We start from the raw sequence: 50,977 nt of genomic DNA on the forward strand, positions 1-50,977 counted from the left end.
GGCGACCGCGGCGGAACTCATCGCCCGGCGCCGGGTCCGTGGTGGGCGGCCCCTCGCCCGCGGCCGGCTCAGACGAGAGCGGCGACCAGGAAGGCGAAAGCGGCGACGAGGACGACGACGCGGACGTAGTGGAAACGGTCCCAGGCGTTCATCTGCTGCTTCCAGTCGTCGGGCAGGCCGTCGGCGGTCCACGTCTTGACCCGGTTGTTGATCGGGACGAGCAGCGCGATCGACATCACCACGCTGACGATCAGGAACGCGGCGGCCGTGACGACGAGGCCCGCACCACGGCCGCTCCAGTCGGCGACGGCCCAGACGGCGCCGAGGACGAGCGAGCCGATGTACCAGAACGGCATCACGGCACCGAGCATCCGGGCTCCGTGGACACGGCCGCGCAACCCGTTGTCGCCCGGGAGCGCGGCGAGGATCGGATTGACGACGAAGGCGACGGAGAACTCCACCCCCACCAGCACGCCGACGACCACGGTGGTGACTACCTCAAGTGCGGCGAGCATGATGTCCCCTTTTTCTAGCGCTGCTAGCTGATGGTGCAACGCTAGTCCTACTGCCGCTCTCTTGTCTAGCAGTGCTAGGGTCCAGTTATGTCGGTCCATGAACGCAAGGAGCGCGAGCGGGCCTCGCGCGAGCGCCTCATCATCGCGACGGCCCGGGAACTCGCCGAGGAACAGGGCTGGGACGCGGTCACCACGCGCCGCCTCGCCGAGCGCATCGAGTACAGCCAGCCCGTGCTGTACAGCCACTTCCGCGGCAAGCGGGAGATCATCGGCGCGGTCGCTCTGGAGGGCGCCACCGAGATGGCCGCCGCGTTGCGCGCCGCGGCGTCGGCCGCCGGCGAGCGGTCCGCCCGGGTCACCGCCCTCGCCCGCGGCTACCTGGCCTTCGCCGCGCGCAACCCGGCGGTCTACGACGCCATGTTCCAGCTCGACGGTGGACTGGCGTTCGCGGAGGAGGCCACCCCCGAGCCGCTGAAGGACGCGTTCGCCGCCCTCGTGGAGACCCTCGGCGAAGTCGCCGGGGAGGGCGTCCAGGCGGGACTGTTCACCGAGGTGTTCTGGGCGGCGCTCCATGGGCTGGCCACACTGACGCGCGCGGGACGGCTGCCCGCGCCGGACGCCGAGCGGAGGGTGGAACTGCTGGTGTCCCGGCTCGCGGCGCTCTGACCCGTTGCCCGCCGCACGGGTTCCGAGTCACTCGGGCCCGTGTGGGGTGGCTCATCCGACCGCCGCCCGGTCCGCTCGGCGGATCGCACATCGCCGCCGGTCCATGGCCCCGCTCGATCACCAGGCCCGCGTCCGCCCCGGCTCGGCGGCGGACCGGCTCCCGGGGGCGCGGTGTGCCGCGCCCCCCGGACTTCTTTCCTACGTGCGCCTGCGCGGCCCCCTCCTCACGCGGCCTGGATCAGCTCGGCGCGGCCGAACAAGAGCGCGTACCCACTGGGGAGTTGGCGCAGGATGCGGGTGAGCAGGTCGGGTCCGGCCAGGTGCGCGACGGTGGCGAGGACGGCCCCGGTGTCCCAGCGGGTCGTCGCTGGGGTGGCTCCGGCGCGGCCGGCGAGATCCTTGACGAAGCCCCAGCCGGTGAGGGGTTCCACGGCGGGGATCTGCGCGGTCAGCACGGCCGCCGCCTCGCGGGGCAGACGGGCGGCGAGGTCGACGCGCTCCTCACCCGTCAGCTGACGACCCAGCCCCGCCAGCACCAGGCGCGTGACTTCTTCGGCCCGGTCCCGGGTGGGGTAGGCGCCCTCGTAGCGGACTCTCTCCAGCATCTGCTCGAACGTCATGGCGGACGAGTGCTGACGACGCGGTGCGCGCAGGGCGGACATCACTGCGGTGGTTGCCTTTCTTGAATTCGAGGGGACGGCCGGCCGTGGCAAGGCCGCCGCTGAACGGGCTTGCTCGTGCGGGGGTCACGCGGGAGAGCGAGGACGTCCTGGAGGTCGCCTCTCCAAGTGCGGGGCGTCTTGGGCCCGACGGGCCGCGCACGCAGGACGGGCGCCCGATGGCGCCCGTCCCGCGCAGGACGTCCGGGTTCGCGAGGTGGGGGCGGTCAGCCGGAGATCTGCTTGCGGGACGCGCCTTCGCCCACGGCGACCTTGCGCGGCTTGGCGCGCTCGGCGATCGGGACGCGCACGGTCAGCACGCCCGCGTCGTAGTCGGCCATGATGCGCTCGGTGTCCAGTGTGTCGGCCAGCACCACCTGACGGGAGAAGACGCCCAGCGGCCGCTCGGAGAGCTCCATCTGCACGTCGTCGGCCTTCTGCGCGGGGCGGCGCTCCGCCTTGACCGTCAGCATGTTCCGCTCGACGTCGATGTCGATCGCCTCCGCGCTGACGCCGGGGAGGTCGAAGGCCATCACGTACTCGTCGCCCTCGCGGTAGGCGTCCATCGCCATCAGGGACGGCCGGGACCAGGTGCCGGAGCCGGAGCCGGTCAGCTGCTGGGCGAGACGGTCGAGTTCGCGGAAGGGGTCGGTGCGCATCAACATCGCGAAAACACCTCCAGAAGGTTCGGGCAGTACCTGCCAATGCGCTGCACTGAGACTGTTGTAGCATGTCATCCATTGGATGACAAACACGATGTCGTCCGATGGACGACAGGAGAAGGAGGGTCCGTGACCTCTGCCGACCGACCCGAGCGTTCCGCCCCCCAGAGCCCCGCTTGCTTCCTGACCGCCGCGGCCGCCCTGGAGGCCATCGAAGGCGAACTGCGTACGGCTCGTAAGGGGACTCCGGACCACCGCGCCCCTTCCGCCACCGGCCCCGAACAGGCCCTGGCCTCCCTCCTGCTGCTGCGGCAGATCAGGGAGGAGCTGTCCGGCTGGGAGACCGGGCTCATCGAGAGCGCCCGCGACGCGGGGGCCAGCTGGGCCGAGCTCGCCCACCCGCTCGGCGTCGCCAGCCGGCAGGCCGCCGAGCGCCGCTATCTGCGCAACCGGCCCGGCCCCTCCGGCTCCACCGCCGAGGAGCGCGTGCGGGCCACGCGGGGTCGTCGCGCCGCCGACCGGTCCACGGCGGCCTGGGCCCGCCGCCACGCCGCCGAGCTGCGCCGTCTCGCCGTGCAGATCACCGCCCTCACCGATCTGCCGCCCGCCGCTCACCGGCCCGTCAGCCAGCTCGACGCCGCGCTGGCCCACGACGACCCCGCCACGCTTGTGCCACCGCTCAACGCCGCGCGCCCCCATCTGGCGGCCGGACACCCCGACCTGGCCGCCCGGCTCGACACGCTGACCGAGTCGACACCGTGACGCTTCCGCACCGGCCGGGTCGGGAGGCGCTGAAGCTGGAGCGGACGTGATCCCGCACTTCCGGTCGCTGGGCCCGGGCGGAAGCGGGAGATCAGCCGGTGACGTGCGGCTCCGGGTCCGTTACCAGACGGGCGTGCAGCTCGACGTCGTAGCGGACACCGTCGTAGGCGAGCTTCAGCCGTTGCTGTCCCTCGACCGGGAAACCGGCGGCACGGGCGACCCGGCAGGAGGCGAGGTTGTCGACCCGGTGGCCGAGTTCGAGCCGGAAGAGTTCCGCGTCGGTGAAGGCCCAGCGCGCCAGGGCGCGGCAGGCGCGGGAAGCGACGCCCTGGCCGCGGGCGGCCGCCGTGGTCCAGTAGGACACCCAGCCCGCGCCATGACGCCGGTCGACCGGACCGACGGCCATCTGACCGAGGACGCGGTCGCCACCGTCGACGACGGCGAATGAGTAGGCGGAATCCGCGGTCCAACGGTCACGGCGCACGGTGATCCACCGCTCGGCGGCCCCGGCACAGTCGACCGGCTCATTGGTCTGCTCACGCATGAGCGGATCCGCGAACGCGGCCAGCACCACCGGGGCGTCCGCCGCCGTCCATCGCCGCAGCACCAGGCCGGAGGGGTCCTCTACTCGATCACGCACGACGCGAGTCTCCCGCAGTCGGCCCCACTTGTCAGGCGGTCACCGCTCCCGTCCGCGGGCCACTCCCCACGCGGCGCCATCGTGCACATCGGTGGCAACTCCCGTGCCGTATCGGCGAGATGACGTCGCGGGCCCGTGCCGACATGCCTGCAGGGGCCGCGCGCCACGTACAGCACCGCGGAGCGGCAGCACGTCTCGGCCGCTACGAATTACCGGCCGCTGTCCGCCCGGCCATGGGCCGGCGTCACTTCAGATGCCGGGTGAAGAACCGGGCCGCGGCCTCCCCCGCGAACGGCGGGACGCCGGTGTGTCCGCCGAGATGGGCGTGGAGCGACTTCTCCTTGGAGCCGAAGGCGTCGAAGAGGTCCAGGGAGGCCGCCCGGTCGTTCCCCTCGTCGTCCCATTGCAGCAGGACGTGCAGCGGAATGGTGACCTGCCGCGCCTCCTCGACGATGGCGCGCGGCACGAGGCTCCCGGCGAACAGAACGGCGGCGCGGAGGCGCGGCTCGACCACCGCGAGCCGGATGGCGACGGAGATCACGCCCCCCGAGAAGCCGACGGGGCCGCCGATCCCGGGCAGCGACAGGAGCGCGTCCAGGGCGGTCTGCCATTCCGGGACGGCCCTGTCGACCAGCGGAAGGGTGAGGGCGTCGACGATCTCGTCGCCGACGGCTTCACCGGCCCGCATCGCGCGGCGCAGCTCCGTCCGCCCCTGCTCGAGAACGGGAAGGCGGGGCCGGTCGCCGCTTCCGGGGAGTTCGATCGTCGCCGAGGCGAACCCGTCGGCCGCGGCGTGCCGGGCGCGGGCCGCCAGCCGGGGGTGCATGGCGCCGAGCCCGAGGGGCGGGTGGCCGAGCAGGACCAGCGGCGTCGGCCCGGGCGGCGACGCGGGGGTCCAGAGAATGCCCGGAATGTCACCGAGGGTGAATGTGCGTTCGAGCACGCCGTCGTCGAGGCGTCGCTCGGAGGTGAAGTGCATGGTCATGCCTTCCAGGAGGGCAACGAACGGCGCTCCCGGACGATCTGCCTACCGCCCGACCGTGACCCCGGAGGGGAGCACCCATGTCGATACTGTGTTCACGGGTACCACCTCCTCGATCTCTCGCACGGCCACCAGGAAGGTAACAGAGTCCGCTTCCTGCCACCCAACGGGTTTCTGCGCCGGCGCTGTCGGGGCGCGGCGGCACGGAGTCGGCCGGCCACCCCGCACCCTCACCCCGCCGTCCGGATATACCCGAGCGTCAGCTGTGTCAGTTCCGCCAGGAAGCGATCCCTCGGGATGGGTGGGCGGTCCAGGAGGTAACGGACCGTGAGGTGTTCGACCGTGCGGACCAGCATCCATGCCGCCTCCGGCAGGGGGACGTCCGTGCGCAGTTCCGCGCGGCGGGTGGTGAGGTACGCGAGGACCAGTTCACCGACGCGGTCCTCGAAGACGCGCAGGGCTCGGCCGTCGTCCAGGCGCGGGCCGTGGACGACGGCGGCCCGCAGGAACGGTGGCTCCACGTCCAGGCCGTCGAGCAGCGTGGCCAGGGTGGCGCGGACCAGGACCGGCGCGGGCTGCTCGAACTGCCCCGTCATCCGGGCGGTGACCCCGGCCACCAACCGGTCGCTGTAGCGCTCCAGGACGGCGGAGACGATCGCGTCCTTGTGCGGGAAGTACTGGTACAGCGAGCCGGGGCTGAGTCCGGCCGCGGTCGCCATGCGGCTGGTGGACGCGCCTTCGTATCCGTGCTCGGTGAGGACCTGTTCGCCTGCTTCGAGGATGCGCTCCACCGTCGCTCGCGACCGTTCCTGACGCGGAGTTCTGCGCGCCGCAACGCGAGTACGGGAGGCGCCCCGGGCGGGCGGGCCCGGCGGTGACGTGGGCATCAGAAGGCGAGTTGAACGCGAATATGAGAGGCCGTCAGCATCGACTCATGGTCGCATACGAGTCCGCGCCGCGAGAGTCCTCTGCCGAGCCGCATCGGACCACGACGGCCTCGCCCACGTACCCTCGACGTTTCCGCGAGACCGAGCGGACCAACCGGCGTCTGGGCCGGCCGCTGCGGCTGCTGTGCGCCGGCCGCGGGCCCGTCGACGAACAGCTCCTCGCCACCATCGGCGAACGGCTGACCGCCCGCGACGAGATCGCCGCCGCGCTGGCACGCGCCCTGCGCCGCACCGAGACCGCGGACCCGGACAAGGTGACGATGCGGCAGTTCCGCCGCGCGCTCGCCGACGGCATCGAGGCGGTGCCCGACCCGCCACGAGCGCTGCGCGACTTCTTCGCCGCGGTCGACCCGGTGCCGGACTGGGTGGACTTCGACCTGATCGCGGAGGGTGGACGGGTGGCGCGCAGGTTCGGTCGCAACGCCGCCGACGTGATGCTGCCGCTCGCGCTGATCGGCTCCTACCGCTTCGACGGTCCTCCGCGGCTGCTCGTCGAGACGGGTGGGCTGCTCGGGGACTCCGCGCTGCGCCGGATCGCCGAGACCCAGAAGTGGGCGGCGGCGGTCACCGCCCCGGACGCCTTGCGCCGCACGGGCGAGGGCTTCCGGCTGACGGTGCACGTCCGTCTCATGCACGCGCTCGTCAATGACCGGTTCGAGCACAACGGCCGCTGGGACACCGGGCGATGGGGCCTGCCGGTCAATCAGGCCGACCTCGCCTCCACCCTGGGCCTGTTCAACGCCGTTCAGCTGCTCGGAGTCCGCCTCCTCGGCGTACGTGTCAGCCGGGCGGAGTCACGTGCTCTCATGCACCTGTGGAAGTACGTGGGCCATCTGATGGGTGTGGACTCGGACTGGCTCAGCGATCGCGAAGCGCGGCAACACCGCCTGAACTACCATCTGCTGCTCACCCAGAGCTACGGCGGACCGGCCGGCCCGTCCCTCGCCGGGGCCCTCGTGGAAGCCCAACGCCAGTTACATTTCCGGCACTTCGCGCGTGTGCGCCGCGCCTACGCCCGGGCCCGGCTGCTCAGTATGCTGCGCTACTTCCTCGGCCGCCGGGGCCTGCGTGACCTGGGGCTCCCGCCCGCGTCGCCCTGGGCCGTCCCGCCCGTCATCGCCGCCAACCTCCTGCGCTACCAGATACTGGGCCGCACCGAGGCAGGCCGCGCACACCTGGAGCGCCGCGGGGACCGGTTCGTGGAACGCCATCTGCGGCGCCACTTCCGCGACCGGACCCCGGGCGTCGCGGCGATCGAGGTGTGAGGGAAGGGCACGGGCACGGCGGCGCACACGTTGTTCAGGGTTGCGGCGTCTGCTGGTGGTGCGGGTCCGTGTCATGGCCGCCCTTCTGGCTCTCCGGGCACACCCAGCGCTGATGCACCGCGCCCGTGGTGGCCTCAAGAGTGCGCTCCTCCATCAGCTCCACCATCTCCTTTCCGCAAGTGGGACAGAGTGGCGGGACGTCACAGAAGTCGGGGTTCACGGTGCCTCCCGGGCGGTCGCGCGGCTGCGTGGCGGTGCGCGAGGTGTGACCCCGGCGCCCCTCCAGGGTGTGCCGCGCTCCGCGTTCACGCACCTGGAAGCGCTCAGGACGGGCGGACGTCCGCGTACGTGTCCGGGGGGCGGGGCTCAGGACTCCGGCGGGTCGTGCGGGCGGCGGCCACTGGTGATGGTGACGCAGCTCGCCATGGCGCCCATGACAGCGCCGACGAGCAGCCCGGAGGCGCCGCCCATGAGGAATCCGGCCGTCCCGCCGAGCAGCACACCCACCAGGGCATGCACGATCCAGCGGTGTATGAACGCCCAGGAGTCGGTGCGGTCGGTCATGCGGCAGGCCCCCAGGAGTTCGCACCGTGCTGGCCTGCACCATACCTACCGTCCGTGGGGGTGGTCTGCGCGGCCACGCGACGGAACGATCAATACGATCAATTCAGTAAGAATGATTGAGCGTTGCGGTCGATGCGGTTACAACGGTGCGCGTGCCGACGGACACCCCGAGCCCGCCGGTACGACGACCCGTCTCCCCCATCGACGACGAGGTGACCCGTGTACCGCACCCCACTGCGTGCCGCACTCTGCACAGCCGCCGCCACCGCCTGCGCCACGGTTCTGGCGGCCTCCCCCGCGCAGGCGTCCGTGATCTGGAACGCGGACGCCGCCCAGGGCGTCGGCGTCTTCGTGACCACCCTGTGCGACAGCCCGGGCTCCGTCACCACCGGGGACTGGAACGACGGACACGGCGCCTTCTTCAAGTTCAACAAGCCCGTCGGGACCCCGCGCTGCGAAGCACACAGCGTCCGTACCTCGACAGGCGAGTACGCCTTCAAGGACGACAGCACGTACTGGTTCGGCTGGGACTCGATGACGAAGACCGGTGACGCGCAGACCGTCTTCCAGTGGAAGTCCAACGGCACCAACGAGCAGAACAGCCAGAACTACCCCGCGCTGATGAAGGTCGAGGACGACCAGCTCAAGGTCTGGTACGTGGCGCCGGGTGAGACCTGGACCGCCATCGGGGCCACGCCCTGGACGGCGGGGGAATGGCACTCCGTACAGCTCGGGATCACCACCGACGCGGGCGGCGCGGGAACGCTGTCCGTGTACAAGGACGGCACCGAGTTCGCCTCCCGGACCGGCGCGCGGACCTGGGACGACCTGGGCAACAAGCCGCGCTGGGGAACCTACTTCGGCACGGACACGAGCACCGCCTCCATCAACTGGGTGGCCGGCCTGTCCATGGGAAGCACTCGTTCCGACGTCGACTGACGACGAGGACGACGTCCAACGTGGCCGCCCGCTCCCGGCGCCAGGCGCCCAGCGGTCGGCGGCGCGGTCCGGCGGCGCGTGCCGGACCTGCCCGCTACGACACCCGGACGGTTCCTCTCCGCCTGGGGGACGGCCTCGCCCGCGGACGAACCCGGGCGAAAGGGCGTCACTCCAGTTCGAGGGAGTTGTCCAGGACCTTCGCGTTCTTGATGGTGTCGAGGGGCCGGGCGCCGGCGAGTGCCTGGAGGGCGGAGGCGCGGGGGTGCTTGGCGTGGCCGTCATGCCCGCCGGATTCCGTGCCGTCCATGCTGTCGGCACGGCCCGTGAGGCCGTCTCGGGCGCCGTCGCGCCCGAGGGCGGAGGCGGGGGCGGCCGCCGCGACGGCGGCGACTGCGGCGAGGGCCGCGGCGCTCAGCGCCCGGCTGAGGATCTTGGTCATGCTCGGACAACGAGACACGCCACCGGGAGGCACGGAGACCGCGTCCGGCACCCTGCCGCAGGCGGCCGAGGCCCCGCGGTGTGAGGGTTCAGGAAGCGGCGCGGTGCACACTGACGGCGTAGCCGCCGCCGTCGTACGGGGCCGCGTCCCAGGTGGCGAAGCGGTCGACGGGTACGAGACCGGCCGCGGCGCAGCAGGCGTCGTACTCCGGCAGGGTGATGGTCGGCGGGACCGGCAGGTGGGCGGCGTCCAGACCGAAGCCCGCGACGAGCACGCCGCCCGGGCGCAGAGCCGCGGCCAGGCGCTTGACCACGGCGCCCTCGGTACCGGGCGTGAGCAGGGGCAGGACGTTGCCCGCGGCCACGACGAGATCGAAGTCCGGCGCGATGCCGAGCGCGGCCGGGTCGAACTCGGCGAGATCCACCTGGAACCACGGCAGGTGCGGCGCATGCGCCCGCGCCACCTCCAGCATCGAGGCGTCCAGGTCGATCCCCACGCAGTCGTACCCGAGCTCCGCCAGCCGGATCATGACCCGGCCGGTGCCGCAGCCCGCGTCCAGGACCCGGGCCCCGGCGGGCGCCAGGGCGCTGCACAGCGCCGCCTCGCCGTGCACGTCCTTCCCGCTCCTGCGCAGCGCCTCGAAGCGCGCCGCGTACTGGGCTCCGGACGTGCCACCGGTCAGTTCCTGCCAACGACTCATGAGCGCGACTATAGGCGGCGGCCCGGCGCCGAACCCGGATCGGGGCCTGCCGCCCCCGGCGGCGTGGGCCGGCCGGCTCGCCCGGGGTCACCCGGCCGCCGGACGTCCGCCCGGCACCGCGCCGCACCGCGTCGACCGGGGCCGGGCAAGCCCTGCCGGTGGCCTGACGCGGCGACACCTGTGCGTCCGGCCGTCCTACGGCACCACGTGCCCGGCCGTACGGAAGAGGCGGTACCACTCCTCCCGGGTGAGCGGGAGGTCCGAGCCCGCGGCGGACTCGGCGACCCGGCCGCGGTTCGTGGTGCCGAGCACGACCTGCATGTTCGCCGGGTGGCGGGTGATCCACGCGACGGCGATGCCGGTCGGCGTCACCTCGTACTTCTCGGCCAACTCGTCCAGCGCGTCGTTCAGTTCCGGGTAGTTCTCGCGGTCACCGAGGAAGACCCCGTCGAAGAAGCCCTTCTGGAACGGCGACCAGGCCTGCAGCGTGATGCCGTTCAGGCGTGCGTGGTCCAGGAGGCCGTTGTCCCGGTCGACGGACTGGTCGAGCCCGCCCATGTTCGCGGCGATCCCCGAGGCGATCATCGGGCAGTGGGTGATGCTCAGCTGGACCTGGTTGGCGACCAGCGGCCTGGTGACCGCGGTCCTGAGCAACTCGATCTGTCCCGGCGTGTGGTTGGAGACGCCGAAGTTCACGACCTTGCCGGCCGCGTGCAGTTCGTCGAAGGCCGCGGCGACCTCCTCCGGCTCGACGAGGGTGTCGGGGCGGTGCAGCAGCAGGACGTCGAGGTAGTCGGTGCGCAGAGCGGCGAGGGACTCGTCGACCGTGCGCACGATGTGCTCTTTGGAGAAGTCGAAGAAGCCGGGCCGGATGCCGACCTTGCTCTGGATCACGATCGACTCGCGCTCGGCGGCGGTGAGCCGCACGGCCTGGCCGAAGCGCTCCTCGCACGCATGGCGCGAGGGGCCGTAGATGTCGGCGTGGTCGAAGGTGTTGATCCCGGCGTCGCGGGCGCTCTGATACAGCGCGCGGATCTCCTCGTCGTCGAGTCCGGCGATGCGCATGAGGCCCAGGACGACGTTCGAGGCCCGCAGTTCGGTCTGAGGGAAAGAGATCGTTTTCACGCTGCCATCCTCGCGAACGCGCCGACGTCACGCCAGTGGCCGACGTGGCCTCAGGGACCGCTGTCCGCTCGCCGCGTCCGTCCCCGCGCCCGGCACCTGCGCGTGCTGCATACTGGAGTCAGTTCTGAGGCTTGGAGGACTCCATGATCGTTCTCGGACTCATCCTGCTCATCATCGGCCTGATCGCCGGCATCTCCATCCTGTGGACCATCGGCGTCGTGCTCGTCGTCATCGGTGCGGCTCTGTGGGTGCTCGGTGCTGTCGGTCACGCGGTGGGCGGACGTAAACACTATTGGTGAGCGCACGGTGCGCGATGTGGTCGGCCGGTCGCCCGATGCGATCGCGCCCGGCCGCTCCTCGTCAGTGCGGGTCGCCTCACCGCTGCGGGTGAGGACCGCCTGACACGGTGACGGGGCTGCGCAGCTCTGTCCGGCTTGGTGATCACTACGGTGGTGTCACGGCACGCGGCGCAAGAGCCGCCGGCCGGCCAGTCGTACAGAACGGAGCCCCTGTGAAGTCGGTCCGGTTCAGCCGGTTCGGAGACCCCGAGGTCCTGGAGATCGTGGAGCTGCCCGATCCGGACGCCGGCCCAGGCCAGGTGCGGATCGTGGTCCGTGCGGCCGGTGTCAACGCCGGCGACTGGAAGAAGCGGGCCGGCCTGATGGACGAGGGACTGCCGCAGACGCTCGGGTACGAGGCGGCAGGCGTGGTGGACGAGGTCGGCGAGGGCGTCACGGACGTCGTCGTAGGCGATCGCGTGACCGGCTTGTCCGCGCGAGGAGGAGCCCAGGCCGAGCTGGCGGTGCTCTCCCACTGGACGACGCTGCCCGCCTTTGTCGGCTTCGCCGAGGCCGCCGCGCTGCCGACCGCACTGGAGACGGCCGCCCGCGGGCTCGACCGCCTCGGCGTGAGCACCGGCAGTCTGCTTCTGGTCAACGGAGCGTCAGGAAGCGTCGGCAGTACGGCTGTTCAGCTCGCGGTGGCGCGCGGCGCGCGGGTCATCGGCACCGCGAGCGCGGCGAACCACGCGTACCTGCGGACACTTGGCGCCGAGCCCGTCGCCTACGGGGCGGATCTCGTGCGGGACGTCCGCGCGCTGGCGCCCGGCGGTGTCGACCGGGCACTGGACGTCGCCGGCCGCGGCGCACTGCCCGCCCTCATCGACCTCGCCGGCGGCCCCGAGCACGTCGTCACCCTCGCCGACTTCCCGGGTGCCCAGGAACATCGGGTGACGTTCAGCCGCGGGGACGACGGCCGGGCCCTGTACGCGCTCGCCGAACTCGGCGCCTTGATCGGGACCGGACACCTCACACTGCCCCGGGTGCACGCCTTCCCGCTCGCCGAGGTCGCTCAGGCCCACCGCGCCGGCGAGACGGGGCGCGCGACCGGGAAGATCGTCCTGGTCAACGACTGACGCAGAGCTGAAAGGGACCCGGGCCACCCGGCGCGCGTTGTCGCGCTGCGGGCCGAAGGCGCCCTGGTCGAGGCCTTCCGCCGGGAGGCCGGGCGCGGCGGTGCCCGCGCCCGAGCTGCTCGCCCGTCAGCTCACCCTGGTCCTCGACTGCGCCGGCGCGCGGGCCGGTGCCGGGGCGGAGTCGCTGCCCGGTCTGACCACGACGACCGCGACGGCCCTGCTCGACGCGGCGGGTATGAAGTAGCGGACAGCGGCGCACCGGCGTCGGGGCCGGCCGCGGTGTGCGGTCTCCCGGGCGCCGGTGTCACCGGGACGGCGGGCGGTGCCGTGCCGTCCCGTTCGTTCAGCCGGTGACCGTCGCGCCGACGGACTCGCGGTGGACGACGTCCACCAGGGACCTGTCCGTGATCTTGAGGGCCGGTGAGACCGCGAGCGTCAGGGTCGACACGCTCATGAACGGGTTGAGGTGCAGCCAGCCCCAGGCCTCCAGGGCGGCGCGGACCGCGGCGGCCTGGTCGGCGACGTCGCGGGCGGGGCGGGCGGAGAGCACGCCGCCGACGGGGAGCGGCATCCGGGCCGCGACCGTCTCGCCCGCGGGGCCGCGGACCACGGCGACCCCTCCCCCGTCGGCGACGACGGTGGCCGCGGCGGTGGCCATCGCCGCGCGGGAGGTGCCGATGGTCAGCAGGTTGTGGCTGTCGTGCGCGTACGTCGACGCCACGGCGCCGTCGGCCAGGTCGCGGCCCAGCAGCGGCGCGAAGACGGTGCCGGGACGTCCGTAGCGGTTGCGGACGCGCACGAGTGTGGTGTGGCCCTCCCAGAGCACTTCCCCGCCGTGGACGGTCAGGTCGATCTCACCGGCCTCGGTGTAGGTGTCCCGCTGGTTGACCCGCATCGCGCGGAACGTGTGCAGGCCGTCGGGCAGGTCCACGCGCCAGCGGAAGGCGTCCGCCTCCTGGGGCTCGACGTCCAGCCGGCTGCCGAGCGGCACGACGGTGTCGGCGTCGGCCGTCGCAGGCCGCACCGGTGCGCCGTCCCGCCCCGCCACCCGGCCGCCGACGAGCACGAGCGCCGGGTCGAAGGCGGCGAGTTCGCCGCGCAGCAGGACGAGGTCGGCGCGCTTGCCCGGGGAGACGACGCCCCGGTCGTGCAGCCGCAGGCGCTGGGCCGGGGTCCAGGTGAGGGCCCGGAGCACGACGTGGGCCGGGAATCCGGCGGCCACGGCGACCCGGGCGATGTGGTCCAGGTGGCCCTTGTCGACGATGTGGTCGGCCGCGAGGTCGTCGGTCACCAGGCACAGCGGCGGCAGCTGGGGCAGCGCGAGCAGGGCCGTGGCCACCTCCTCGGTGAGGCACTTCTCCTGCAGCATCATCGTCATGCCGAGGCGGGCCTTCTCCAGGACCACCTCGGTACGGTTCTTGGTGTGATCGGAGTCCACGCCCGTGGCCAGATAGGCGCTGAGTTCCGACCCCGTGAGGTTCGGGCAGTGGCCGTCCAGGATGACGCCCTGGGCGCGGGCCACGGCGGTGATGTCGTGCATCCGGCGGTCGCCGCCGACCACCGCGCGGTAGTCCATGACCTCGCCGAGCGCGATCACCGAGGGCCAGCGCAGCATCTCCGCGATGTCGTCGGCGTGGAGCGCGGCCCCCGCCTCCTCCAGGCCCTCCAGGGCGGGTACGCAGGAGGGCACCCCCCACAGCTGGGTCTGCGCCGTCTCCTGTCCGGCCTCGATCATCCAGCGCATGGCGTCCCGCCCGGCCACGTTCACGATCTCGTGCGGGTCGGCGAGCACGGTCGTGGTGCCGCGGGCCAGCGTCACCGCGGCGAACTCCTGCGGCGTCAGGAACGCGCTCTCGATGTGCATGTGCGCGTCCACGAAGCCGGGGACGACGAGCATGCCCGTCGCGTCGATCTCCTCGCGGGCCTCGGCCGGGGTGCCCGGCGGCAGCACCGCGCTGATCCGGTCGTCGCGTACCAGGACGTCCGCGGCGAACTCCTCGCCGGTGAAGGTGGACACCACGCGCCCGCCGCGGATCCGGAGGTCGTGCTGGTCACTCATGCGGTTCGTGCTCCTTGGGAAGGGTGTCGTCGCGGGGGCGGGGGCCGTCACGGGACGAGCGTGTAGAAGTAGTAGCCCAGCGGGATCATGACGATCCACAGCGGCCAGGCCACTTCGCGGATGCGGCCGCTGACGGTCTTGACCAGGACATGGGCCGCGAGGCCGGTCGCGATGCCGGTGCCGAAATTGCCGAAGAAGAGGGTGGTCGCCACGGTCAGGGCCGCGGGGACGGCGTTGGTCGGGTCCTTGAAGTCGACGTTCTTCAGCGCGTCGAGCATGTTCAGGCCGATGTAGATCAGCACCGGCGCGGTGGCCGCCGAGGGGATCAGCGTGGCGAACGGTGTGACGAGCAGCAGCAGCGCGAAGCCGCAAGCGGCCCAGACGGAGGCGAGGCCGGTCTTGGCGCCCGCGTCGGCGGCGGCCGACGACTCCAGGTAGGCCGTCATCGACGGAGCGCCGACGGCCGCCCCGCCCATCACCGAGACCGAGTCGACGAGGAAGGGCCGGCGGGAGCCGGGGATGTTGCCGTCCTTGTCGAGGAGTCCGGCCCGCCCGGAGACCGCGAGCAGGGTGCCGGTCATGGAGAAGAACTCGGAGACGAAGAACGCGAAGACGTACGGGAAGTACTCGGGCTTGAGGGCGCCGAGGATGTCGATGTGGAACAGCAGCGGTCCGGGCGAGTCCGGGGCGGAGAAGAGGGTGTCGGGTACGTCCGTCACCCCCAGCGGGAGCCCGGCGACGGTGACCGCGGCGATGGTGATGAGGAAGGCGCCGGGCACCTTGCGCGAGGCCAGCGCGGTGAGCAGCAGCAGGCCGCCCAGGGCGAGCAGTCCGGCGGGCTCGGACAGATCGCCGACGGCGAGGGCGGCCTTGTCGGCGTTGCCGACGACGAGGTCGGCGTCGCGGAAGCCGATGAGCGCGATGTAGAGGCCGAGGCCGCCGCTGATGGCGTACTTGAGGTTCACCGGCATCAGGCGGGTGACGAGGTCGCGGATGCCGAGCAGGGTGAGCAGCAGGAAGGCGACGCCGGACCAGAACACCATGCCGAGGGCCGTGTCCCAGGGGACGTGGTCCTGGCCGACGATGGTGAACGCGATCAGGGCGACGCCGCCGAGGCCGGGCGCGACGACGAACGGCAGGTTGGCGACGAGGCCCATGGCCAGGGTCGCGAGGGCGATGGCGATGATGACGGCGGTGGTGGCGGCGCCGTGCGGCACGCCGGCGCTCGCCAGCTGGCCCGGCACCACGACGACGGCGTAGGCGGCGGCCATGAACATGGAGGCGCCGGCGACGAGTTCGGTGCGGTGGCTGCTGCCGCGTCCGCGGAGGCAGAAGAGCCGCTCGACGAGGGAGTCGGGCGCCGGTGCGGCGCCGGTCTGCTCGCCGGTCGGCGGGGCGGTGGTGGGCATCGGTACCTCGGCGGGGGCGGGGGCGCTCGGGTCGCCCGAGTGGTCACGGTCTCTGCAACCGGTCTATGAAACCGGTTGCAGAGACCGGTTGCAGGTATCATGGCACGGCGGACGGCGAAAGAGAACAGGACCCGGGTCACACCCCGGTGGGTCGGACCGGACTTCTCCGGCGGACAGCGGGCGACGGCAGGCAGGGGCAGCAGTGGCGACACTCTTGGACGTGGCGCGCGCGGCAGGGGTGTCGAAGGCCACCGCCTCGCGCGCGTTGCAGCGCCCCGACATGGTCGCGGAGGCCACGCGGCTGCGGGTGCGGGAGGCGGCGGACCGGCTCGGCTTCCAGCCGAACGCGGCGGCCCGCGCCCTGACCACCGGCCGCACCGGTCTCATCGGGCTCATCGTGCCGACGCTCGCCAATCCCTTCTTCGCGCCGCTGGTCATCGGGGCGCAGCAGGCGGCGGAGGAGACCGAGAGCCATCTGCTGATCGCCGTGTCCGAGTATGACGCCGAGCGCGAGGCCGCCCTGGCCGACCGGCTCTCCGAGCAGGCCGACGGGCTGATCATGGTGACGCCGGTGGGTACGGACGCGGCGTTGCGGGAGCGGTTCCGGCGCCGCCCGCTGGTGCTCGTCGACCGTCAGGTGGGCCGGCTCCCCGCGGTCGTGGCCGACACGGTCGGGGGGCTGACCGCGCTGCTCGACCACCTCCTGACGCAAGGTCACCGCGACATCGCCTACGTCTCCGGGCCCGCCGGCTCGTGGTCGGACGAGCAGCGGCGGGCCGCCCTCACCGCGCGGGCCTCGGACGCGGGCGCCCGTATCCATGTGCTCGGTCCGCTGCCGCCCACCTTCGACGCGGGCATCGAGGCGTCGGGGGCCCTGCCCGGCGCCGTCACGGCCGTCCTCGCGTACAACAGCTATCTGACGCTCGGTCTGCTGCACGGGCTCCACGTGGCCGGGCGGCGGGTGCCCGACGACATCAGCCTGGCGGCCGCCGACGACCTGAGCACGCTCGGCGCGACGACGCCGCCGGTCACGGCGCTCGACGTGCCGCTGCACGAGGTCGGGGCGCTCGCGGTGACCCGCCTCCACGACCTCGTCACCGGGCAGCGGCGCACCGTCACCTCCCGGCTGCCGGCCGCGCCGGTCCTGCGCGCCTCGACGGCTCCCCCGCGCTCCCCCGGGCTCCCCCGCGTTCAGCGCTGAACGGACGCCGGTGGCACGGGTGGGGCCGTCGTCGTGCCGCGGTGTTCGGCGTGGGGCCGCGCACGGAGTCCCGGGTCGGTGGCGGAAGCCTGCGAACGCTTCCGGCCGGGGTGTCCCGACGAGCTGTTCGACCTGGTGCGGCGGGCCTCTGTGACGGGCCGAACCGCGTGTGCGGAACGCCGTGGACGCGGCGCGCGCGGCGTTCCCGCGAACAGCGACGAGGTCCGCTCCCCCGCTTCGGTGTTCGCCGTGGTGCGCCGACGTGCGGCAGGAAAGCGTCGAGCGCCGCCTGTGTCCGGTCACATCGCGCGGGTGGTGCCGGCCAGGGTCGAGCTGTCCGCCGACCTGACGGTCCATCTCGCGTGCCGGAGCCACCGGCCGTGAGCGGCGGCTGTCCGTACCGCCGCGCCGGGGAGTTGGACCGTCGCGCGTGTCGCCGCGCCGCGCGGGGTTGTGGCCCGGGCGCGCCCGCCGCCCCTCGGGCCAGGCGCGGTTGCCGCCGCCGGCCCTCGTCCGTTCCCCGAAGGGGCGCAGTACGTACCGCCATGCGGCTCCTCCGGTGGCGCCGCGAAAAGAGCGTGCATACAACGGGATAACGCTCATGCGCGGGGAGGACGCCCGCTGGAATGGAGAAGCAAAGATGACCGCTGAGTCATTCTCTGCCGAGCCCGGGATCTCCGAGGCCGACGAGCCCCGGCTCTCGACGCCGGCACACTGGGGCGGCGCACCGGTCGCCGCCCCGCCCCCGCCTCCTGCCCGGCCGGTCACATGGCCGCAGGCGACGGAGACCGGAGCGGTGAGCGCCCCGCCCGAGCGGGCGCCCCGCCAGACCCCCGACGCCGATCTCGGCGCCACTCAGGAGTGGGCGGGGCCCACGGCTCCGCCGGTGCCCGCGGCTCCGCCGCGTGTCGCCGCGCCCGCTGCGGTCGTCGCCTCTCCGGATGCCGCCGCGCCCGCGGGCCAGCCGCCCGCGCCGATGACGGCGCCCGTGGCCGCTGCGGCGGAGCCCGCTGCGGCGTCCGCCGAGATGGGTCCCGCCGGGACGACTCCCGTCGCGACGGCGCCCGCCGAGGCGTTTCCCCCGGAGGCGGCGCTCGCGGAGGCAGCGCGCAACGCCGACGCAGAGGCGGTCGAGAGGCTGCTGCGCATCGCCGTCGTCTCCCGCCCGCTGGAGGACATCACCGATCTGGTGACCCGTCTGGAACAGACAGCTGACGGAGCGCCGACCGCCGCCTCCATCCTCCGTCTGGCCGCAGTCGCCCGTCCCGTGGACGACGTCACCCGGCTGGTGGAGCTGCTCGGCCCGCCGGAGCACCCCGCGGGCCGGATGGACGAGGCGATCCGGCACGCCGCGGAGGAGCGGCCGATCCCGGAGGTCACCCGCCTCGTCCAGCTGCTCTCCTGTCCCCCGAACGACCCGCACAGTGGCACGGAGGCCGTGCACGCGGCCGCCACGAGCCGGTCCGTCGAGGATCTGCTCCAGCTCATCAACAGCCTGAGCGAGAACGGGAGCGGCGGGGCGCCCGTGGTGGACTCCGCGCCTCCCGCACCGGAGGCCGAACCGTTCCCCCAGCCCGCCGGGCCGGCGCACCCCGCGTCCGACACGGCGTCAGCGGAGGCCGCGCGGCCGCGGACCCAGCGGACCGGCGCCACGCCGCAGGTGTGGATGCGGCGTGCCGCGGGCGTACTGATGCTGCTCTGCGCGGCGGCCCACTTCCCCATGGACTGGTCGCAGGGTTCTCTCTTCAGCATCTCGGCGGCGCTCGGGGTCTCGGCCATCTGCGCCGCGGCGGGCATCGCACTCTGCATCAGCCGCGCGGCGTCCGTGGCCGTGGCGAGCACCCTGCTGGCCGGAGCACTGGCCGTCGGGCATCTTCTCGACGACCGGATCGGAACCGACACGCTCGCACAGGTGCTGCACCCCGTGGGCGTCCCCGCGGCGCTCCCCGCGCTCGCCGCGGTGGTCGCCGCGCTGGCCGCCCTGCTCGTCGTGGCACTGGCGGTCGCGGGCCCGCGTACCGCGGACGCCGGCCGCGCCCCGGAGCCGCGCGACTGACACCGCCTCACCGCGGAGCGGTACGGACCCGGCGCCCAGCACCACGGGCGCCGGGTCCTCGCGTACCCGCACCGGCCGGCGGCTCACGTGAGGGGCCTCAGACGCGCGTCACCGGGCGGCGCGGCGTACCAGCAGCACCGAGTCCTCGGCCTCGACCGGGCCGCTGTCCCGCTTGAGCGTGCGGGAGCGCTGCTCCACGACCACGGGCTCGAAGTCGTCCGGCAGGCCGGGGAGGAGCTCCACGGCCAGGAACATCGCCTTGCGGTGGCTCTCGGACAGCTGCGTGAACTCGTGGGACGGCGCATGACCGACGACCAGGAGCAGGCCGCCCGGGGCGACCGCCGTGGCGAGGCGACGGGTCACCTCGACCATGCCGCCGTCGGGCGCGTGCAGATAGTGGCTGGTGACCAGGGAGTACGCACGCTCGCCCGCGTCGAAGGCCCGGGCGTCCACCTGCCACCAGTCGACCCGGTCGGCCACGCCGGCCTGTGCGGCGTGGCGGGCGGCGCGGGCGAGTCCCTCGGCCGAGAAGTCGGCGCCGGTCACCCACCAGCCCCGCTCGGCCAGCCAGATGACGTCGCCGCCCTCCCCGCACCCGACGTCGAGCGCGGTCCCCGGGGTGAGGTCACCGGCGGCGGCGACCAGCTGCGGGTTGGGCTCGCCGCTCCAGAACCGCTCCTGCCCGGCGTACCGCTCGTCCCAGCCCGCCGGCTCGAACATCGCGGCTGCCGCCTGCTCGCCCTGTGTGCCGCCGCCGTGCTCGTGGTCTCCCGCCATCGGACGTCTCCCGTTGCTCATGGTGCCTGTGCGCACCGCTGGTCATCTCTGCCGCCCCCGTCTTCCGGGGCCCGCTGTCGATACTGCCGCCACCCTCCTGAAACGGCACACAAACTTGCCGGAACGGCAACGGGACGGTGGAAGGAGCCGATGCTCTCCGGAAGCCGAACGCCCCGCACGTCCCGCAATTTTCGTCGTGTCCCGTACAACCCTCCCGGCCCACGGCGAGTCTCCTGAGCGCGTACGCCGAAGGCGCCGAGGTGAATTCCCGGCGAAATCGGGCGGAAGGCATCCCCATTGACTGCGGGCGCCGGGCAGAACCGGCGTTCCCGCATGCCGCAGGAGAACTCTGCATGCACTCCAGACACATACGGCTCGCCCTGGCCACGGCCGTCGCGGCGGCCGCCACCGGCGGGCTCCTCGGCGCCGCGGCCGGTCCCTCGGCCGCGGCCGACTCCGTCCACCACCACGAGGCGGATTTCAACCACGACGGGATCGGCGACGTCGCCTTCTCCGCCGGTTACGCCACCGTCACCGGCCACACGGACGCGGGACAGATCGTCGTCCTGTACGGCACGAAGGCGGGCCTGGACAAGGCGCACCGGACGACGTTCAGCCAGGACTCCCCCGGCGTGCCGGGCGGCGCCGAGACGGGCGACGCCTTCGGCTGGAGCAGCTCCTACGGCGACTTCAACCATGACGGGTTCGACGACCTTGCGGTCGGCGCGGCGTACGAGGAGGTGGACGGGGACAAGACAGGCGGCCTCGTCCAGGTCCTGTGGGGCTCCCCGTCGGGCCTGTCCGGCGGCACCACCCTCACCGATCCCGCCCCCGGCTCCCACGACTTCTGGGGCAGAACCCTGGCCGCGGGCGACTACGACGGTGACGGCAAGGACGACCTCGCCGTGGGCTCCTCCGGTGCTTCGGTGTACGTCTTCAAGGGCGGCACCGCCAAGACGGGCACCCTGGGCGGGCAGTACGCCTTCAAGCCGCCGGTCCAGAACGCGAGCAGCGACCCGCACTACAACGGTCCCGTCACGCTGGTCGCGGGCGACGTGAACGGCGACGGCCGGTCCGACCTGGTGGTCGACGGCTACGACACCGAGACCGAGAGCGCCTGGAACAAGAACTTCTACCTCCCGGGCACGGCCTCGGGCCTGACCGGGAACAACGCCGTGGGCCTCACGCCCGGCATCATCACCGACATCGGCGACGTCGACAACGACGGCTACGGCGACATCGTGAGCGGCATCGTCTGGGACAAGGACAGCGGGGTGCCCGGCGCGACCGACGGCGGAAAGGTCGCCCTGACCCACGGCTCGGCGAGCGGCCCGGCCGGCACCACCACGATCTCCCAGAACACGGGAGCCGTCCCCGGCGCCTCCGAGAAGGGCGACGGATTCGGCGGCGAGCTCTCCCTCGGCGACATCAACGGCGACCACTACCTGGACCTGGTCGTCGGCGCCGACTTCGAGGACATCGACGGGGTCACGGACACCGGGTCGGTGACCGTGCTCTACGGCTCGGCGCAGGGCATCGACACCACGTCGAACATCCAGTACTTCTCGCAGAACTCCGCCGGTGTCCCCGGCGCCGACGAGAAGAGCGACCGCTTCGGCAGCGAGGTCAAGCTCACCGACGTCACCGGCGACGGCCGGGCCGACCTGACGATCGGCTCGTTCGGCGAGAACAACTACGACGGCCAGCTCACGTACCTGCCCTCGGCGGGCACGAAGCTGACGACGACGGGTGGCCGCTACTTCATGGCCCCCGATGTCGGTGTCTCGACCGCGGGCCAGCCCATGCTCGGCGGCAATGCGGCCAACTAGCCACCGTGCCGCGGAGTCGGACGGGACCTCGCCCAACGGCTCCGCGGCGCAGGACCCGCTGCCGCGTCCGTACCCCGGACGGCCGCCCGGCGCGCGTCCGCGTATCGTGCCGTCGGACAGGACGCAGCGCGCACGCGAGGGAGAGACCGTGGTCGGTGTCGAGGAGTTGGAGGCCGCCGCGGCGCGGATCGCGGAGCACGTGGTGCGCACCCCCACGCTGTCCAGCCCCGGATTGACCGCGCTGCTCGGCGTCCCCGTCACGGTCAAGCTCGAACTGCTGCAGCGCAGCGGCTCGTTCAAGGCGCGCGGCGCGGTCGCCAAGCTGCTCACGCTCACCGGCGAACAGCGCGCCGCCGGCGTGGTCGCGGTCTCCGGCGGCAATCACGGGGTCGCCGTGGCCGAGATGTCGGCCGCGCTCGGGGTGCGGGCCACGGTGGTCATGCCGCGCACCGCGCCCGCCCGTTCGGTGGAGACCGCCCGGGCCGCCGGCGCCGACGTCCGGCTGACCGGGACCATGGCCGAGGCCTTCGCGCTCATGGAGCGGCTGGCGGCGCAGGGGCACACGCTGCTGCACCCGTTCGCCGACCCGGTGGTGATCGCCGGGCAGGGCACCGTGGGTCTCGAACTCGCCGCGGACGCGGGCCCGTTGACGGACGTCCTCGTCTCCATCGGCGGGGGCGGCCTGATCGCCGGTGTGGCGGCGGCGCTGCGGGCGCTGCGGCCGGAGGTGCGGGTCTGGGGAGTGGAGACGACCGGCGCCGACGCGATGACGCAGGCGCTGGCCGCCGGCGGCCCGGTGGCGGTGGACGTGGATTCGCGGATCAGCACGCTCGGCGCGCCCACCGTCTCCCCGCTGACGTACACGATGGTGCGGGAGCTGGTCGACGAGGTGCTGGTCGTGCCGGAGGCGGAGGCGTTCGCGGGGGTGCGCGAACTTGCCGAGCACGCCAAGGTCTGGGCGGAGCCCGCGGCGGGCTGCCTCCTTCCGGCGGCCCGCCGCGTCCTCGCCAAGACGGGTTCGCGCACCCGGCTCGGTCTGGTGATCTGCGGGGGCAACGCCTCCGTGGCCGACGTCGTCGCGTACGGCGCGTAGTTCGGGCGGCCGCGGTCGGAGCCGGTGCTGCGGCCGTGGCCCAGCACCGGCGCCGCGGCGTCCCTAGCGGATGTGCACGGTGATCGGCGCGTGCACGCTGTGGCGCGGGAGCTTGATGCTCAGCACGCCGGTGGCGCGGTCCCAGTCGTACGCGTCCGGGGCCAGCCGGACCCCGCGCGCGGTGACTTCCTTGGGCGCGGCGCGGGTGCCGGACAGAGCCAGCGTCCAGCTGCGGTTCTTCACCTGGCCGGGGAAAGATCCCTTGGCCGGGCTGATGCTCACGGTCCGCTGCGTCCCCTTCTCGTCGTACCGGATGCGTGTCGTGGCGCTCTTGGCCGGCTGTGCGCTCGTCCCGTCGTCCTCGTAGAGGCTGTACGAGCCTGAGGCTCCGCCCGCGATCGAGAGTGTGACGTCGGTCAGGGGGTTGCGGTCGTGGTCGGTGACGTTGTGGGAGCGCGTGGGCAGGATGCCGCCGGCCTTGAGGAAGACCGGCATGGCGTCGAGGCCGGTGGTGACCTCGTGGGTGGTGCCGCCGGTGTAGGTCTTGCCGGTGAAGTAGTCGGTCCACCGGCCGGGCGGGAACCACACCGAGGTGGTGGCGGAGGAGCCGGGCGTGGTCACCGGGGCGACCAGGACGTCGGAACCGTAGAAGTACTCGCTGTCCGCCGCGGCGTACGCCTGCGGCTCGTCCGGGTACTCGAGGTAGGTGGGGCGCACGATCGGCAGGCCGGTGCGGTGGGCCTCCTCGGCGAGCGTGTAGGTGTAGGGGACCAGGTTCTCGCGGAGGTTGAGGAAGGCGTCGGCCGACTTCCGTGCCGCCGTGCCGTACTGCCAGGGCAGCCGGTCGCTGTGGTTGCTGTGCAGCCGGTCCACCGGCTGGAAGGCCCCGAACTGGACCCAGCGGGCGTACAGGTCGTCGGGGAGCTTGTGCGTGGTGCGGGGCGTGCCGTTGTCGTCGTAGGTCTCCGAACCGGTCAGCCCGGTCGTGTCGTTGTGGCCGCCGATGTCATGGGTGACGGCGGCCATCCCGGTCGCCGCGGACTCGCCGGGTGTGTAACCGACCTCGAACTTCAGCATGCCCCAGGTGGACGAGGTGTCCCCGGTGAAGTGGACGGTGGTGCGCTTGTCCGCCCAGGGGCCCGTGGCCAGCGCCTGTTGTCCGCTGTACCCGCCGGCCTGCAAGGAGCCGTAGGCGCGGGAGAGGACGAAGCCCCGGCCGAGTGTCCTGGCGGTGGCGTCGGCGTACTGCTGGTTGATCCACGCGTCCGGGGAGACGCCCGGCATCGAGGAGCGGGACGCGTCGCAGCACCAGTCCAGCCACCAGAAGTCGTTGCCCTGGCCGTCCATGGTCCGGTGCAGGTTCATGTAGGCCTTGAGCTGGTCCGGGTCGCCGAAGTCGAAGGTGTAGCAGTTGTCCTCGGCACTGGCGCCCGAGGCGCAACCGCCCTTGCTGAGCTTGCCCTTGGCGGTCGCCTGGGCCTGGGCGAACTGCGGGTCGGAGGCGAGGATGCTCGGGTGCACGTTGAGCGTGTTGTGCAGCCCTTGCGCCGCGGACCAGTCGAAGAAGCCCTGCGGGTCGGGGAACTTCGTGCGGTCGATCTCCCAACCGCTCCAGTCGTTCACGGCCTTGTAGTCGGTGTCGGTCACCAGGACGTCGAGCGGGACGCCCTCGGACCGGAACGCCGGCAGGATCTTGGTGCGGTAGTCGGCGTCCGTGCGGTCGATGTACTCCGAGTACCAGACGCCGTAGGCCCAGGCGGGCAGCAGCGCGGGCGGACCGGTCAGCGTGGCCAGGTCGCCGAGGGCCTGCTTGTAGGCGTGCCCGTAGCCGAAGACGTAGCCGTCCTGGTAGGCGGACCCGGAGTGTTCGGGGCGCGGGCGGACCTTCTTCGCCTCGGTGTCGTACAACGCCGAGGGCGTGTCGTCGAGCAGGTACCAGCCGTCCCGCTGGAGCAGGCCCGGCGTCGTGACGGGTGCGTCGCCGGCGCCGCTCACCCCGTCGAGACCGCGGCGGTAGCCGCCGAGGGCGATGTGGGGCGCGGGCGCCGGGTCCTCCGGGGCCGCCACGGACAGGGTGTCCACGTTGATGTGGCAGCTGGTCTGTTCCGGACAGCCGAGCGTGATGTCGGACGCGCCCGCCCTAAGGGCGACGGGCACGGACGCCGTCCGCCAGTCGTCCCAGTCCCGCGTCGCGGGCAGGTCGAGGACGACCGGGTCCGCGCCGCCGGCGCGCACGGTGGCCGAGCGCTTCTGGTGCAGGCCGTCGCCCCCGCTGCCGTTGGCGTACCGCACCCGCAGGGTGTAGACGCCGTCGGCGGGCACGCCGACCACGTGGGTCGTCAGGCTCGATCCCTGGTTCAGCTCGGCGACGAAGCCGTTGCCCGCGTATCCCTTGTGGTCCGTGGCGCCGGCCGCGGTGCCGCCGAACCGCGCGGTCTCGGCCTCGCAACCCGTCCCGGCCAGGCAGTTCCTGATCGCCGTCGTGGTGGCGGACGGGTAGGCGGCGCCCGCCTCGACCAGCGCGACGCTGTCGATGTTGACGGAGCCGGAGTCGCCCGCGGTCCGGGTGAGGGCGATCGTGTGGTGCCCCGCGCCGAGCCGGACGCCGGCGGTGGCCAGGTCCCAGCTGTCCCAGTCGGCCGTGGGCGGCAGTGAGACGGTCTGCGCCGCGCCGCCGTCGACGGTGAGGGTCAGGGTGCGCGTCGTCGTCTTGCCGTCCCCGCCCGCGGAGTTGGCGTACCGCAGTGCGAAGTCGTAGCTCCCCGCGGTCTTGACATCGATGTCAGACGACAGCGAACCACCGGTGCTCTCGAAGCCGGCGGCGAACCCGGGGCCGGTGTGGCCCTGGTGGTCGGCGGCGCTGGAGACGCCGTCGAGCCGGAGGTCCTCGGCCTCGCACAGCGCACCGACCGCGCAGACGAGACGCTGCCAGGGCGCGGCGGTCACGGGCGCGCCGCCCGCCGTCAGGCGCACGGAGAGGTTGGCGGCGTCGAAGGGCCCCGAGCCGACGCGATAGCGCAGGCTCATGCCGCTCGTCCTGATCGTGAGCCAGCCGCGGGACGTCGTGGAGGTGTACGGGGTCGGCGTGAAACCACTGCGGCCGATCGCGTTGAACGTCGGGTCGTCGGTGAACTTCTCGTCGCCCGCGTACTCGGTGCGGATGAGCGTCGGCGAGAGGATCTGGAAGCGGGCGTCCCCGGCCGAGACGGTCGGGATGCGGTGGCCGGGTCCGCCGTGGGCCGCGGCGGCCGGGGCCCCGGCCCCGGTGAGCGTCGTGGCGGCGACCACGGCCAGGCCGGCGACGACGCCCACCCGCGGACGTGCGCGTCCACGCTGCCGGGGCGGCCGGAACAGCCATGCGGCTCTCATACGAAACTCCGTTCTCCCGGGGGCGGACGGCACCGCCCCTGCCATGGGGCCCGACGCGTGCGGCCGCCGCTGGACTCCAGGGGCCCCGCGCGTGAGGTCTCGGGCATGAGAGCACGCCGCCTTAGGTGGTGTCTACAACGGGGTTTCGTATCAAGGGCGTTCGGACTCAGCCGAGGGGGAACTCACCGCCGTCCACCGTCAGGTTCTGCCCGGTCACCCAGCTCGCCCGGTCCGATGCGAGGAACAGCACCGCGTCGGCGATGTCCTCGGGCCGCCCGTCCCGCCCCAGCGGAGGGGTCGTGGTGTCCTGGCCCGGCCCCTCGCTCAGGGTCGCCCACTGCTCCCGCGTCGCCTCGCCACCGGGAGTGGCGGTCCTGCCGGGGGACACCGCGTTGACCCGGACCCCGGACGGGGCCAGCTCCAGCGCGAGGCCCCGGCTGTAGTTCCGCAGCGCCGCCTTCGCCGCCGTGTAGTGCAGGAACGGCGGGAACGCCACGGGGACGGCGGCCGAGGAGACGTGCACGACCGCGCCCGAACGCCGTTCCCGCATCCCGGGGGTCAGCAGTGCGTCCAGGCGCACCGCCGCCAGGTAGTTCAGGTTCAGCTGGTCCTGCCACTCCTCGTCCGGGATGGACAGGGCCTCCGGGTAGGGCCCCGCTCCGCCCGCGTTGTCGACCAGGATGTCCACACCGCCGAGCGTCTTCAGGGCGGCCTCGGCGACGGCTTCCGCACCGGCCCGGGTCCGCACATCGGCCGCCACGAAAGCGGCGCCCCGCGGCACAGTGCTCGCCTCGGACCGGGCGGTCGTGAGGACCTCGGCGCCCGCCTCCAGGAGCCCGCGCACGACGGCCGCGCCGATGCCCCGCGAGCCGCCCGTGACGACGGCGCGCTTTCCTTCGAACTCTCGCATGAAATGTCCTTCGCTTCGGTTCGGTTCGGCCGCCGGAGAGGAGAGAGACGGAAATGCATTTCCGTGCGACGGACGCATGATGGGAATGCGCGGTGCTGTTCTCCTCGGCGAGCCGTGTCTCACCGTAGGTTCGGCCGGGACGGGGCGGCAAAGACCAATAGTGAGCAGGGGATATAGGCGTTTCCTATACGGCTTTCGGCAGTCGGCCGGGTCGCGTGCGCGACCGGGGTGCGGCGGTGCGAAGAAGCGCGCACCGGACACGAAAAGACGCGCACCGGTCGACGTACTCGACCGGTGCGCGTCTGGTCAGCGCAAGAAGCCTCAGCGGAGGCCGGCGAAAAGGTCGTTCTCGGGAACGGGCGCGCCGGTGGCGTCCTTGACCCGCAGGAACGTCTCCGTGCCCATCAGCTCGCCGAACCTCTCCTTGCCCATCTTGAGGAAGAAGATGTTCTCGCCCTGGCTGGCGTGCGCGGCGAGCGAATCGAATTTCTGGTCACTGAACGCGGTGGTGTCGACCCACGTGGTGATCTGGTCGTCGGGGAGACCGATCTCGGCCATCGCGGCCGTCTCGGCGGGGTCCGGCTCCGGCATGTCCTCCTGGAACTCGCGCATGATCTCCCCGAACCGCCGCATCCCCGAGTGGGGCATGGTCGTCCAGTAGACCTTCGGAGTCAGCTCGGTCAGCTCCAGCGCCGCCATCGTGATGCGGTGGGCCTGGATGTGGTCGGGGTGGCCGTAGAAGCCGTTCTCGTCATAGGTGACGACCACGTCGGGCCGGTACGCGCGCATGAGTTCCGCGAGGCGGGCGGCGCCTTCGGCGACGGGGGTCCGCCAGAAGGACCCGGGGGCGTCGTTGCTCGGCCAGCCCATCATCCCGGAGTCGGCGTAGTCCAGCGTCTCCAGATCGCTGATCTTCAGGACGGCACAGCTCTCCTCCAGTTCCTGGCGGCGCATCCGGGCGACGGCCGCGGGATCGTGGCCGGGGTCGCCCGGCTTGCTGCCTCCCGGTCCGTCACCGCAGCCGCCGTCGGTACACGTCACGAGCACCGTGCGGATGCCCTCGGCCGCGTACCGTGCGAGGACCCCGCCGGTGCTGGTGGCTTCGTCGTCGGGGTGGGCGTGCACGGCCATGAGCGTCAAGGGCCGGTCAGTCATGGAACAGTCCTCCTGCGGAAAAACACGTCTCGGTCCAGGCGCGCGGCAGACGTACCACGCACCCGCAGGCCCGGCCCCCGCCGGGCGGACGACCTCGTGGTCCCCGTTTCTTCCCGCCCGGGCGACGCCGGTGCCTCGCTGGATGCAACAGTGCCGACCGGACCGGCTGTTCCCGGCGGGCCCGCTCGGTTTGCGCGGCTCTGTCCGTGGTGCGGTCGACGCCGTGACCGGGCGGCGGCCCGCGGACGGTCCCCGGGCGGCGCGGACCGGGCCGCGGTCGAGCCGAGGCGACCGCGCTCGTGACACCCTGTCCCCCTCACCCCGTGATCGTCGAGGAGGTGCGCCACGTGGCGCAGGAACAGCCGGCCCGGACCGCCGGTGCCCCGGACGTCCGTACCGAGGAGAGCCGGCTGCGCAAGGATCTCGGGTTCTGGGCGCTGACCGCGATCGGTTTCTCCAACATCCTCGGCTCCGGCTGGCTGTTCGCCGCCATGTACGCGGCCCAGACCGCCGGGCCCGCGGCCCTCCTCTCCTGGGTCGCGGCGGGGCTGCTCTGCGCTCTGGTGGCCCTGGTCATGGTCGAACTCGGCGCGACCAGGCCGGAAGGCGGCGGTACGGTCCGCTGGCCGCTGTACGCGAACGGCCGCCTGGTCGGCACGGTCGTCGGCTGGTCCGTCCTGCTCTCGGTGGGCGGCACCGCGGCGGAGATCAGCGCGATCATGCAGTACGCCGCCCATTACGTGCCCGGGCTCTACCACGGCGGCACCCTCACCGCGTCCGGTCTGGGCGTCGCGACGGCGCTGAGCGTGCTGCTGACCGCGCTGAACTGGTTCGCGGTGCGCATGTTCGCGCGCGTGAACAACCTGGTCTCCGTGTTCAAGGTCGTCGTGCCGGTCCTCACGGTGGTCGCCCTGTTCCTGTCCGGCACCCACGGTGGCCGCCTGACGGACCACGGCGGGTTCGCCCCCTACGGGTACGCGGCCTGCCTCACCGCCCTCGCCGGCGGCGGGATCGTGTACTCCGTGAACGGGTTCCAGGCGCCGCTGGACTTCTCCGGCGAGGCCCGCAATCCGCGGCGCAACGTTCCCGCCGCCGTCCTCGCCGGCATCGGCCTCGCGGTCCTCGTCTACCTCGGTCTGCAACTCGCCTTCCTCTACACGGTGCCCGACTCGCTGCTCGCGCACGGCTGGCAGGGAGTCAACTTCGAGTCGCCGTTCGGCCAGCTCGCCCTCGTCCTCAACCTGCACTGGCTGGCCACGCTGCTCTACGCGGACGCGGTGGTCTCCCCCGGCGGCTCCGCCTATGTGGGTGTGGCGATCGACGCCCGCCACACGTATGCCCTCGCGAAGAACGGGCTGCTCCCCCGCTTCTTCATGCGGATCGACCCCCGGTCCGGCAGCGCACGGCGCGCACTCGTGCTGAACCTCGCGGTGATCGTCGTGTTCATGCTGCCGTTCGGCGGCTGGCAGGACATCGTGAGCGTGATGGGAGACATGTATCTGCTCATCTACGCGGCCTCGGCGGTGGCCGTGGCGTCCTTCCGCGCGCACGACCGGGAGCGGGGCATGCCGCTCGCGGACGGCCATATGCCCGGGGTGCGCTGGATCGCGCCGGTCAGCTTCGCGGTGGCGATCGAGTTCGTCTACTGGTCCGGCTGGGACGACCTCCGGCTGGCCCTGCCCCTCGTCCTCGTCGGTGTCCCGCTCTTCCTGTTCCAGCGCCGCGGGCCGGGCGGCGGTCCGGTGCTCAGGGAGTTGCGTCACGGGGCCTGGCTCGTCTGCATCCTGGCGGCGCTGACCCTGCTGTCCTGGCTCGGCACGTTCGGCGGCTCCGGACACCTGCCGGCACCGTACGACTCCCTGGTGGTCGGCGCCGCCGCGTTCGCGGTCTTCGGCTGGGCGGTCCGCTCGGGCGCCGCGCATCTGCGCACGGATCCCGCACCCTGAGCGCGTCGTTCGCCGGCGGCGCCGCGCGGGCTGGGGTGAGGTCCGCACACGAGGTGCCCTCCCCGTAAAATGGACTCTGAAGTCCAGAAACCCGACAGGAGGCAGCGGCCGCATGGTCAGCCACACGGCAGGGGAACAGCGTCTGACCCGTAAGGGCGCGGCTACACGGGACCGCATCGTGGAAGGCGCCGCGCAGATCATCCGGGAGCGGGGCGCCTCGGCTGCCACGCTCGACGACATCCGCGCCGGCACCTCGACGAGCAAGAGCCAGATCTTCCACTACTTCCCCGGCGGGAAGGAGGAGTTGCTGCTGGCGGTGGCGGCCCGCGAGGCCGACCGCGTCCTCACCGACCAGGAACCCCACCTGAGCGATCTGAGCACGTGGCAGGCGTGGCAGGAGTGGCGTGACGCCGTCTTACGCCGCTACGAGCTGCAGGGCGTCAACTGCCCGCTGGGTGTGCTCATCACCGAACTGGGCCGGACGACCCCGGCCGCCCAGGAGCTGACCGCCCGGCTGATCACGCAGTGGCAGGCGGCTTTGAGCGCGGGTGTCCGGCGCATGCAGGAGAGCGGCGCGGTGGGGCGGCGGCTGGACGCGGACCGCGCGGCGGCCGCGGTCGTGGCCGCGATCCAGGGGGGCGTGACCATCCTGATGGCCACCGGCAGCATTCTGCACCTGGAGGCGGCGCTGGACATGGCACTGGCCTATCTGCGCTCGGCCGTCTGAGGGCGGGGTCCGGGGGGAGGCGGCGTCTCGGCCGGGGGGGGGGGGTGGAGCAGGACGGGGCCCGGGCTGGCAGCACCTAGGCCGGCGGGTGGGCGCAGGGCCGGGATCGTGCGGGCAGCATCTCGGAGGGCGCGTGGGCGCAGGACCGGGTCTGTGGGCAGCACCTTCGATCGATGGGCCGAGCGCAGAGCCGGGCCCGTGGGGGCAGCACCTCGGCCGGCGGGTGGGCGCAGGAACGGGCCTGTGCGGGCAGGATCTCGGCCGGTGCAGGAACGGGTCCGCGCGGGCAGCACCTCGATCGATGGACCGAGCGCAGGGCGAGGCCGTGGGGGCAGCACCTAGACCGGCGAGGGACGCAAGTCCGAGGCCCGTACGGGCAGCACCTAGGCCGGCGGGTCGGTGTAGGACCGGCCCATGGGCCGAGCGCAGGGCCGGGCCCGTGGGGGCAGCACCCCGGTCAGCGGGTGGGCGCAGGGCCGAGGCCCGTGCGGGCAGCACCTAGGGAGGCGCAGGAACGGGTCCGCGCGGGCAGCACCTCGACCGGCGGGTCAGCGCAGGAACGGGCCCGTGCCGACAGCAGCTCGATCGGCGGGTGCCGGGTGGTGGTTCGGCCCGGCCTGCCGGCTGGGGCCGATCGCGGTGGGGCGCGCCCCTGGCGGCGTCAGGCGAGCGCAGCCGGCACCGTGGGGTAGAGGCCGATGATGGTGTCCACGCCGACGATCTGCAGAATTCGCAGCACGTTCGCGTTGGTCCCGGCCAGCCGGAGCCAGCCGCCCGCGTCCGTGGCGTTGCGGTGGGCGCTCAGCAGGATGTTCAGACCGCTGGAGTCCAGGAAGGTCACGTCGCTGAAGTCCACGAGTACGTGCGGGGTCTCCGCGATCGTGGCGTCCAGCAACGCCTCCCGCAGGGGCGTGCCGGTGTCGTGGTCGATCTCTCCGCTCACCGTGATGACGCATGCGTCGCCGTCGGCGGCGGCGGTGACGGTCAGCCGGTCTGCTCCGGCACCGTCGCGGTTCTCTGGCACGTCTTCCTCTCCGTCGGCACAACCTCGTGAGAAGACACGGTAGCTCCCCGACGCGGCGCGACCGAAGGGCGCGTCAGGGCACGGTTGCACAACCATGGGTCACACCCCCGGCGAGGCGGAGTGAACGGCCCTCCCCCGCGCCACGTTCGGGGTCCCGCTCCCCCGGATTCGGGGTTTCGCCGCAGGACGGAGCCTCCTACGGTGACCCGATGACGTCGATCAGGAAGTTCCAGGTCACCTTCGACTGCGCGGAACCCGAGCGCCTCGCCCTCTTCTGGTGCGAGGTCCTGGGGTACGTCGTGCCGCCGCCGCCCGAGGGGTTCGCGACGTGGGAGGCGTACAAGGAGGCGCAGCCGCCCGAGCGGCGCGACGCGTGGTTCGCCTGCGTCGACCCGTCGGGGGACGGACCGCGCCTGTACTTCCAGCGCGTCCCCGAGGGCAAGGCGGCCAAGAACCGGGTCCATCTCGACGTGCGCGTCGGCACCGGACTCGTGGGCGAGGAGCGGCTGGCCGCGCTGGAGGCCGAGCGCGCGCGCCTCGTGCCGCTCGGGGCGGTGCACGTGCGCACGCTGTACGACGGCAGCGACGCGTGCATCCCGATGCTGGACATCGAGGGCAACGAGTTCTGTATCGACTGAGGCATGGGCGCCTGCCGCCCTGTCCGCCAACTACCGCGCTGCGCCGCGGGGTTGGACCAGTAGCGGCTGACCGGCGGTGCCCAGCGTGCCCGTGGTGTCGCAGAGGTCCGTGTGGGTGGTGCCGATTCCGTCGCCGGACAGTGAGGTGCGGGCGTCCAGCAGGACCCATGCGCCGTGCGGGTGCCGGTGCAGGTTCAGGTGCAGGGCGGTGGGGACGAAGAGGTGGGAGTCCAGCGGGAGTTCGCGGGAGAGGCCGTTGGCCGAGTCGGCGACCACGGCCAGCCGTTGCAGCGGGGTCGGCGCCTCTCCCGCGACCACCGGAACCTTGACGCGGGTCCACACCACGGCCGGACCGGACCGGCCCCCGCCGCCGGTCACGGGCCGCCAGTCGATCGCGTCGGGGTAGTGCCAGGGTTCCGGGAAGCCGGGGAAGGGCGGACCGGGCACGGGATCGGGGATGCCGGGCAAGGGGGCCGCCGCGTGCTCGACCCGCTTGTCGGCGCCCGCACTTGTCGCCATCGACCAGCATCTGGCCTCGGCCACCACCCGTCCGCCGACGGTCAGGGTGGCCGCGTCGAGCCGGACCCGGCGGCCGGGACGCAGCGTACGTACGGCGACCTCGCCGGTCTCGCGCGGAATGGCCCCGTGGAAGTCGATCTGCGCCGACGTGATCCGCCCGTGCCCGTCCAAGGTCCGCTCGATCTCGCCAAGCAGCAGGGCCGAGGGCGGGCCGCCGTGCTGGAGGGACCGGTCCCAGGGGCTCTCGGTGGCGGGCGTCGGCTTGAACGTACGAGGACCGGTGCGGTGGTAGAAGGACTCGCTCATGAAGACGTGACCCTACCGGCCCACCCTCACGCCGGCCTGTCCGCCGTCACACCGGCCCGGCCTTCACCGGCAACACAGGTGAACTGGTCGCCCGGAGAAGGCGCGAGACAGCGGGTAACGCGGCCTCCGGCGTCGGATCAATGGCCGGCACGCGCCTCCGCCGCGGTCTTGAGGTCCCGCAGCCAGACCTGCAGCCCCGCACCGAGCGCCTCACGGAGGAGGAGCTGACCACGCTCGGCGCGGGCGCGCTGCGCCTTCTCGCCGACACACTCGCCGCCTGCGTCGCGGCGGGACGATCGGCGGCCACCGACCCGGAGGCGGACGCCGTGACCCTCTGGGTCTGCCTGCACGGCCTCGCCCACCAGCAGGCCGTGACCCGCATCTTCCCCTGGCCCGCGGAAAGCATCGCCGACGCCATCGTCAGCCGGGTGGCCAGACTGGACGAGGCGTGCGGCGACGCGATGGATCCAGCCGCAACTACCCTTTGCACCAACCCAGTTGGGTCAGCACAACCGTCACCGTCCGCCAACCTCCAGGAACCCCAGGTCCCGTAGGCACTCCGCCGTCTCCACGATCGTCGTCGCGGCGGGGCGCGGTCGCCAGCCGAGTTCCTCGCGGGCCCGGTCGTTGTGGATGACCGGACGGGGCAGGGGCGCGCCCGGCGCCTCGTGTTCGGGGGTCCGCGCGGCGAGCGGGCCGAGGCGGGCGCGCAGGATGCCGGCCAGTTCGACGAAGCTCAGCGAGGGGCCGTCGGCGACAGCAAGGTACCGCCGGCCCGCCGCCGCGGGCGTGGCCATCGCGCGCAGGTGCAGTTCCGCCACGTCGCGTACGTCGACGACGCCGAAGCGGGCGCGTGGCGCGACGGCCATCGTCCCGTCGAGCATCGCCTTGACCAGGTGCATCGAGGAGCCGAGCGTCGTCGTCAGAGTCGGGCCGAAGATGCCCGTCGGGTTGACCACGACGAGTTCGGTGTCACCGCCCTCGCGCTCCATCAGCTCCCACGCGGCGCGCTCGGCGATCGCCTTCGACCGGGGATAGGGGGCGAGAGCGGGGGTGTCCGGGTCCGTCCAGTCGTCCTCGGTGTACTCGGCGCCGGGTTTGGGCGTGTAACCGACCGCCGCGAACGACGAGGTGAGCACGGTGCGCCGGGCCCCCGCGTCGCGTGCCGCGCGCAACACCCGCAGAGTCCCCTCGCGGGCGGGCACGATCAACTCGTCAGGATCGTCGGGCTGGGCGACCGGGATGGGTGAGGCCACGTGGTGCACCTCTTCGCAGCCGGCCAGGGCAGCGGTCCAGCCGTCGTCGGACAGCAGGTGCGCCGTGACGATCTCCAGCCCCGCGTCGTCGGCGCCGCCGCGGCGCACGGCAGCCCGCAGCTCCTGCGCCCGGTCGGGCGAACGTACCGTCGTCCGCACCTCCGTTCCGGCCCGCAGGAGCGAGGCGACCAGGTGGCTGCCGAGATAGCCGGAGCCGCCGGTGACCAGGACCGGGCTCATCGCGCCACCTCCAGCCGCTCCGCCGCGTCGAGGGAACGCCGTGTCGCCTCCGCCTCCGCCGCGGTGTCGCCGCGGTCGCGGGCGTCCCAGAGCGCGGCCTTCTCCCGCAGATAGGTGAGCCGGGCGTGCTGGGCGGCGATCTCCGCCGTCACGCGGTCGGCGTGGCGCAGCAGCAGATCGCGCTGTTCGGCGGCGGCGGACCGTCCGCGGGTCCGGTTGGCCTGATAGGTGCGCATGTCCTCGATGCTCATGCCGACCGCGCGCAGGCACGCGAGGGCCTGGAGCTCGTCGAGGTCCCCCTCGCGGTAGCGCCGGTGGCCGCTGCTCGCGTCGCGGCCGACCGGCCCGATCAGCCCGATGTCCTCGTAATAGCGCAGGGTCGGTTCGCTCAGCCCGCTGCGCCGGGCGGCGTCCTGGATGGAGAAATCCGTCATGCAGGGAGCAGAACATACTTCAAGCGCTTGAAGGCAAGCGCGCGTCGGGGGCGCCCGAGACCCGTGGACATCATGAGACCGAACGTTCTTCCCCGTTCGCTGTTACGCTGGCCGCATGGGTACGAGCACGCGAGACGGGAGCACGTCGCAGGCGCGGGCCCGGCTGCTCTCCACGGCGACCCGCATCTTCTACACCGAGGGCATCCACTCCGTCGGCGTGGACCGGGTTCTCGCGGAGGCTCAGGTCACGCGCGCCACCTTGTACCGCCACTTCACCGGCAAGGAGGAGCTGATCCTCGCCTACCTCCAGCAGGCCGATCAAGGCATCCGCGAGCAGGTCGCCGCGGGTAGGGCCGGGGCAGTCACGGCCGCCGACGCGGTGCGGGGCGTGAGCCGGTCCATCGCCGGCGGCATCCGGTCCTCCGGGTTCCGCGGCTGTGCCTTCCTGAATGCGGCAGCGGAGTATCCGGACGCGGACCACCCGGTCCACCGGACGGTCCTCGCGCATCGGCAGTGGTTCCTGGATACCGCGACGCACCTGCTGGGGCAGGCCGGCTGCGCCCCCGCCGACGAGGCGGGCCGGCACTTCGTCATGCTGCGGGACGGCGCCATGGCCGCCGGCTGCCTCTTCGACCCGGCGCTGATCTCCGCGACGTTCCTGCGCGGGGTCGACGGTCTGCTGCGTACGGGCAAAGGCCACGCCGCCTGACCGTCCCGCCTCGCCCGCCTACGTGACCGGGCGGGCGCCGGGCGTCAGAGGCGCAGCAGCTGTGCGGAGACGTCCCACAGGCGCTCGGCCGCGTCGGGGTCGAGGGCCCACTCCTTGACGCCGTGCGGATGCTGCGCGAGGTCGGCGTCGTCCGGCACGGTGTACGCCTCCTGCCCGTCGTCGAGGTAGTGGCCGCCGGAGCGGGCGAACTCCGGTGCGACGGCCGCGACGACACTGGTGGCCGCCCCCTGCTCGACCGTCTTGTACGTGAAGACCCCGGCGGCCTCGGCCGCGTCGAGGGATGCCTTCTGCCGCGGGGTGAAGTGGCGCTGCAAGCCTGTCGCGACCCCGCCCGGATTCACCGCGTTGGCCACGATGCCGTCGCGGGCCCAGCGGCGGGTCGCCTCCACGGCGAAGAGGGAGTTGGCCGTCTTCGACCGGGCGTAGGCGATCTGCGGGTCGTAGGCGTGATGCTCGAAGTGCGGGTCGGCCAGGTCGATGCCGGACCGCATGTGCGCGGTCGAACTGACGGCGACGATCCGCGCGCCACCACGGTCCGCCGCCCCCCGGGCCAAGGCACGGCGCAGACCGACGGCCAGGGCGAGGTGGCCGAGATGGTTCGTCGCCCACTGCACCTCCCAGCCCTCGCGCGTCCGTTCGAGGCCACCGGTGACCACACCCGCGTTGTTGACCAGCAGGTGCAGCGGACCCTCCCACGCGTCCACGAAGCGGGCGACCGTGGCCTGGTCGGCGAGGTCCAGAGGGACGACACGGGGCCGGCTGCCGCCGGTGGTCCCCGCGATCGCCGCGGCGACGTCCTCCCCCGCGTCCGTGTCCCGGACGGCGAGCGTCACCTGCGCCCCGGCAGCGGCCAGCGCGCGAGCCGTCTCGCGGCCGATCCCGGAGGAGGCTCCCGTCACGACCGCCCGGAGACCGGTGAGATCGACACCGCGGAGCACCTCGTCCGCGGTGCTGGTGGCGGTGAAGGGCGTGGTGATGCGCGGTCGGTAGGCCATGACGCGCAACTATACAGATTGGACGCTATTCGTATAGTGCGGCGTCTGCTCGTATGCTCGCCCCATGAGCAGCTCTGACGTCGGCGATCCTTCGGTGGACGCGGAGACCGACCGCCGGACCCTGGTCCTGGACTCCGCCATGACCACGTTCGCGCGCTATGGCTATCGCAAGACCTCGATGGACGAGGTGGCGCGGGCGGCGCGCATCTCCCGGCCCGGGCTGTACTTCCTCTTCTCGTCGAAGGAGGCGCTGTTCCGTGCCGCGGCCACCCAGGCGCTGGAGCGGGACATCATGGCGGTCGAACAGGTCCTGACCGCCGGCAGCGGCTCGCCCGGCGGCCGCACCCGGGCCACGAGCCCGCTCGCGGAACGTCTCGTCGAGGCGTTCGACCACTGGGCGGGGCGGTACGTCGGCCCGGCGGCCGGTGACGTCCCCGAGGTCGTCGCGGACAATCCGCACCTGCTCGGAGAGATCGCCGAGACCACCCGGCGCCGCTTCGAGGAGCTGGTCACGGACGCGCTCGCCGCCGAGTGCGGGCGCAAGAGAGCCGTCCTGGTCGCGCAGACGCTGATCAGTACGTCGATCGGCCTCAAGCATCAGGTCACGTCACGAGAGGTCTACCTGACGCGGCTGAGGACGGCCGTCGACCTCTTGGTGCACCGCGCGCCTTCCGCCGGAACGGCGCCCGGCTCGGCACGGTGACCGAGGTGTGAACACGACGTGACGGGGCATGCGGAGGCGCGCCAGCCTCCGCTCCCACCTGGAGAAACACATGTCTGCCACCACCACGGCCACCGCACCCGAACAGACGTCCGGGAGACCCGGTGCCGAAGGGTGTCAGCGCCTGCGCCGCCGCATGGAGCGCCTCATCGGCATCGCCGCCACCGAGGGGAACAAGCTCACGCCCCTGCGCAACGGTGACGAGATCTTCCCGGCCATGCTGAGCGCGATCCGCGAGGCCCGGCACACCGTCGACATGATGACCTTCGTCTACTGGCAGGGCGAGATAGCCCGCGAGTTCGCCCAGGCCCTCGCCGAGCGGGCGCGCGCGGGCGTCCGGGTCCGGCTGCTGCTCGACGCGTTCGGCAGCCGCACCATCGAACAGGACCTTCTCGTCCTGATGGAGGAGGCGGGTGTCCATGTCGCCTGGTTCCGCAAGCCGTTGCTGCTGTCGCCGTTCAAGCAGAACCACCGCTGTCACCGCAAGGTTCTCGTCGTCGACGAGGTGACCGCGTTCACCGGCGGCGTCGGTATCGCCGAGGAGTGGTGCGGCGACGCCCGCGGCCCGCACGAGTGGCGGGACACCCATGTGCTGGTCCAGGGCCCGGCCGTGGACGGGATCTGCGCGGCGTTCGCCCAGAACTGGGCGGAGTGCCATGACGAACTCTTCGACGAGCGCGACCGGTTCACCGAGCACGAGCCGAAGGGCGACGCCGTCGTGCAGGTGGTGCGCGGATCGGCCAGCCTCGGCTGGCAGGACATCCAGACGCTGCTGCGCGTGGCGATCGAGTCCGCCGAGCGGCGCCTGCGGCTGGCCACCGCCTACTTCTCGCCCGACGACCGCTTCGTCGAACTGCTCTGCGCCGCCGCCCGGCGCGGCGTCGAGGTCGAGCTCCTGGTGCCCGGCCCGTACACCGACAAGAAGATCAGCCGGATCGCCGGACGCCACCACTACCAGCGGCTGCTGGAGTGCGGGGTGACCGTGCGCGAGTACCAGCGGACCATGCTCCACTGCAAGATCGTCACCGTGGACGGCACGGCCTCGCTCATCGGCTCGGCCAATCTCAACCGGCGCTCCCTCGACCACGACGAGGAAGTCATGCTCGCCGTCCTGGACCCGGAGTTCACCGCCGCCCTGGACGCCGACTACGAGACCGACGTCTCCCACAGCCGGGCGGTGGACCCCGGCCGGTGGGCGAAGCGCCCGCTGTCGTTCCGGGCCGCGGAGACGGCGACCCGGGCTGTGCAGCACTTCCTGTGAGGCGTCCCGGTCGAGGTGCCGGCGCTCGGCGCGGCCGCCGTGACCTTGCGGTTGCACCGTCCGTGACCGGCGTCGGTGCGGGGCGGCGGGCAACCCCCGGCCCGGACAGGTCCGCCGGCACCGCGTCGCCTACCCTCGTGCACGGAGACGGCCGGGGGCGGCCCGGCCGGTCCGTCACCGCGGGGAGGCAAGGGTGCCCGGACGGAGCCCGCGGCTGCTCGCGGCCGTCATGGCCGCGGTCTGCGTCGTGCTCGTCGGCCCCAGCGCGCCCGGCGGCGCGCTGATCGCGGAGGCCCCGGCGCTCCCCGCCGGCGCCGCCACCGGCATCGTGCCGGGCCGGGTACTGACCTGGAACATCTGCAACCCCTGTGGCCGCGCCGGGCACAACCTGGGCCGGGCCGCGGAGATCGCCGCCTACGCGCCGCAGGTGTTCGGGCTGCAAGAGGCGTGTGTACGCGACGTCGAGGAGATCCGGGAGTACCTGGAGAAGTACTACGGCCTGGTCTACGACGTCGCGTACGGGACGGTCCTGCGGAAGTGGAGCCGCTGCGGCGGACTGCCGTGGCGTCCCGGCGCGTACGGTCAGGCGATCCTCTCGGCGGGGCCGGTCTCCGGCCGTGTGCTCGTGGAGTACCCCGACGGCGGCACCGAGGACCGCGGGTACCTGGCCGTGACCACGGAGGTGGGCGGCCGGCCCGTCCGCGTCTTCAACACGCACCTCGCCGAGCGCAGGCAGCCGGAGGTCCGGGCGGGCCAGGTCCGCGTCCTGGCCCCGGCGGTCGCCCGGTACGACCGCGCTATCGTGCTCGGCGACTTCAACGCCGTGCCGGACGCTCCCGAACTGGCCCCGATGTGGGCGCTGGCCACGGACGCGGACCCGGCGTGCCGCCCGGCGTCCCACGGCGGCACCTGCGAGACGACCACCGACTGGCGGAGCAAGTTCGACTACGTCTTCCTGCGCGGTCTCACCGCCCGCGACCACCGGGTGCGGTCCAGCGCGTTCTCGGACCACGATTCTTTGCGCGCGGACGTGCGGACGCGGTAGCGGCCACGGGGCCTGCCGGGGAATGTCCGGCCAGGCGTCCGTGGCCGGCGGTCACCTGCTGGCGGCCCGGTCCAGCAGCCGTTGCAGCCGCAGCCCCCGGTGCGCGTCCAGCTCCCCGGAGCGGCCCGCCCGGACCGCCTCGGCGAATTCGCGGCGCAGGACCGGCCAGCACTCGTCGTGGTCGATCCCCGCCGTGTCGTAGACGAGTTCGGGGCCGGGGCCGAAGAGCTCGACGCGGGTCAGGGAGCGTTCCCGGGCGACCGTGCCCGACAGGGAGGCCTGGCTCACCGCGCCGTTCTCGTGCTCGCACGTCAGCTCGATCCAGCGGCGGGAGTCACCGGTCGCGCGGAGGTCGGCCACGGGTCCGACGGCCGCGTCCAGCAGGTCGAGCAGGTGGGGGCCGAGGTCGTAGAGGGCACCGTGCTCCAGGCGCCAGGACGTCGCGAAGTCACCGCCGAGGAACGCCCCGTGCAGGTAGCAGGAGCGGGCGCCCGTGACGTCGAGCCGCCGCGCCTCCTCGATGAACCGCCGGGTCTGCGGGTGGTACCGCTTGGTCAGGACGAGCTGTGTCACGACGCCCGCCGCGTCGACGGCGTCCACCAGGCGCTCGGCCGCGGTGAGGTCCAGGGCGAGCGGCTTCTCCAGCAGCAGCGCCTTGCCCGCCTCGGCCGCGAGCGGCGCCAGCTCGGCCTGGACGGAGGGCGGGACCGCGAACGCCACGGCCTCGCAGTGGCCGAGCAGTTCGGTGAAGTCCGCCGCCACCCGGGCCCCGTAGGGCGCGGCGGTCTCCCGGGCCGCCTCGGTGCGCCGGGCCCAGACGGCGGTGAGCCGGGTCTCGGGCCCCGCGGCGAGCATCCGGGCGTGCATGGCGCGGGCCCAGGGGCCCGCGCCGACGAGTCCGACCCGGACGGGGTCGTGGGTCCATGCGGCGGTCTCGGTCACTGTTCTTCCTGTGGCTTCGGTGCGGAGGGGGCGGCCGCGGTGAGCGCCCGCAGGCGGGCGTCGGCGCGCTGCGGCGCGTAGAGGACGTCGACGACCATGGCGGCGGCGCCGATCAGGCCCGCGTGTTCGCCGAGCCGTGAGGTGACGACGCTCAGGTGGGCCGTGGTGCGCGGCATCGCGCGCTGGTACAGCAGTTCGCGGACGCCGGTCATGAAGGGGATCCCGGCGAGGTCTCCGGCGAGCATCAGGACGCCGGGGTTGAGCAGGGTGACGACGGTGGCGAGGACCTCGCCGACCCGGCGGCCGGCCTGCCGGGCGAGCCGGACCGCGTCGGGGTGGCCCTGGTCCAGGAGCGCCTTGACGTCGGTCGCGGTGGTGACGTCGAGGCCCAGGCCCGACAGTTCCCTGGCGAGGGCGCCGCCGCTGGCCACGGCGGCGAGGCAGCCGTAGGAGCCGCACATGCACAGCGCGTCGGGCCGGTCGTGCAGCCGGATGTGGCCGATGTCGCCGGCGCCGCCGTCGATGCCGCGGAACGACTCGTCGTGGACGACGACGCCGGCGCCGATGCCGGTGGAGACCTTGACGAGGACGAAGGCGGAGCAGTCGGGGTGACCGCCGCGCTGTTCGGCGCGCGCCATCAGGTTGGCGTCGTTGTCGACGAAGACCGGGACGCCCCCGCCCCGCGCGTCCTGCATGCAGGCGCCGACGTGGTGCGCGTACGCCTCCTGCATCCGCTCGCGGACCGGGAACCGGTCCCAGCCGGGCATGATCGGCGGCTGCACGATCTGTCCCTTGTCCCAGTCCACCGGGCCCGGCACGGACAGGCCGACGCCGCAGATCTTGTCCGGCGGGGTGCCGGCGGCGGCGAGCAGGTCCGGGAAGCGCCGGGCCAGTTCGTCGAGGACCCGGTCGGGGCCGTCGCCGATGTCGAGGTCGCCGGTGTGCTCGGCGAGGATGGTGCCCGCGAGGTCGAGGACGGCGACGCGGGCGTAGCGGGTCTCCAGATCGACGGCGAGCACGGCGGCGTGGCCGGGGTCGAAGACGATCCGGTGGGAGGGACGCCCGCCGGTCGAGGTGCCGGTGTCCTGGCGCAGCCAGCCGGCCCGGTTCAGCTCGTCGAGGCGGTGGCCCACCGTGGAGCGGGACATGCCGGTGGCGCGCTGCAGGTCGGTCCGGGTGTTGGCGCGGCCGCCGCGGATCAGTTGCAGCAGCCCTCCGGCGCTCGCCGGGCTCGGCGTGGTCATCGCATCTCTCCCCCTCGTGCGGCCGTGTCGTCCGGTGCCCCGGATCGGCCGCTGTGTCGGTCAGCTCTTGTCCGCACCGGCGGTGAGCCCCTCGGTGAGCAGGCGTTCGGCGGCGAAGAACAGGATTACCACGGGGATCGTCAGCACCACGGAACCGGCCATGAGGACGGTCTTGGAGACCTCGATGCCGTTGGCCAGCTGGGCCAGGCCGAGCGAGACGGTCCACTTGTCCGGGTCCGCGGCCAAGAAGAGCAGGGCGAAGAGGAATTCGTTCCAGGCGATCATCAGGACGTACAGGCCGGTCGCCATCAGGGAGGGCAGGGCCAGCGGCAGGATCACCTTGCGCAGCGCCTGGAGGCGGCTGCACCCGTCGAGGGCGGCGGCCTCCTCGATGGAGTACGGGATGGTGACGAGGTAGTTCTTGAGCATGTAGATCGCCACGGGGACCGTCTGGGCCACGTAGACGATCGCGAGGCCGGCGAGGCTGGAGGAGAGGCCGATCTTCGCGAACATGACGAACAGCGGGACGGCGAGCAGCGTCGACGGGAAGAGGTAGACGGCGAGGAACAGGGCGCTGATCTGGCGGCCGCCGAAGAATTTCAGCCGGCTGATCGCGTACGCGCCGGGGACGGCGGCGAGCAGGGTGAGGGCGACGGTGCCGAGCGAGACCAGGGCGGAGTTGCGCAGAAGCAGCAGGAAGCCCTGGCCGCCGTCGGCGGTGGAGCGCAGCACCTCGCTGTAGGTGCTGAGGGTGAACTGCTTGGCCGACACCCACAGGGAGCCGGGGTCGAGCAGCAGCGCGTCGATGGGTTTCACCGACAGCAGCAGCATGTAGTAGAAGGGCACGCAGGTGATCAGGGCGAGGAAGGCGATGACCACCCATCGCGCGACGCCGAAGAACCGCTCCTCGAACTGGGCTCGCGTCAGGGCCGCCTTGCGGGTCACGACTCCTCCTGCATCTTGTTGCCGAAGAACTTGAAGTACAGGCCCAGCAGGACCATGAGGGCGGCGGCCAGGACGAGGGCCTGGGCGGCCGCGGCGCCGACGTCGTAGCGCGAGGTGAGGAAGTCGTAGACGCGCACGGCGGCCACGTCGGTGCCGGCGCCGCCGCCGGTCAGCAGGTACACGTCGTCGAACTTGTTGAACGTCATGATGAAGCGCAGCACGCACAGCAGCGCGATGACCGGCATCAGCTGGGGCAGCATGATGTGCCGGAAGCGCTGGGTGGGGGTGGCGCCGTCGACCTTCGCGGCCTCTTCCAGGGTGTCCGGCACCGCTTGCAGGCGGGCCAGGATGAACAGGAAGGCGAAGGGGAAGTAGCGCCAGCACTCGAAGGCGATGACGGTGAGCAGCGCCAGCGGGATGTCGGCGTGCAGGCCGAGGAGGTGGACCTCGTACTCGCGGGTCGACAGGAAGGCGATGGGGTCGTCCCAGCCGAGGAAGCGCTGTCCCCAGTCGTTGACGATGCCGTACTGCGGGCTCAGCGCGGTCTCCCAGACGAACGCGACGGCGACGACGGGCGCCACGTAGGGCAGGAGCATCGCGGCGCGCAGCAGGCCCCGGCCGCGGAAGGGCTTGCGCAGGGCGAGCGCGGCGACGAGGCCGAGCGCGACGGAACCGAAGGTGCCGCCCACGGTGTAGAGGACGGTGGTGCCGAGGCTGGACCAGAAGCCGGCGGAGTCGAAGACCTGCGCGAAGTTGGTGAGGCTCCAGTGGCCGAAGAGGCCCATGCCCTGGATGTCGACGAGCTTGGCGTGCTGGAAGGCGAGCAGGACCGTCCAGAGGATCGGCAGCACCACGACGACGAGTACGACGACGAAGGTGGGGCTGACGAAGGCGAGACCGGCGCGGCCCTCGCGGCGGCTCGCGGTGAGCGGGCGGCGGGTGCGGCGGCGGCCGGTGGGCGGTTCGGGCGCTCCGTCCGCGGGGCCGGGGCGCTGGTCCGCGCTGGTGGTGGGGGTTGTCATGGCGTGGCTTTCGTGAGGGCGACGGCGTACGGCGGGGAGGGGCCGCCGCGGGTGCTGGTGCCGCGGGGGCGCTACTGGAGGGACTTCTTCAGGGCGGCGACCTCGTCCTGCGCCTCCTGGGCGGCTTGCCCGGGGGAGGTCTGGCCGCCGGTCATGGCGCCGACGGCTTTCGGGACGGGCAGGTCGCCGTTGGTGGCGCCGACGAGTGCGCCCTCGCCCTGTTCGATGCCCCAGCGGCGGATGTTGCCGACGCCGTCGGCCAGTTGCCTCAGGAGTGCGGGCGAGTAGACCTCGTCGAGCGGCTTGCGGTCGTCGACGCCGAGCTTGCTGTGGCGCCAGGCGGCGAGGTACTTCCCGGGGTCCTGGGCGGTGCCCCGGCGGACCGGGATCTTGCCCTCGGGGGCCATGCCGAACCAGGATTCGTAGCCGCTGCCCATCATGTACTCGATGAACTGGCGGGAGGCGTCCGTCTCGGCGGTCTTGGTGGTGACCCAGGAGGTGACCTCGCCGAACTGGGCGGCCCGGTCGGAGTCCGTGCCCTTGAGCGCGGAGACGATGCCGGTGTGGTCGGAGAGGTACCGGCGGTCGTCGCCGCACTGCTTGCAGCTGGGCAGGGCGTCCTTGCGCAGGCCCGCCAGTTCGTCGAGGAGGAAGGAGGACCAGATCATCATCGAGGAGCGGCCCGCGAAGTAGGTGGCGCGGGTCGAGTCGACGGTCTGGGTGCCGGGCGCCCCGTACTCGCGCGCGAGCTTGTCGTACGTGTCGAAGGCAGTCCGGCACTGCGGTGAGTCGAGGGCGACCTCGTGCCGGGCGTCGACCATCTGGCAGCCGTCCGCGAGGGCCAGGCTCTCGAAGCTCTGGGAGGTGAACACGTCGGACGGGTCCGTGGCGGCGGACATGCCGTCGTGGCCCTTGGTGGTGAGCTTCTTCGCCGCCTTGAGGAGCTTGCCGTAGGTGTCCGGCGTGCCGAGCCCGGCCTTGGCGAAGTCGTCCTTGCGGTAGACGAGCAGTTGCAGCCAGGCGTCGGAGGGGACGCCGAGGTTCACGGCCTTGTCGGTGGTCAGGTCCAGGGCGTTCTTGTTGAAGGTCCCGGCACCCAGCTTCTTGACGATCTGCCGCGGGATGTCCGTGTTGAGCAGACCGTTGCTGTACATCTGCCAGGTCTGGCCGAGCGGGGCGGCGCCGATCACGTCGGGCAGGTGGCCCGAGGCGGCGGCGGCCATGATGAGCTGCGGCATCTGTCCCTCGTCGACGCCGACGAGATGGACCGTGACGCCCGTCTTCTTCTCGAAGCCGTCAATGATCTTCTGCGTCGCGGCGACCCGGTCCGGAAGGTTCTCCTGGGACCACACCGTGATCTCGCGGTCCGGTGTGCCCGGTCCGGTACTGCCGGAGCAACTGGTGAGCAGTCCTATGCCCAGAGCTGCCGTGACGCCGGCCGCGGTCGTCCTCGACCAGCGGGTCCTGGTGCGCATCGCCTGTCCTCATCGCCTCATCGCCGACTTACGTCTATCCGAGACGCATCTCAGCACTACTTTTGCTTGTTGACAAGACATAAGTTGTGGATAGTCTCGACCTAACCAACACCCGCACCACCCTTTTCGGAGTCGTCCGTGGAACGCGTCGTTCAATTCACAGGTCCCCGTCAGGTGGAGGTGGCCCGGCACGAGAGCGCGGAGCTGCCCCCCGGCCACCTGCGGGTCCGCACCCGCTTCTCGGGGATCTCGGCGGGCACCGAGCTCACCGCCTACCGCGGCACGAACCCGTACCTGACGCGCACCTGGGACGCGGAGTCCCGGCTGTTCCGCGACGGCGCGGCCGGCATCAGCTACCCCGTCGTCGGCTGGGGCTACTCCGAGGTCGGTGAAGTCACCGAGGTCTCCCCGGAGTTGCCCGGCACCCCGGGGATGCCCGCCGTCGGCGACCTGGTCTGGGGCATCTGGGGCCACCGCAGCGAGGGCATCGTGCCCGCCGAGCGCATGCTCGGCCACACGCTGCCCGCCGGGCTCGCACCGCTGGCCGGCGCCTTCGCCCGGGTCGGCGCCATCGCCTACAACGCGATCCTGTCGGCGCAGATCCACCTCGGTGAGGACGTCGCGGTCTTCGGGCAGGGCGTCATCGGCCTGATCGCGACCCGCCTCGCCCAGCTCAGCGGCGCCCGCGTCACCGCGGTCGACGCGATGGACGTCCGCCTGGCGGCAGCCCGGAAGTACGGCGCGCACAGCGCGCTCGACGCCCGCTCCGGCACGGTGGCCGACACGATCCGCGCCGCCACCGACGGCCGCGGCGCGGACCTCGCCATCGAGATCTCCGGCGCCTACCCGGCGCTGCACGAGGCCGTCCGCTCGGTCGCCGTCGGCGGCCGCGTCGTCGCCTCCGGCTTCTACCAGGGCGACGGCAACGGCCTGCGGCTCGGCGACGAGTTCCACCACAACCGCGTGGAGATCGTCTGCTCCCAGATCGGCGGCGTACCCGCCCCGCTGTCGGGCCGCTGGAGCGTGGAACGGCTCCAGCAGACGTTCCTGCGCCTGGTCGCCGAGGGCCACATCGACGTGGCGGGCCTGGTCAGCCACGTGATCCCGGTGGCGGACGCCGCCGACGCCTACGTCCTGCTCGACGAACGCCCCGCCGACGCTCTCCAGGTCGTCCTGGAATTCTGAGAGGTACCGCAACCCATGCTGAAGACCGCTGCCCAGGAACAGCTGCTGCCCGGCAAGACCCTCCAGGAGAAGTGGGAGTTCGCGCAGGCCGCCGGCTACGACGCCATCGAACTGCGGGCCAAGGGCGACCTCCACTTCGCCTCCCGGCTCCCCGAGCTGAAGCAGGCCGCCAAGGACGGCGTCGTCATGCCGACCGTCTGCGTCGAGATGCTGCACTTCTTCGGCGCCTTCGACGACGACCTGCGCCGTGACGCCATCGTGCAGATGAAGTCGCAGCTCACCGTCGTCGGTGAACTCGGCGGGCTCGGCGCCCAGACCCCTGCCTCGTACGGCATGTTCTCCCGCCGCCTGCCCCCGTTCGAGCCGCCGCGCTCGCCGGAACAGGACCGCGAGATCCTCCTCGCCGGACTGACCGAGCTGGGCGAGCACGCCGCCGCCGAAGGCGTCACGCTCTACCTCGAACCGCTCAACCGGTACGAGGACCACATGGTCAACCGCCTGGACCAGGCGGCCGATCTGCTGCGCGAGGTCGGCCTCGACTCCGTCAAGATCGGCATCGACAGCTACCACATGAACATCGAGGAGGCCGATCCGGCCGCCGCGATCGTGGCGCACGCCGCCTACATCGGGCACGCCCAGGTCTCGGACTCCAACCGGTTCCAGCCCGGCGCCGGCCACCTCGACTGGCCCGCCTGGCTCGGCGCCCTGCACACCATCGGGTACGACGGCTACCTGGCCGCCGAGTGCCGCCTGACCGGCGACCCGGTCGAGGCGGTCCGCTCCGTGCCCGCGTTCCTCAAGGGGTCCGGCGCGTGACGGCACTCCTCGACCGGCCCGCCCCCACCGCCGCCGGGGGTCTGTCCCTGCGGCGCGGCGCGGCGCGTGTCCTGCTCGGCAACTGGACCGGCGCCGGCACCGTGCCGTCCCGCACCCTCTACCCGCACCAGTGGAGCTGGGACTCCGCGTTCATCGCGATCGGCCTGCGGCACCTGTCGCCGCGCCGCGCCCAGCGCGAGCTGGAGTCCCTGTTCGCCGCCCAGTGGGGCGACGGCCGGGTGCCGCACATCGTCTTCAACCCCTCGGTGCCGGACGGCGCCTACTTCCCGAGCCCCGACTTCTGGCGCACCTCGACGGCGGGCGCCCGGGCCGGGGCGCCCCGGGAGCGCGAGACCTCCGGCATCGTCCAGCCGCCCGTGCACGCCCTCGCCGCCTGGCTCACCCACCGGGCCGACCCGCGCGAGTCACGGCGCCGCGGCTTCCTGCCCCGGCTCTATCCGCGGCTCGTCGCCTGGCACGACTACCTGCTGACCTCGCGCGACCTGGGCGGCGGGGGTCTGACGGCCGTCGTGCACCCGTGGGAGCCCGGCATGGACAACAGCCCGTGCTGGGACACCGCGCTCGCCCGCGTCACCCCGGCCGACCCGGCCGGCTTCCGGCGCGCCGACCTCGACCACGGCCACCCCGCGGACCGCCCCACGGACCTCGACTACGGCCGCTACGTCCAGCTGGCGCTCGACTACCGCGACGCCGGCTACGACGACCGGGCCGCCCGGCACCGCTTCGCCCTGGAAGACCCGTGTGTCAACGCCCTGCTGATCGCCGGCGAGCACGCCCTCGCCGAGATCGCCGCGTACCTGGGCGAGGACGCGGCACCGCACCGGGCCCGGGCGGACCGCACCACCGAGGCCCTGGTGGACCGGTTGTGGGACGCGGAGGCGGGGCTCTTCCTCGCCCGGGACCTGGCCGACGACACGCTCGTGCGCGAACGCAGCGTCGCCGGACTCGTGCCGCTGCTCACGCCCGGCCTGCCCGGGCCGGTCGTGGACCGGCTCGTCGCGACCCTCGACGGCCCCGGCTTCCACGCCGGTCCCACGGCCCTGGTGCCGAGCTACGACCTGACAGGCCGGGCCTTCGACCGCACGCGGTACTGGCGCGGCCCCGCCTGGTTCAACACCGCCTGGCTGATCGAGCGCGGCCTGCGCACCCACGGCCGGCACCGCCACGCCGACCGGGTCCGCACCGCGATCCTGGAGACAGCCGGCGCCACCGGCTTCGCCGAGTACGTCGACCCGACGACGGGCGAGGGGCGCGGCGCCCGCGCGTTCTCCTGGACGGCCGCGCTCACCCTCGACCTGCTCGCCGCCGAAGAGGCCCCCAGGGAGGCACAGCGATGAGCGCCACCGCTCCGCGCGCCCAACTGGTGCGCGACGCCACGTTCGCGCACCTCGGCGCCGACGGCACCATCAGCGGCACGCGCGGCACCTCACCCGACGGATTCTTCGTCCGGGACGGCCGCCACCTGAGCCGCTGGCACCTCACGGTCGACGGCACCGCGCCCGCCGTCCTGACCCCGCTCACCGCGACCGAAGACGGCGCCGGGGAGTGCGTCCTCACCCCCCGGGGCACCCGCGACGCGCCACCCGCGTACACCGTCTTCCGCCACCAGGCGGTCACCGCGGGCGCGTTCACCGACGTGCTGACCCTGGTGAGCAACAGCCCCGACCCGCTCGTGGCCGACGTCGCCGTCACCGTGGACGCCGACTTCGCGGACACCTTCGAGCTGCGCGCGGACGACCGGCACTACGCCAAGCCCGGCGCGGTCCGTAGCGCCCGTCGCACGGACGCGGGCGTGGAGTTCGACTACCGGCGGGACGACTGGCACTCCCGCACCGCTGTGACGGCCGAACCCGCGCCCGGCACCGTCGACGGAGAGGACGGCGGCCCGCGCCGGCTGGGGTGGCGGCTGTCCCTGCCCGCCCACGGCCGGGCCGAGGTACGGCTACGGGTCACGGCGCACCCGCACGGCGGAGCGCCGGCCGCCGCGCTCCGCACCGATCCGGACGCCCGCCAACTCGACGGCCCAGGTGGCGAATTGGGGCTGGCCTGCGCCCAAGGCCTGGCCGATCTGGACCTGTTGACGGTCCCCGCCACCGGCGTGGCCGGGACGCCCGTCGCCGTCCCGGCGGCCGGTGTGCCGTGGTTCCTCACCCTGTTCGGCCGGGACTCGCTGCTCACCTCGTACTTCATGCTTCCCCACCGGCCCGCTCTCGCGGCCGGCACGCTCAGCGCGCTCGCCGCGACCCAGGGGACGCGGTACGACACCTTCCGCGGCGAGCAGCCCGGCCGCATCGTGCACGAGACCCGGCGCGGCGAACTCGCCCACTTCGGGCAGATCCCGTACGGCCGCTACTACGGGTCCGTGGACGCGACGCCGCTCTTCCTGGTGCTGCTGCACGCCCACTACGAGACGACCGCCGACCCGGCCCTGGCCGCCCAGTTGGAGCGGCACGCGCGGGCCGCGGTCGACTGGATGCGCGGCGACGGCGGCCTGGGTGAACACGGATACCTGGTGTACACGCCGGACCCGAACGGTCTGGTCAACCAGAACTGGAAGGACTCCGCGGGCGCCGTCTGCCACAAGGACGGCACCCAGGCGAGCGGCCCCATCGCCGTCTGCGAGGCCCAGGGCTACGCCTACGACGCGCTGCGGCGCACGGCGCGCCTGGCCGATGAGGTGTGGCACGACCCGTCCTACGCACGGGAGTTGGACCACCTCGCGGACGCGCTGCGGGAGCGGTTCGCCCGGGACTTCTGGATGGCGGCGGACGACTTCCCCGCTCTCGCCCTCGACGGTGCGGGCCGCCAGGTGGACGCGCTCGCCTCCGACGCGGGCCATCTGCTGTGGTCCGGCGTCCTCGACGAGGACCGGGCCCGGCGCGTGGGCCGCCGCCTGCTCGCACCGGACTTCTTCTCCGGATGGGCGATCCGTACCCTCGCCGCGGGACAGCGGCCCTACCACCCTCTGTCGTACCACCGCGGCAGCGCCTGGCCGCACGACAACGCGGTCATCGCGCTCGGGCTCGCCCGGTACGGCCTCGCCGGGGAAGTCCGCCGCGTCGCCACCGGCCTGCTGGACGCGGCGGCCCGGCACGGCCACCGGCTCCCCGAGGTCCTGGGCGGCTACGCCCGCACGGACGCGGCCGGGCCGGTGCCCTACCCCCACTCCTGCTCCCCGCAGGCGTGGGCGGCCGCCACTCCGTGGGCGCTGCGCACCGCCCTGGAGACCGTGGGCGGCTGACGGCGCGCGGGGTGGTGTCCGCACCTGACCCGGACAGGCGCCCAGAAGCTGCTCCTGGAGCTGAAGGACCGCCTCGGCGAACCGCTCGGCACCGGCGGCCCCGCCAT

General features: G+C 72.8%; 50 protein-coding genes and 1 pseudogene. 24 read left to right on the plus strand and 27 right to left on the minus strand.

What is annotated here, in order from left to right:
- Positions 1-68: 68 nt before the first annotated feature.
- Positions 69-515 carry a DUF1772 domain-containing protein gene (locus ABZY33_RS26885; protein WP_356494258.1) on the minus strand — a complete coding sequence of 149 codons (447 nt, stop codon included), beginning with the start codon at positions 513-515 and terminating at the stop codon, positions 69-71.
- Positions 516-602: 87 nt separating this feature from the next.
- Between ABZY33_RS26885 and ABZY33_RS26890 the strand changes: the two genes are divergently transcribed.
- Entirely contained in the window at positions 603-1,181 is a 579-nt protein-coding gene (locus ABZY33_RS26890; RefSeq protein WP_356494259.1) for a TetR/AcrR family transcriptional regulator, read from the plus strand.
- A 224-nt stretch (positions 1,182-1,405) separates the two neighbouring features.
- On the opposite strand, the gene ABZY33_RS26895 is transcribed toward ABZY33_RS26890, so the two are convergent.
- Both ABZY33_RS26895 and ABZY33_RS26900 read right to left on the minus strand, forming a co-directional pair.
- A complete protein-coding gene (locus ABZY33_RS26895) occupies positions 1,406-1,801 on the minus strand; it encodes a DUF2267 domain-containing protein (RefSeq protein WP_356494260.1) in 396 nt (131 codons plus the stop codon).
- 266 nt (positions 1,802-2,067) lie between these two features.
- On the minus strand, positions 2,068-2,505 hold the full coding sequence (locus ABZY33_RS26900) for an Hsp20/alpha crystallin family protein (RefSeq protein WP_356494261.1): 438 nt from the start codon (positions 2,503-2,505) through the stop codon (positions 2,068-2,070).
- Positions 2,506-2,631: 126 nt separating this feature from the next.
- On the opposite strand from ABZY33_RS26900, the gene ABZY33_RS26905 reads away from it, so the two are divergent.
- Positions 2,632-3,264 (plus strand): type III effector protein, encoded by a 633-nt coding sequence (locus tag ABZY33_RS26905; protein ID WP_356494262.1) that lies wholly within the window; start codon positions 2,632-2,634, stop codon positions 3,262-3,264.
- A gap of 91 nt (positions 3,265-3,355) precedes the next feature.
- Here the strand turns inward: ABZY33_RS26905 and ABZY33_RS26910 are convergent, their stop codons facing one another.
- From ABZY33_RS26910 to ABZY33_RS26920, 3 genes are all read right to left on the minus strand, one after another.
- Positions 3,356-3,904 carry a GNAT family N-acetyltransferase gene (locus ABZY33_RS26910; protein WP_356494263.1) on the minus strand — a complete coding sequence of 183 codons (549 nt, stop codon included), beginning with the start codon at positions 3,902-3,904 and terminating at the stop codon, positions 3,356-3,358.
- A gap of 244 nt (positions 3,905-4,148) precedes the next feature.
- Positions 4,149-4,883, minus strand: a complete 735-nt coding sequence (locus tag ABZY33_RS26915) for an alpha/beta hydrolase (RefSeq protein ID WP_356494303.1) — start codon at positions 4,881-4,883, stop codon at positions 4,149-4,151.
- 233 nt (positions 4,884-5,116) lie between these two features.
- A complete protein-coding gene (locus ABZY33_RS26920) occupies positions 5,117-5,677 on the minus strand; it encodes a TetR/AcrR family transcriptional regulator (RefSeq protein ID WP_356494264.1) in 561 nt (186 codons plus the stop codon).
- 143 nt (positions 5,678-5,820) lie between these two features.
- Between ABZY33_RS26920 and ABZY33_RS26925 the strand changes: the two genes are divergently transcribed.
- On the plus strand, positions 5,821-7,098 hold the full coding sequence (locus ABZY33_RS26925; protein ID WP_356494265.1) for an oxygenase MpaB family protein: 1,278 nt from the start codon (positions 5,821-5,823) through the stop codon (positions 7,096-7,098).
- Between the two features lie 34 nt (positions 7,099-7,132).
- Here the strand turns inward: ABZY33_RS26925 and ABZY33_RS26930 are convergent, their stop codons facing one another.
- Positions 7,133-7,264 (minus strand): hypothetical protein, encoded by a 132-nt coding sequence (locus ABZY33_RS26930; RefSeq protein WP_356494266.1) that lies wholly within the window; start codon positions 7,262-7,264, stop codon positions 7,133-7,135.
- Between the two features lie 200 nt (positions 7,265-7,464).
- Positions 7,465-7,662: a hypothetical protein gene (locus ABZY33_RS26935; RefSeq protein WP_356494267.1), complete on the minus strand. Its 198-nt coding sequence runs from the start codon at positions 7,660-7,662 to the stop codon at positions 7,465-7,467.
- Positions 7,663-7,881: 219 nt separating this feature from the next.
- On the opposite strand from ABZY33_RS26935, the gene ABZY33_RS26940 reads away from it, so the two are divergent.
- The gene (locus ABZY33_RS26940; protein WP_356494268.1) at positions 7,882-8,601 is read left to right on the plus strand and encodes a heparin lyase I family protein; all 720 of its coding nucleotides are present in this window, start codon (positions 7,882-7,884) and stop codon (positions 8,599-8,601) included.
- A 166-nt stretch (positions 8,602-8,767) separates the two neighbouring features.
- Here the strand turns inward: ABZY33_RS26940 and ABZY33_RS26945 are convergent, their stop codons facing one another.
- The 3 genes from ABZY33_RS26945 to ABZY33_RS26955 form a co-directional block, all read right to left on the minus strand.
- The gene (locus ABZY33_RS26945) at positions 8,768-9,040 is read right to left on the minus strand and encodes a hypothetical protein (RefSeq protein ID WP_356494269.1); all 273 of its coding nucleotides are present in this window, start codon (positions 9,038-9,040) and stop codon (positions 8,768-8,770) included.
- Positions 9,041-9,128: 88 nt separating this feature from the next.
- Complete coding sequence (locus ABZY33_RS26950) at positions 9,129-9,740, minus strand: class I SAM-dependent methyltransferase (RefSeq protein ID WP_356494270.1); 612 nt, start codon at positions 9,738-9,740, stop codon at positions 9,129-9,131.
- Between the two features lie 195 nt (positions 9,741-9,935).
- A complete protein-coding gene (locus ABZY33_RS26955) occupies positions 9,936-10,865 on the minus strand; it encodes an aldo/keto reductase (RefSeq protein ID WP_356494271.1) in 930 nt (309 codons plus the stop codon).
- 143 nt (positions 10,866-11,008) lie between these two features.
- On the opposite strand from ABZY33_RS26955, the gene ABZY33_RS26960 reads away from it, so the two are divergent.
- The 3 genes from ABZY33_RS26960 (at position 11,009) to ABZY33_RS26970 (ending at position 12,523) form a co-directional block, all read left to right on the plus strand.
- On the plus strand, positions 11,009-11,164 hold the full coding sequence (locus tag ABZY33_RS26960) for a DUF6131 family protein (RefSeq protein ID WP_324774309.1): 156 nt from the start codon (positions 11,009-11,011) through the stop codon (positions 11,162-11,164).
- Between the two features lie 212 nt (positions 11,165-11,376).
- Positions 11,377-12,279: an NADP-dependent oxidoreductase gene (locus ABZY33_RS26965; RefSeq protein ID WP_356494272.1), complete on the plus strand. Its 903-nt coding sequence runs from the start codon at positions 11,377-11,379 to the stop codon at positions 12,277-12,279.
- A gap of 100 nt (positions 12,280-12,379) precedes the next feature.
- Complete coding sequence (locus ABZY33_RS26970; RefSeq protein ID WP_356494273.1) at positions 12,380-12,523, plus strand: hypothetical protein; 144 nt, start codon at positions 12,380-12,382, stop codon at positions 12,521-12,523.
- Positions 12,524-12,622: 99 nt separating this feature from the next.
- Here ABZY33_RS26970 and ABZY33_RS26975 read toward each other — a convergent pair whose 3' ends face one another.
- Both ABZY33_RS26975 and ABZY33_RS26980 read right to left on the minus strand, forming a co-directional pair.
- Complete coding sequence (locus ABZY33_RS26975; protein WP_356494274.1) at positions 12,623-14,338, minus strand: adenine deaminase C-terminal domain-containing protein; 1,716 nt, start codon at positions 14,336-14,338, stop codon at positions 12,623-12,625.
- 47 nt (positions 14,339-14,385) lie between these two features.
- Positions 14,386-15,747: an NCS2 family permease gene (locus tag ABZY33_RS26980; protein WP_356494275.1), complete on the minus strand. Its 1,362-nt coding sequence runs from the start codon at positions 15,745-15,747 to the stop codon at positions 14,386-14,388.
- A 220-nt stretch (positions 15,748-15,967) separates the two neighbouring features.
- Here ABZY33_RS26980 and ABZY33_RS26985 point away from each other — a divergent pair, with 220 nt between their 5' ends.
- Both ABZY33_RS26985 and ABZY33_RS26990 read left to right on the plus strand, forming a co-directional pair.
- The gene (locus tag ABZY33_RS26985) at positions 15,968-16,948 is read left to right on the plus strand and encodes a LacI family DNA-binding transcriptional regulator (RefSeq protein ID WP_356494276.1); all 981 of its coding nucleotides are present in this window, start codon (positions 15,968-15,970) and stop codon (positions 16,946-16,948) included.
- 640 nt (positions 16,949-17,588) lie between these two features.
- Positions 17,589-19,004: a hypothetical protein gene (locus ABZY33_RS26990; protein WP_356494277.1), complete on the plus strand. Its 1,416-nt coding sequence runs from the start codon at positions 17,589-17,591 to the stop codon at positions 19,002-19,004.
- A 108-nt stretch (positions 19,005-19,112) separates the two neighbouring features.
- Here ABZY33_RS26990 and ABZY33_RS26995 read toward each other — a convergent pair whose 3' ends face one another.
- Entirely contained in the window at positions 19,113-19,781 is a 669-nt protein-coding gene (locus ABZY33_RS26995; protein WP_356494278.1) for a methyltransferase domain-containing protein, read from the minus strand.
- A 353-nt stretch (positions 19,782-20,134) separates the two neighbouring features.
- Here ABZY33_RS26995 and ABZY33_RS27000 point away from each other — a divergent pair, with 353 nt between their 5' ends.
- Positions 20,135-21,610, plus strand: a complete 1,476-nt coding sequence (locus tag ABZY33_RS27000; RefSeq protein ID WP_356494279.1) for an FG-GAP-like repeat-containing protein — start codon at positions 20,135-20,137, stop codon at positions 21,608-21,610.
- 148 nt (positions 21,611-21,758) lie between these two features.
- Positions 21,759-22,703, plus strand: a complete 945-nt coding sequence (locus ABZY33_RS27005; RefSeq protein WP_356494280.1) for a threonine/serine dehydratase — start codon at positions 21,759-21,761, stop codon at positions 22,701-22,703.
- A 63-nt stretch (positions 22,704-22,766) separates the two neighbouring features.
- Here the strand turns inward: ABZY33_RS27005 and ABZY33_RS27010 are convergent, their stop codons facing one another.
- The 3 genes from ABZY33_RS27010 to ABZY33_RS27020 form a co-directional block, all read right to left on the minus strand.
- Positions 22,767-26,072 (minus strand): TIM-barrel domain-containing protein, encoded by a 3,306-nt coding sequence (locus tag ABZY33_RS27010; protein ID WP_356494281.1) that lies wholly within the window; start codon positions 26,070-26,072, stop codon positions 22,767-22,769.
- A 166-nt stretch (positions 26,073-26,238) separates the two neighbouring features.
- Positions 26,239-26,982, minus strand: coding sequence for an oxidoreductase (locus ABZY33_RS27015; RefSeq protein WP_356494282.1), 744 nt, complete (start codon positions 26,980-26,982; stop codon positions 26,239-26,241).
- A gap of 321 nt (positions 26,983-27,303) precedes the next feature.
- Entirely contained in the window at positions 27,304-28,137 is an 834-nt protein-coding gene (locus ABZY33_RS27020; protein WP_356494283.1) for a PIG-L family deacetylase, read from the minus strand.
- 410 nt (positions 28,138-28,547) lie between these two features.
- Here ABZY33_RS27020 and ABZY33_RS27025 point away from each other — a divergent pair, with 410 nt between their 5' ends.
- Together ABZY33_RS27025 and ABZY33_RS27030 are read left to right on the plus strand one after the other, a co-directional pair.
- Positions 28,548-30,083: an APC family permease gene (locus tag ABZY33_RS27025; RefSeq protein WP_356494304.1), complete on the plus strand. Its 1,536-nt coding sequence runs from the start codon at positions 28,548-28,550 to the stop codon at positions 30,081-30,083.
- A 112-nt stretch (positions 30,084-30,195) separates the two neighbouring features.
- Entirely contained in the window at positions 30,196-30,810 is a 615-nt protein-coding gene (locus ABZY33_RS27030; RefSeq protein ID WP_356494284.1) for a TetR/AcrR family transcriptional regulator, read from the plus strand.
- A 661-nt stretch (positions 30,811-31,471) separates the two neighbouring features.
- On the opposite strand, the gene ABZY33_RS27035 is transcribed toward ABZY33_RS27030, so the two are convergent.
- Complete coding sequence (locus ABZY33_RS27035) at positions 31,472-31,834, minus strand: STAS domain-containing protein (RefSeq protein WP_356494285.1); 363 nt, start codon at positions 31,832-31,834, stop codon at positions 31,472-31,474.
- A 209-nt stretch (positions 31,835-32,043) separates the two neighbouring features.
- Here ABZY33_RS27035 and ABZY33_RS27040 point away from each other — a divergent pair, with 209 nt between their 5' ends.
- Entirely contained in the window at positions 32,044-32,472 is a 429-nt protein-coding gene (locus ABZY33_RS27040) for a VOC family protein (RefSeq protein WP_356494286.1), read from the plus strand.
- A gap of 30 nt (positions 32,473-32,502) precedes the next feature.
- Here ABZY33_RS27040 and ABZY33_RS27045 read toward each other — a convergent pair whose 3' ends face one another.
- A complete protein-coding gene (locus tag ABZY33_RS27045; protein WP_356494287.1) occupies positions 32,503-33,297 on the minus strand; it encodes a thioesterase family protein in 795 nt (264 codons plus the stop codon).
- A gap of 140 nt (positions 33,298-33,437) precedes the next feature.
- Between ABZY33_RS27045 and ABZY33_RS27050 the strand changes: the two genes are divergently transcribed.
- Positions 33,438-33,851 carry a TetR-like C-terminal domain-containing protein gene (locus ABZY33_RS27050; protein ID WP_356494288.1) on the plus strand — a complete coding sequence of 138 codons (414 nt, stop codon included), beginning with the start codon at positions 33,438-33,440 and terminating at the stop codon, positions 33,849-33,851.
- Here the strand turns inward: ABZY33_RS27050 and ABZY33_RS27055 are convergent.
- Positions 33,813-34,793, minus strand: a complete 981-nt coding sequence (locus tag ABZY33_RS27055; protein ID WP_356494289.1) for an NAD-dependent epimerase/dehydratase family protein — start codon at positions 34,791-34,793, stop codon at positions 33,813-33,815. The two genes, ABZY33_RS27050 and ABZY33_RS27055, sit on opposite strands and share 39 nt — an antisense overlap.
- Entirely contained in the window at positions 34,790-35,227 is a 438-nt protein-coding gene (locus tag ABZY33_RS27060; protein WP_356494290.1) for a MerR family transcriptional regulator, read from the minus strand. The genes ABZY33_RS27055 and ABZY33_RS27060 overlap by 4 nt, the downstream gene beginning before the upstream one ends.
- A gap of 115 nt (positions 35,228-35,342) precedes the next feature.
- Between ABZY33_RS27060 and ABZY33_RS27065 the strand changes: the two genes are divergently transcribed.
- Positions 35,343-35,936 (plus strand): TetR/AcrR family transcriptional regulator, encoded by a 594-nt coding sequence (locus ABZY33_RS27065; protein WP_356494291.1) that lies wholly within the window; start codon positions 35,343-35,345, stop codon positions 35,934-35,936.
- Positions 35,937-35,980: 44 nt separating this feature from the next.
- Here ABZY33_RS27065 and ABZY33_RS27070 read toward each other — a convergent pair whose 3' ends face one another.
- The gene (locus tag ABZY33_RS27070; protein ID WP_356494292.1) at positions 35,981-36,952 is read right to left on the minus strand and encodes an SDR family NAD(P)-dependent oxidoreductase; all 972 of its coding nucleotides are present in this window, start codon (positions 36,950-36,952) and stop codon (positions 35,981-35,983) included.
- A 64-nt stretch (positions 36,953-37,016) separates the two neighbouring features.
- On the opposite strand from ABZY33_RS27070, the gene ABZY33_RS27075 reads away from it, so the two are divergent.
- From ABZY33_RS27075 to ABZY33_RS27085, 3 genes are all read left to right on the plus strand, one after another.
- The gene (locus tag ABZY33_RS27075; RefSeq protein WP_356494293.1) at positions 37,017-37,655 is read left to right on the plus strand and encodes a helix-turn-helix domain-containing protein; all 639 of its coding nucleotides are present in this window, start codon (positions 37,017-37,019) and stop codon (positions 37,653-37,655) included.
- 154 nt (positions 37,656-37,809) lie between these two features.
- Positions 37,810-38,934: a phospholipase D-like domain-containing protein gene (locus ABZY33_RS27080; RefSeq protein ID WP_356494305.1), complete on the plus strand. Its 1,125-nt coding sequence runs from the start codon at positions 37,810-37,812 to the stop codon at positions 38,932-38,934.
- A 229-nt stretch (positions 38,935-39,163) separates the two neighbouring features.
- A complete protein-coding gene (locus tag ABZY33_RS27085) occupies positions 39,164-39,979 on the plus strand; it encodes an endonuclease/exonuclease/phosphatase family protein (RefSeq protein ID WP_356494306.1) in 816 nt (271 codons plus the stop codon).
- Positions 39,980-40,030: 51 nt separating this feature from the next.
- Here the strand turns inward: ABZY33_RS27085 and ABZY33_RS27090 are convergent, their stop codons facing one another.
- The 5 genes from ABZY33_RS27090 to ABZY33_RS27110 all read right to left on the minus strand — a co-directional run bounded on the left by ABZY33_RS27090 (position 40,031) and on the right by ABZY33_RS27110 (position 45,607).
- Positions 40,031-40,921, minus strand: coding sequence for a Gfo/Idh/MocA family oxidoreductase (locus ABZY33_RS27090; protein WP_356494294.1), 891 nt, complete (start codon positions 40,919-40,921; stop codon positions 40,031-40,033).
- A complete protein-coding gene (locus tag ABZY33_RS27095; RefSeq protein WP_356494295.1) occupies positions 40,918-42,165 on the minus strand; it encodes an ROK family transcriptional regulator in 1,248 nt (415 codons plus the stop codon). The genes ABZY33_RS27090 and ABZY33_RS27095 overlap by 4 nt, the downstream gene beginning before the upstream one ends.
- Before the next feature lie 60 nt (positions 42,166-42,225).
- Entirely contained in the window at positions 42,226-43,110 is an 885-nt protein-coding gene (locus tag ABZY33_RS27100; RefSeq protein ID WP_356494296.1) for a carbohydrate ABC transporter permease, read from the minus strand.
- The gene (locus ABZY33_RS27105) at positions 43,107-44,132 is read right to left on the minus strand and encodes a sugar ABC transporter permease (protein ID WP_356494297.1); all 1,026 of its coding nucleotides are present in this window, start codon (positions 44,130-44,132) and stop codon (positions 43,107-43,109) included. The genes ABZY33_RS27100 and ABZY33_RS27105 overlap by 4 nt, the downstream gene beginning before the upstream one ends.
- A gap of 71 nt (positions 44,133-44,203) precedes the next feature.
- Positions 44,204-45,607 carry an extracellular solute-binding protein gene (locus ABZY33_RS27110; RefSeq protein ID WP_356494298.1) on the minus strand — a complete coding sequence of 468 codons (1,404 nt, stop codon included), beginning with the start codon at positions 45,605-45,607 and terminating at the stop codon, positions 44,204-44,206.
- A gap of 138 nt (positions 45,608-45,745) precedes the next feature.
- On the opposite strand from ABZY33_RS27110, the gene ABZY33_RS27115 reads away from it, so the two are divergent.
- The 5 genes and pseudogenes from ABZY33_RS27115 to ABZY33_RS27135 form a co-directional block, all read left to right on the plus strand.
- Positions 45,746-46,792, plus strand: a complete 1,047-nt coding sequence (locus tag ABZY33_RS27115; protein ID WP_356494299.1) for a zinc-binding alcohol dehydrogenase — start codon at positions 45,746-45,748, stop codon at positions 46,790-46,792.
- A gap of 15 nt (positions 46,793-46,807) precedes the next feature.
- Positions 46,808-47,608 carry a sugar phosphate isomerase/epimerase family protein gene (locus ABZY33_RS27120; RefSeq protein WP_356494300.1) on the plus strand — a complete coding sequence of 267 codons (801 nt, stop codon included), beginning with the start codon at positions 46,808-46,810 and terminating at the stop codon, positions 47,606-47,608.
- Positions 47,605-48,966, plus strand: coding sequence for a hypothetical protein (locus ABZY33_RS27125; RefSeq protein WP_356494301.1), 1,362 nt, complete (start codon positions 47,605-47,607; stop codon positions 48,964-48,966). Before ABZY33_RS27120 ends, ABZY33_RS27125 begins: the two co-directional genes overlap by 4 nt.
- The gene (locus tag ABZY33_RS27130; protein WP_356494302.1) at positions 48,963-50,870 is read left to right on the plus strand and encodes a glycogen debranching N-terminal domain-containing protein; all 1,908 of its coding nucleotides are present in this window, start codon (positions 48,963-48,965) and stop codon (positions 50,868-50,870) included. Before ABZY33_RS27125 ends, ABZY33_RS27130 begins: the two co-directional genes overlap by 4 nt.
- 18 nt (positions 50,871-50,888) lie before the next feature.
- A pseudogene (locus ABZY33_RS27135) lies at positions 50,889-50,977 on the plus strand (Holliday junction branch migration protein RuvA); the annotation flags it as partial.

It is taken from the genome of Streptomyces sp. NPDC006552, assembly GCF_040611655.1.
Lineage (GTDB): Bacteria > Actinomycetota > Actinomycetes > Streptomycetales > Streptomycetaceae > Streptomyces.

What these genes read in the sequence shown, in the direction of transcription:
- ABZY33_RS26885 (WP_356494258.1), bottom strand. Translation starts at nt 515, where the DNA reads ATGCTCGCCGCACTTGAGGTAGTCACCACCGTGGTCGTCGGCGTGCTG.
- ABZY33_RS26890 (WP_356494259.1), top strand. Translation starts at nt 603, where the DNA reads ATGTCGGTCCATGAACGCAAGGAGCGCGAGCGGGCCTCGCGCGAGCGC.
- ABZY33_RS26895 (WP_356494260.1), bottom strand. Translation starts at nt 1,801, where the DNA reads ATGACGTTCGAGCAGATGCTGGAGAGAGTCCGCTACGAGGGCGCCTAC.
- ABZY33_RS26900 (WP_356494261.1), bottom strand. Translation starts at nt 2,505, where the DNA reads ATGTTGATGCGCACCGACCCCTTCCGCGAACTCGACCGTCTCGCCCAG.
- ABZY33_RS26915 (WP_356494303.1), bottom strand. Translation starts at nt 4,883, where the DNA reads ATGCACTTCACCTCCGAGCGACGCCTCGACGACGGCGTGCTCGAACGC.
- ABZY33_RS26925 (WP_356494265.1), top strand. Translation starts at nt 5,821, where the DNA reads ATGGTCGCATACGAGTCCGCGCCGCGAGAGTCCTCTGCCGAGCCGCAT.
- ABZY33_RS26930 (WP_356494266.1), bottom strand. Translation starts at nt 7,264, where the DNA reads ATGGTGGAGCTGATGGAGGAGCGCACTCTTGAGGCCACCACGGGCGCG.
- ABZY33_RS26935 (WP_356494267.1), bottom strand. Translation starts at nt 7,662, where the DNA reads ATGACCGACCGCACCGACTCCTGGGCGTTCATACACCGCTGGATCGTG.
- ABZY33_RS26945 (WP_356494269.1), bottom strand. Translation starts at nt 9,040, where the DNA reads ATGACCAAGATCCTCAGCCGGGCGCTGAGCGCCGCGGCCCTCGCCGCA.
- ABZY33_RS26950 (WP_356494270.1), bottom strand. Translation starts at nt 9,740, where the DNA reads ATGAGTCGTTGGCAGGAACTGACCGGTGGCACGTCCGGAGCCCAGTAC.
- ABZY33_RS26960 (WP_324774309.1), top strand. Translation starts at nt 11,009, where the DNA reads ATGATCGTTCTCGGACTCATCCTGCTCATCATCGGCCTGATCGCCGGC.
- ABZY33_RS26975 (WP_356494274.1), bottom strand. Translation starts at nt 14,338, where the DNA reads ATGAGTGACCAGCACGACCTCCGGATCCGCGGCGGGCGCGTGGTGTCC.
- ABZY33_RS26980 (WP_356494275.1), bottom strand. Translation starts at nt 15,747, where the DNA reads ATGCCCACCACCGCCCCGCCGACCGGCGAGCAGACCGGCGCCGCACCG.
- ABZY33_RS26990 (WP_356494277.1), top strand. Translation starts at nt 17,589, where the DNA reads ATGACCGCTGAGTCATTCTCTGCCGAGCCCGGGATCTCCGAGGCCGAC.
- ABZY33_RS26995 (WP_356494278.1), bottom strand. Translation starts at nt 19,781, where the DNA reads ATGGCGGGAGACCACGAGCACGGCGGCGGCACACAGGGCGAGCAGGCG.
- ABZY33_RS27000 (WP_356494279.1), top strand. Translation starts at nt 20,135, where the DNA reads ATGCACTCCAGACACATACGGCTCGCCCTGGCCACGGCCGTCGCGGCG.
- ABZY33_RS27010 (WP_356494281.1), bottom strand. Translation starts at nt 26,072, where the DNA reads ATGAGAGCCGCATGGCTGTTCCGGCCGCCCCGGCAGCGTGGACGCGCA.
- ABZY33_RS27015 (WP_356494282.1), bottom strand. Translation starts at nt 26,982, where the DNA reads ATGCGAGAGTTCGAAGGAAAGCGCGCCGTCGTCACGGGCGGCTCGCGG.
- ABZY33_RS27020 (WP_356494283.1), bottom strand. Translation starts at nt 28,137, where the DNA reads ATGACTGACCGGCCCTTGACGCTCATGGCCGTGCACGCCCACCCCGAC.
- ABZY33_RS27030 (WP_356494284.1), top strand. Translation starts at nt 30,196, where the DNA reads ATGGTCAGCCACACGGCAGGGGAACAGCGTCTGACCCGTAAGGGCGCG.
- ABZY33_RS27040 (WP_356494286.1), top strand. Translation starts at nt 32,044, where the DNA reads ATGACGTCGATCAGGAAGTTCCAGGTCACCTTCGACTGCGCGGAACCC.
- ABZY33_RS27045 (WP_356494287.1), bottom strand. Translation starts at nt 33,297, where the DNA reads ATGAGCGAGTCCTTCTACCACCGCACCGGTCCTCGTACGTTCAAGCCG.
- ABZY33_RS27050 (WP_356494288.1), top strand. Translation starts at nt 33,438, where the DNA reads ATGGCCGGCACGCGCCTCCGCCGCGGTCTTGAGGTCCCGCAGCCAGAC.
- ABZY33_RS27055 (WP_356494289.1), bottom strand. Translation starts at nt 34,793, where the DNA reads ATGAGCCCGGTCCTGGTCACCGGCGGCTCCGGCTATCTCGGCAGCCAC.
- ABZY33_RS27060 (WP_356494290.1), bottom strand. Translation starts at nt 35,227, where the DNA reads ATGACGGATTTCTCCATCCAGGACGCCGCCCGGCGCAGCGGGCTGAGC.
- ABZY33_RS27065 (WP_356494291.1), top strand. Translation starts at nt 35,343, where the DNA reads ATGGGTACGAGCACGCGAGACGGGAGCACGTCGCAGGCGCGGGCCCGG.
- ABZY33_RS27070 (WP_356494292.1), bottom strand. Translation starts at nt 36,952, where the DNA reads ATGGCCTACCGACCGCGCATCACCACGCCCTTCACCGCCACCAGCACC.
- ABZY33_RS27075 (WP_356494293.1), top strand. Translation starts at nt 37,017, where the DNA reads ATGAGCAGCTCTGACGTCGGCGATCCTTCGGTGGACGCGGAGACCGAC.
- ABZY33_RS27080 (WP_356494305.1), top strand. Translation starts at nt 37,810, where the DNA reads ATGGAGCGCCTCATCGGCATCGCCGCCACCGAGGGGAACAAGCTCACG.
- ABZY33_RS27085 (WP_356494306.1), top strand. Translation starts at nt 39,164, where the DNA reads ATGGCCGCGGTCTGCGTCGTGCTCGTCGGCCCCAGCGCGCCCGGCGGC.
- ABZY33_RS27095 (WP_356494295.1), bottom strand. Translation starts at nt 42,165, where the DNA reads ATGACCACGCCGAGCCCGGCGAGCGCCGGAGGGCTGCTGCAACTGATC.
- ABZY33_RS27105 (WP_356494297.1), bottom strand. Translation starts at nt 44,132, where the DNA reads ATGACAACCCCCACCACCAGCGCGGACCAGCGCCCCGGCCCCGCGGAC.
- ABZY33_RS27110 (WP_356494298.1), bottom strand. Translation starts at nt 45,607, where the DNA reads ATGCGCACCAGGACCCGCTGGTCGAGGACGACCGCGGCCGGCGTCACG.
- ABZY33_RS27120 (WP_356494300.1), top strand. Translation starts at nt 46,808, where the DNA reads ATGCTGAAGACCGCTGCCCAGGAACAGCTGCTGCCCGGCAAGACCCTC.
- ABZY33_RS27130 (WP_356494302.1), top strand. Translation starts at nt 48,963, where the DNA reads ATGAGCGCCACCGCTCCGCGCGCCCAACTGGTGCGCGACGCCACGTTC.